Source organism: Aquibaculum arenosum, from assembly GCF_029222965.1.
In the GTDB taxonomy this organism is placed as follows: Bacteria; Pseudomonadota; Alphaproteobacteria; order Kiloniellales; family DSM-21159; genus Aquibaculum; species Aquibaculum arenosum.
On sequence record NZ_JARHUD010000009.1, the window covers coordinates 56,148 to 112,682 of the forward strand.

Sequence of the window (56,535 nt, forward strand, 5' to 3'; positions counted from 1 at the left end):
GTCGTCAGTTCCGGGAAATCCCGGGCATCATGGAAGGCACGGCCAAGCCGGAGTACGGCCGCTGTGTCGACATGCTGACCAAGGCGGCGATCAAGGAGATGGTGATTCCCTCCATGCTCCCGGTGCTCTCGCCCATCGTGCTCTTCCTGATCATGTGGGCGATTGCCGGCACGTCAGCCGCACTGTCATCGGTGGGCGCCATGCTCCTGGGCGTGATCGTCACCGGACTCTTCGTGGCGATTTCCATGACCGCCGGTGGCGGGGCCTGGGATAACGCCAAGAAGTACATCGAGGACGGTCATCACGGCGGCAAGGGCTCCGAAGCCCACAAGGCCGCGGTGACCGGCGATACGGTGGGTGATCCCTACAAGGACACCGCAGGCCCTGCGGTCAATCCGATGATCAAGATCACCAACGTGGTCGCCCTGCTGTTGCTGGCCGTGCTCGCGCACTGAGTCTGGCGACAGCTACGAATAAGCCTCCGGGGGCTGCGGTTCCCGGAGGCTTTTTCGTTCGATGGCGTGCTTCGGCGCCGGTCAGAGTTCCGGCGCGTCGATCTGCGGCAGACTGTCGGGCACCTCGAGCGGTGCTCCGGTCAGGGCGCGGAGTTCTTCCACGGAAATGCCGGGTGCGATCTCCAGCAGGCGGAAGCCAGTCTCGCTGACCTCGATCAGTCCCAGGTTGCTGTAGATGCGGCGCACCACGCCCTGGCCCGTCAGCGGATAGCTGCACTGCTCCACCAGCTTGGGCGCCCCGTCGCGGGTGGTATGCTCGCTCAGCACCCAGATGGCGCGCGCGCCGGCCACCAGGTCCATCGCCCCGCCCACTGCCGGCACGGCATCGGCAGCCCCGGTGGACCAGTTGGCTATGTCGCCGTTGGCAGCCACCTGCATGGCCCCCAGGATGCAAACGTCGATGTGCCCGCCACGGATCATGGCAAAGCTGTCGGCATGGTGGAAGAAAGAGGCACCGGGCAGCAGAGTGACCGGCTTCTTGCCGGCATTGATCAGCTCTGGGTCTTCCTGGCCGGCCGGGGGCGGGGGGCCGAAGCCCAGCAGGCCGTTTTCGCTGTGGTAGAGCAGTTCACGCCCGTCGGGCACGTAGCTGGCGACCAGTTCCGGCATGCCAATGCCCAGGTTCACCACCGCGCCGTCCTGCAGATCCTGCGCCGCGCGCCAGGCCATCTGCTTGCGGCTCAGTCCCAGGCGCTTTGCTTGCGTTTCGCTCATGGATAGCTTGCTCCCTGCGCCACCAGTTCAGACTCCACCAGAGGCTCGGGCACTTCGACCAGGCGCTTCACGAAGACGCCCGGCGTGACCACCTGCTCCGGATCGATCTCGCCCGGTTCCACCAGGCGGCGCACCTGCACGATGGCGGTTTCGGCGGCCATGCACATGATCGGCCCGAAGTTCCGCGCCACCTTGTTGTAGGCGAGGTTGCCAAAGCGATCCGCACGCTCGGCCTTCACCAGCGCGAAGTCGGCGCGCAGGCCGCGTTCGAGCACATAGCGCCGGCCGTCGAATTCGCGCTCCTCCTTGCCCTCGGCCAGCGGCGTGCCGACCGAGGTGGGGGTGTAGAAGGCCGGGATGCCGGCGCCGCCGGCGCGGATGCGCTCGGCCAGCGTGCCTTGCGGAACCAGTTCCAGCTCGATCTTCCCGGCGCGGTAGAGCTCGGTGAAGACCCGGGAGTGGGAGGAGCGCGGGTAACTGCAAATCACCTTGCGCACGCGCCCGGCGGCAATCAGTGCCGCGAGCCCCACCTGACCGTTGCCGGCATTGTTGTTGACCACAGTGAGCTCGCGCGCGCCCTGGTCAATCACGGCGTGGATGAGCTCGATCGGGCTGCCGGCCTCGCCGAAGCCGCCGATGAGCAGCGTCGCGCCGTCCTTGATGTCTTCGACCGCCTCGGGGATCGAGCGGCGGATCTTGTTGATCATGCAGAGCTTCCGTCAGAAACCGAGGGAATCGCGAGTGCGGTGGTACCAGACCGCGACAGGCAGGAACCATGGGCGGCCGTGATAGAGGGGCCGCGTGGGGAAGTCCAGTCCGTCCAGGGCCGTGGCGCCGTCGCTTTCTCTCAGCACCTGCCGGCCCAGCTTCATGCCCAGATAGCCGGAAAGTCCCACGCCGGAGCCGCAATAGCCCATGGCATAGTGCAGGCCTTCGTGCCGGCCGATGTGCGGCAGTTCGTCGAAGCTGTAGGCGACGAAGCCGGACCAGGAGTGAGTGATGCGCGTCTTGCGCAGCTCCGGAAAGAGCGCCGTCATAGACTGGTGCAGCCGCCGCCCGCTGGTGTGCGCATCAGTTTCCCCGTGGGAGACGCGCCCGCCGAAGAGGATGCGTCGGCCATCGGGGCTGCTGCGATAGTAGTAGACCACCTTGCGGCTGTCCGTGACCGTGCGCTGCCGAGGCATCAGGCGCTGCATGACTTCGGGGGCCAGCGGCTCGGTGGCGATGATGTAGCTGCCAATGGGAATGACCCGCCGGCGCAGCCAGGGCTGGGCCGGGCCGCTGTAGCCGTTGGTCGCCATCACGACCTCCTCGGCCTGCAGGCTGCCGGTGCTGGTCTGCAGCCGCCAGCCGCCGGCTTCGCGCTTCAATTCCTCCAGGCGGCAGGGCGCGACCACCGAGGCACCGGCCGCCTGTGCCTTGGCGAGCAGTCCGCGCAGATAGCGCGCCGGGTCCAGGCTGGCGTGGCGGGTGAAGACCAGGCCACCGTGATAAGCGTCGGTACCGATCTCCTCGCGCTGCTCTTCGCGCGGCACGATTCGGATCTCGCCGCGATCCAGCTCCGGCCCCTCGCCGTAGCGCCGCAGCAGGCGCTGGAAGGCGGCTCGCGAGTGGGCGCCGTGGAACTTGCCGCAGACCCGATAGGCGCAGTCGATCCCCTCCTCAGCGATGAAGCGCCCGGTCCAGGCCAGGGACTCGCGGCCCAGCTCGAGGATCGCCGCCGCCCGCTCCGCGCCGTAGCGTTGGGTCAGGCGGGCGCGATCGGGCTTGAGGCCGGAAGAGACCTGCCCGCCATTGCGGCTGCTGCAGCCCCAGCCCGGCGCCTCGGCATCGATCACCAGCACTCGCCGCCCGCCGCGCGCGATCTGCAGCGCCGCATTCAGCCCGGTATAGCCGGCCCCGACCACCACCACCTCCGCCCGATCGGGCAGCGGCCGCCCTTTATCCGGCAGCAGCTCCAGCCCCTCCCACCAATAGGGCGTCAGGCGCATGGCATCGTCTGCGAACTCGGACATGGGCGCTCCGGGAAGGAATGGAGAAGTTCGGCGGATGATGAACCAGGCGCTCGGGAGCGGCCAGGGGTGTTGTTGCGCCACTTCGCTATCCTGCGTCATGGTCTACGATTTAAAGTTGGCCATAACTGCAGCAGGAGGTGTCTGGGCGCCGAAGACCGAGCAACCAGGGGGCAACGGAGAGAACGGCAAAACAGTACAGCACGGAGGCCCTCGCTGCCGTTCACGAAACGGCGCAGGGACTTCATGAAGCGGGAGTGATGACAATGCGCACCCTCAGGGAGTTTGACGCACTCTGCCTTACACCTGTTGAGGATCTGACGCCGGAGCAGAGCTGGGAGATTCGCAGGCGACTGCACCAAGTTTGAAGCAGGTTCCGGCCTTCACTCCAACGCCCAAGCTCCCACGCATTTCCGCACGATTTCCCCAACACCCCGCATCGTCTCCATTACACCGTCCAGGCAATCCTCCTCCGGGTGCCAGTTCGCGATCGCGCAGTAGGCCAGGGTGCGCTGTCCGGTGATCAGGCCGGCGTCGGCGCGCACGCCGCTGTCGCTGCCGGTCTTGTTATAGAGGCGCAAGTGCGCGGCGCCTACCTCGTGCGCCAGGGGATCGAGGTGGAAGGCGGCGGCGAGCAGGGAGAGGTCGACATTGCAGGCGAGCCACTGCGCGACCTGACTGTCGACGGCCGGTGAGACGAGCTGGCGGCGGTGCAGCCGGGCGAAGAGGTCGGCCCAGTCTGCGGCGCGGCCCAGGCTGATCGTCGGCGGGTCGTCCGGCCTGCGGTCGTCGCGCACGCAGTCTTCCAGGCGGCTTTCCGGATACCCCAGGGCGCGCCCGCGTGCCTGCACGGCCGCGAGCGTCACCCGCTGCAGCAGGGCGTTGGTGGCCCAGTTGTCGCTGACCGTGGCCACCAGCAGCGCGGCATCGGCGAGCGGCAGTCTGTCGCTGCGCAGGTGCTGCCAGAGGCCGGAATCCGCGACTCGGGGCACACGGCGGCGATCGAGCGGCTCGTCCGCGTGCAGCGATCCCGCTTCCAGGCGGGCGGCCACCTCCAGCAGCAGGAAGACCTTGGCCAGGCTGGCGGTCTTCAAGTTCTGCTCCGGCGCCGCGGAGGCGATCACCGCGCCGCCGGTGACATCGACAACCTTGATGGACCAGTCGACCTTGGGCGTACGGGCCAGCAGTTCCGCCAGGGCTTTGCTCTCATCCTGTTCGTGCATCGCGTCTTCCCCACATCACTCCATATGGCAAAACGCTGGTACGCGGCATGCTTGTCAATGAGAGGCCGGGTCAATGCGACGCCGGGGCAACGTGCCTCTTCCGCTCCTGACCCTGGACAGTCCCGCTTGCGCTGGGTGTGCGCCGCGCCAGAGCGGCGACCTGCTCGCACGACATCTCGGCGGGGCGTAGGGCCGGCGGCACCTGGGCCTCGCGCAGCGCGGCGTCGATATGACCCAGCACCGAGTCCCGGCAGTCGATCTCTTCCGCAAAGCTGGGCACCCAGTAGCGCACGGTGTAGCGGATGCCGGAGCGTTCATAGGCCACCGCACGGGCATCGGGCTTGGGGTCTTTCAGCGCCAGTTCTGAGCGCGCCGCCGCACCCGCGAGCAGGTTTCGCGCCTCGGGAATCGGCAGTTCGTGCGACAGCAGAATCTGGAGCTGTGCCCGATAGTTGCGGCGCGGAGCGCTGTAGTTGGTCAGACGCTGGCGCGCGATCTGACTGTTGGGCAGGATCATGTAGGTGGAATCGCGCGTCTGCAGCCGCGTGGTTCGCCAGCCGATCTCGATGATGCGGCCCTTCGAAGCGCCGTCGATGTCGACCCAATCACCGATGCGGTAGGGTGCGTCGAGTCCGAGCGCGATGCCGGAGAAGGCGTCGGCCACCACGTTTCGGATGGCGAAGCCGATCACCGCCAGCACCAGGCCGGAACTGGCGAGCGCGCCGCTCATCGACTGTCCGAGGAACAGCATGATCGTGGCCACGAGCGCCGCGATGAAGAAGGCCGCGGCGACGAGTTCCTTCAGCAGCCGGGGCACGCGCCGACCCGTCGTGGTCGAACGCTCCAGCGCCAGTCCCACCAGCCGCCCTGCGAGCCAGGCCCAGGCGAAATAGGACACGCTGCCGGCGGCCCGGCGCAGAGTTTCCTGCTCCAGCCCGATCTCGCGCGCAACGGCTTCGTAGGTGAAGAACATGACGATGCTGGCCAGGGTTGCCACCGCTGGCCACGCAAGGTGCCGGAGCACGGGCCACCCGCGCCCCGAAGACTGCGATCTTTTGTTGCTGGTCATGCGGACTCCTTTCCCCGGGGTGGCAAAACGGCCGCACCGGAAGATGAAGGCTGTCGCGGCGCGTGGCACCAGGGGCAGCGATGCGCTGCGGCGGGCAGCCTCGCTTCGCAGTTCCGACAAATGAGACCCATCGCGCCGCGCCGTGCCACGCCTCCACCTCCCACAACAATAGGGCCGGCTGCTTCGAAAAGCAGCCGGCCCGGCGCTCCGCCCTGGGCAGGGTGCGCAACCAAAAGGCTGCGCTCACTGCCAGCCGGCGAGCGCCTGTTCAGACGATGTACGAAGAAACCCCGGGCAACTGCCCCGTACTCGGGATCACAATCATAGATATAGGCGTGATTTTAGAAGTTTCAAGCGGTTAAAGGCAGTTCTTCACGGCCGGCTCTTTTCTCCGGCGAATGCGAAGCCCGGTTCAGATCGGATGCGTGATCTTCCTGGGATGTCTTGAAAAACCCATCAGATGGATTGTGGTGCGTCAATGGTCGTCGTTCACCGCGCGCACGGATTCAGGTTCGTGATTTACACCGCTGACCTCACCCCGGCGCATATACATATCACCGGAGCGGGACAGGCAAAGGTGAATCTGTTCGGGCCGGACGGTCGACCAGAGTTGGTCTCTGTCGTGGGCATCAAGGCGGCGGAAATTCGGCGATTGATGTCAGAGGTTGTCGAACGCCGCGATGAGTTTATGAACGAATGGGAGCGTATCCATGGCACAGGTGACTGACGCGGAGTTCGCGGCTGCGGAAGCCCGTGGCCAAGCGATGCTGGAAACGGAGCCTCGGGCCCGGTCCGCTCAGTACGACCGGAAAACCGGGCGGGTGACGGTCGAATTGGTGAACGGCTGCAGCTACCTCTTCCCGACCGATCTCGTTCAAGACCTGAGCGATGCCAGCCCCGAAGATCTCGCGGATGTCCAGGTCGATGGCATGGGTTTCAATCTGCACTGGCCCAAGCTTGACGTCGATCTCTACGTTCCGGCGCTCGTGGCAGGCGTGTTCGGCACGCGCGACTGGATGAGAAAGGCGCTCGCACGCCATGCGGGTAGTTCGACCTCTGCGGCGAAGGCGGCGGCGGCGCGCGAGAATGGTCGCAAGGGCGGACGGCCGCGCAAGCGGGCATGACCTGATCGGATTGGATAATGCCGGGGAATGGTGGGCGCGGCTGGGATTGAACCAGCGACCCCTGCCGTGTGAAGGCAGTGCTCTCCCGCTGAGCTACGCGCCCGCATGTCTGCGGCGGGCGTTTGTCTAAGCGGCGGCGGAGGGGCTGTCAAGGCGCGCGAGGCGGCGCGCTTGCGGGCAAGTGGCTTTTCCGGCGCCGGCGCCTGCGGCAGCATGGGCGCAGCAGCCTTCTGGAGGGATGATGACAGCGATTCTGATCACCGGCGCGGCCGGCTTTCTCGGCCAGCACCTGGCGCAGCACTTCGCCGACAAGGCCGAGCGCCTGGTGCTGAGCGACATAAAGCCGCTGCCCGAAGAGCCGGCGGGGGCCGAGCGGGTGCAGGCGGACCTGGGCGACAAGCAAGCGGTGCTGGAGATGGCGCGCGAGGTCGATGCGATCCTGCACTTCGGTGGGCTGCCGGTGGAGTATCCCTTCGAGGAAATTCTGCACGCCAACCTGCGCGGCTCCTACCACGTCTTCGAGGCGGCGCGGGCCAGCGGGGCACGGGTGATCTTCGCCAGTTCGAACCACGCCATTGGCTACTACGAGCGCAGCCAGCGCCTGGACGTGGCCGATCCGCCGATGCCCGACGGCTTCTACGGCCTCTCCAAGGCCTATGTGGAACTGCTGGCGCGCACCTACTGGATGAAGCACGGCGTGGAGAGCGCCAGCCTGCGCATCGGCAGTGCCCTGCCGGAGCCGCGCGATGCGCGCAACCTCAGCACCTGGTTCGCCCTGCCGGACATGATGGCGATGATCGAGGCCTGCCTGGCCGCACAGCCGCTGGGCTGCCGCCTGCTCTGGGGCGCCAGCGCCAACAGCCGCGGCTGGTGGGGCCGAGATGACCGGGACGGTCTCGACCTGCCGCCCTTTGATGACGCGGAGCGCTTTGCCGCGGCGCTGGAGGCGAAGGTGACCGACGATCCGGTGAACGAGCGCTACCAGGGCGGCAGCTTCGCCAGCGACGGCTATGACCGCGCCGAACCCGCGCCGCCGCCACCGCTGAGAAGGTGAGCTTCGAGCGCGTTAACATTTTGATGTAGAGCGGATTCACGCATTTGATCCGAACACCGGATAGTTCGGATCAAATGCGATCCGGTCTACTCCACTTCGCAGGCCCAGTCGGCCAGACGGCGCAGGAAGGCGGTGCAGGCCTCCACCTGGGACAGCTCGATGAACTCGTCGGGCTGGTGCGCCTGATCGATCGAGCCGGGGCCGCAGACCACGGTGGAAAGCCCCGCCTGCTGGAACAGACCGCCTTCGGTGGTAAAGGCCACCATGCGGCTTTCGTTGGCGCCGGTGAGGCGGCGCACCAGGGCCTCGGCCGCGCCCTCGCGCTCTGGCCTCAGCGGCGGGACAGCGGCGATGGGCTCGGTGACGATGTCGGCCTCCGGAGCAAACTCGCGCAGGGCCGGTAGCACCTCCTCCTGCGCGAAGGCCTCCATGCGGCGGTGGATGTCCGTCGCGTCCTCGCTGGGCAGGCTGCGGTACTCCCAGACGAAGCTGCAGGCGCCGGGCAGGATGTTGAGCGCGGTGCCCCCCTCGATGGTGCCGACCTGTACGGTGGTCCAGGGCGGTTCGAAGCGGGGATCGGTCTCCTGACGCTTCTCCTGGCCCAATTGCCAGAGCTTCTCGATCATGCGCCCGGCGGCGAAGATCGCCCCGGCGCCGCGGTGCGGCTGGCTGGAGTGGGCCGGACGGCCGGTGATGCTGGTGCGGAAGGCATGGATGGCCTTGTGCCCGGTCACTAGGCGCATGTCCGTGGGCTCGCCGATGATCGCCAGGTCGGGCAAGGGCAGGTTTGCGGTCATGTCCTCGATCAGCCTGCCCACGCCCAGGCAGCCGACCTCCTCGTCGTAGGAGAAGGCGAGGTGGATCGGGCGGCGCAGCGGCCGCGCGGCGAACTCCGGCGCCAACGCCAGCGCGATGGCGAGAAAGGACTTCATGTCCGCGGTGCCACGGCCATAGAGACGGCCGTCGCGCTCGGTGAGCGTGAAGGGATCGCTCGACCAGGTCTGGCCCTCCACCGGCACCACGTCGCTGTGGCCCGAAAGCACGATGCCGCCGGGGATGTCGGGGCCGATGCTGGCGAAGAGATTGGCCTTGGTGCCTTCGGCGTTGGCGGTGCGTCGACAGCGCGCGCCCAGGCCCGTGAGCCGTTCCTCAACCCAATCGATCAGGTCGAGATTGGAGCGGCTGGACACCGTGGGGAAGGCGATCAGCCTGGCAATCATCTCTTTCGGGTCGAGCGTCGCGTCGGTCATGGATCCTCCGGTCTGGGGGGGTAGGGGGTTAGCTGCGCCAGAAGCTCGGCATGAAGAGCACCAGAACAGTGAAAATCTCCAGCCGGCCCAGCAGCATGCCGGCGGATAGCAGCCATTTGGCCGAGTCCGGCAGCGGCGAGAAGTTGCCGGCCGGGCCGACAATGGGCCCCAGGCCCGGGCCGACATTGGCCATGGCGGTTGCGGCGGAGGACACGGCGGTCACGAAGTCTAGGCCGATCGCACCCAGGATTGCCGCCAGCACGGCAAAGCAGAAGATGAAGAGAAAGAAGAAGCTCATCACCGAGGCGCTGACCTGATCGGTCACCGGCCGGCCGTTGTAGTTCACCAGGAAGACGCCGCTCGGCTGCATCAACCGCTTCAACTGCGTCATGGAGGTGGCATAGAGCACCTGGAAGCGGAAAACCTTGATGCCGCAGGAGGTGGAGCCGGCACAGCCGCCGATGAACATCAGGAGGAAGAAAACCGCCACGGCAAAGCCGCCCCAAAGATCGAAGCTCGTGGTGGCATAGCCGGTGCCGGTCATGATCGAGATGGCGTTGAAGGTGGTCAGGCGCAGGGCGTCGAGCAGCGGCAGATGGCTCATGGTGAAGAAGAGCCAGAGCGTGAGCGCGGCAATGGCCACCGCCATGATCGAAAGCATGCCGCGCACCTGCTCATCGCGCAGCAGTGTGCTCCAATCCCCCTGCAGGCTGCGCAGGTAGAGCACGAAGGGCATGGAGCCGAGCACCATGAAAAGGCTCGCCGCCCACTCCAGCGCCGGCTCGTGGAAGGCAGCGAAAGAGGCGTCGCGGGTGGAGTAGCCGGCCGTCGAGACGGTGGTCATGGCGTGGGCCACGGCGTCGAAAGCGCTCATGCCCAAGAGGAAGTAGGTCGCCACGGCGAGGACGGTGACGAAGATGTAGACCGCTACGATCTGCCCGGCGATCTGTGCGGCACGGGGCAGGACCTTGTCGGTCTCGAAGGCTTCGATCTTGAAGAGTTGCATGCCGCCGATGCGCAGCATGGGCAGGACCGAGATCGCGGTGACGATAATACCAATGCCGCCCAGCCATTGCAGCAGCGCGCGCCAGAGCAGGATCCCGTGAGCCGTACCGTCGAGGCCGACGATCACCGTCGAGCCGGTCGTGGTGATCCCCGACATGGCCTCGAAGAAGGCGTCGGTGTAGCTGAGCTGCGTGCTGCCCAGGGTGAAGGGCAGGGCGGAGAAGATCGCCAGCACCACCCAGACCGTTGCGGTGAGGATAAAGGCCTGGCGCAGTTCGAGCTGCGGGCGGTTGCCCCGGCTCGCCAAGGCCATGCCGACGCCGATGAACAGCGTCAGCCCGGAGCAGAGCAGAAACACCGGCCAGTCGTCGTCCCCGAAGCTGGCGTCCACCGCGGCGGGCGCCAGCATGATCAGCGCCAGGACCGAGAGGATGACACCATTGACGAAGACGACGGGCTTGAGATCGGGCATCGCGGGCGATCCGGCGAAACGCCCCGCGCGCGCCTAACCGGCAGACCCGCGATGGCCAACCAGGGAGAGAAACTCGCGCCGGGTCGAGGCGTTGTTGCGGAACAGCCCGAGCATGCGGCTGGTGACCATGTTGACCCCCGGCTTGTGGATGCCGCGGGTGGTCATGCACTGATGCTCGGCCTCGATCACCACGGCCACACCCAGGGGATCCAGAACGTCCTGCAGCGTGTTGGCAATCTGGGCCGTCATCTTCTCCTGAATCTGCAGCCGCTTGGCATAAGCCTCGACGACACGGGCCAGTTTCGAAATCCCGACCACCCGTCGACGGGGCATGTAGGCCACGTGGGCGACGCCGATGATCGGCGCCAGATGGTGCTCGCAGTGGCTCTCGAAGCCGATATCCTTGAGCAGCACCATCTCGTCGTAGCCGTCGGTTTCCGCGAAGGTGCGCTGCAGCAGTTCCACCGGATCGATGGCATAGCCGGCAAAGTACTCTTCATAGGCACGCGCCACCCGGGCCGGCGTGTCGCGCAGGCCCTCGCGCTCGGGATTGTCTCCGGCCCAGCGCAGCAGCAACCTGACGGCGGCCTCCGCTTCCTCCCGGCTCGGCCGGTCGGTCAGTGAATCGTCGGACGGGCCCGAGGGCGAGGTCTTCACCGAAGTCATTGTCATTGGCGGCCTCCTATGCCGCGCTGTCAGGACACGAAGTCGAGTGTTTTGAACTAGTTGATCCGGACGGCTTCATGCGGGCTATCCAGAGAGAAGGCTGGAATGGCGATCCAGAAACGTTCCCCACGGTCGCTTTGCATTTCGTAGCGACCCTGCATGATGCCACTGGCTGTCGGCAACGGGCAGCCGCTGGTGTAGACGAAGCTCTCACCAGGCGCCAGATGCGGCTGCTCGCCCACAACGCCTGGACCCTCGACTTCCTGAGTGAGGCCGTTGGCATTGGTGATGCGCCAATAGCGGTTGAGCAACTGCACAGCCTCTGCGCCGTGGTTCTCGATCCGGACCTGGTAGGCCCAGACGTAGTGGTGATTCTCCGGCTGCGACTGATCCTCCAGGAACCTGGGCTCGACCGTCACCTGAATGGAACGGGTGGTTTCACTGTAGCTCAAGGCTGTACTTTCTCTCGCTCACATGGCGTCCGGGGCGTCGACGACGGCATCGATCTCCGGGCGCATGGTTTCGGCCATCTGTAGATCCTCGTCGCTCACCTGCTCGATGGAGCGGGCAATCGCCACGGCCGGTCCCATCATCTCCAGCATGCTGGCGCGCTGCTCCTCGCTGACGCCGGGTTGATTCTCGATCTGCTCCAAGGCCGCCGTCATCTCCTGCAGCATGTTCGGGTGCTGCTCGCGGATTTGCAGCGCCATATAGGCGCGCAGGGTGCGATCACCGACTTCGGCCCAGCGGTCCTCGTCCGTGTAATCCTGGTCGGCAAGAATGGCCTGGAACTCCGGGTAGCCTTCGTGGTCGCGGAACTCTTCAAGCGAGGCGGCCATGGGGGCAAAGCCATCGTCGGGGTTGATCTCGATGTTGTCGAAATCGCTCTCGTCGTAGCGCTGACCGAGTTCCTCGAGCGCGTCCAGCGTCGCCAGGAAGCGGCGTACCTCGTCTTCTTGCAAGGGCGCGCCACTTTGCGCCTGCGCGGTGAACGGCAACAGGACGATCAGCGCGGCAAACAGGGCGGAGCGCAGGCCAAAGCGCAGTAAGGACATGCATAACCTCTATGGAACATCGTTGACCGGCAGGAGCCTAGAGCAAGTCCCCTTGAGTTGAAACCTCGCAACGCAGCTTCCATGCTGGCCCAGAGTGTGGCCCCGTGCTTGGCGGTAAGGGGTGCCTTCGGCGCGGGACATGGCGCTTGCGTGCCCCCGCAGCGCTGCGCTACCAAACAGTAGGAATTCAGAATAAAGAGTAGGCGCGATGGCCGATGAGATGACCAAACTGCTCGCCCGCGAGGAGATCCGCGATCTGATCAAGCGCTGGTGCCGCGCGATCGACCGGCTCGACCTCGGGGCCATTCGCGATGTCTTCCACCCCGATGCCTACGATGATCACGGCAGCTTCAAGGGAGGTGTCGATGCCCTCATCGCCTGGATCGCTGAGCGCCACAGCAGCATCCCCTTCAGCATGCACGCGGTGACCAACTGCCTGGTGGACTTTCTGGCCGAGGATGAGGCACTGGCCGAAACTTACTGTATCGCCATGCAAAAGTACCCTGTGGAAAGCAGAGGCGCGTTGGAAGCCCTCGTGGGCAAGCTGGACATGCCGGCCGACAAGAGCTTGGACATGACGATCGCCTGTCGCTACGTGGATATCGTGACGCGGCGCGACGGTTGTTGGAAGATTGCCCGGCGCACGGTCGTTTTCGATTCTGTCTCCGTGGTCCCCGGCGTGGCCGTGCCGCGTCCGGAGGATACCGGCTGGGTCGGCGGCAAGCGTGGGGGCGAGGGCGCGGACCGCGACCTAGTCTATCAAATTCTGGCACGAGGGACGGTATGACGACGAGGACGCGAGACCAGCAGCCGAAAGGCCTGCGCGCGGAATTGCACGCCCTGAAGCGCGCTCGCATCGTCGACGCGGCGGTGCGCCTGTTCTACGAGCGCGGCTACGACGGCACCACAGTGGATGCGCTTGCTGCGGATATTGGGGTGGCCAAACCATTTATCTACAGTCATTTCAGTAGCAAGCAGGCGATACTTGAGACAGTCTATGAACAGTCGGCCTCCCGACTGCGCGCCAACATCGAGGCAGTGGTAGCCAGCGACCAGCCGGTTCCAGACAAGCTTGCGGGCTTCCTGCGGGAGTTCACGCTGGAGAACATCGACCGCCAGGTGACCAGCGGCGTCTATCTCCAGGAAGAAAAGAATCTTTCCGAAAGCTTCCTGAACCGCATTCGCGAGATTGAGCGCTCCTTCAACGACCTCCTGGCCGGTTTGGTTGCCCAGGGCTGTGAGGAGGGGCATTTCCATGTGAGCCAGCCCAAGCTGGCGGCACTCAGCATTGCCGGTATGGTGCGTTGGGTGCACCGCTGGTACTCGCCCGACGGTCCCCTTTCGCCTGAGGAACTCGCCGACGAAATCGCGCAGCTTGGTCTGAACCTGGTGGGATATCGCGGGTGAGCGCTGTTAAGGCACAGGCGGCCGCTGAGGCCGTCGCGCCAACCGTGAACTTTGGCGGGGCCGAGGAGATCGTCGCTCTGGGGGCGGCTGTAGCCACCTTGCGGTGGGACGAGGCACTGGCCCGGCGCCTGTCGGCGGAGGTGGCCGAGCGGGGGCGCGGACGCATTTCCGACGAACTGGCCGAAGCAATCGGGGTCGCAGCGGCCGAGGAGGCCGCAGCAGGCCGCCCCACGCCGCGGCTCGGGGGCGACAGCAGGCTGGCAAGGCTGCTGGTCACCGCCTGCCTGGGCACGGAGGTCGAAGCGCAAGAACATCTCATGCTGCTCGACCAGTCCGACCTTTTGGCGGACAAGCCGCACTCGCGTCCGCGGGGCTCTCACTCGAAAGCGGCGGAGCAGAAGCGGGTCGCGGTAATCGGTGCCGGGGCCTCCGGCATTGCCATGGGGCGCGAACTGCTGGAGGCCGGCTATGCGGTCACGCTGTTCGAGCGGGATCATCACTGCGCCGGCACCTGGGCACAGAACCTCTATCCCGGCTGCGGCGTCGATTCCCCCAGCTATGTCTACTCCTACTCCTATGCTCAGAAGCCGGACTGGAGCCGTTACTTTGTGCGCCGGGCCGAGATCGCGGACTACCTGGAGGACTGCGCCACGCGCTTCGGCCTGCGGGCGCACATCCGCTTTGGGACCGAAGTGCTGGCCTGCGACTACGACGCACAGCGTTGTCGCTGGGACGTCACCACGCAGACCGGCAGGGCGGCGCCACGGACTGAAAGTTTTGATGCAGTGGTCAGTGCCGTGGGGCAGCTCAACAGCCCCGCCTGGCCCAGAATTCCTGGCTTGGAACGTTTTTCCGGTCCGCTGGTGCATACGGCCTGCTGGAATCCGGCGCTGGACCTGAAGGGCAAGCGGGTGGCGGTGATCGGTGTCGGGGCCAGTGCCATGCAGGTGGTGCCGACGATTGCGCCGGAGGTCGCCCAGCTCACCGTCTTTCAGCGGCAACCACACTGGGTCATGCCCAACCGCCACTATCTGGCCGAGGTGCCGGCGGCGGAGATCGCGCGGCAGAAGGCGCTTCCGGCCTACCTCGCCTGGAAGCGGCTGATCTTCAACTGGAACTACGGTGACTATGCCTTTCCGGCCCTGTTGCAAGACCCGGAGTGGCCGCAGGAGGTCCCCGATGCGCTGAACGCGCGCAGCGCACGGCTGCGCGACATGATGCTGCGCCACATCCACCGGCAACTGGCAGGACGGCCCGATCTTATCGAGAAGATGACCCCGGGCTACCCTCCCTATGGCAAGCGGCTGCTGCTGGACAACAACTGGTACAAGACCTTTCTGCGCGACAATGTGCGCCTGGTGACGGACGGCATCGCCCAACTCCTGCCAGAAGGCATCGAAACCCGGGATGGCGAGCGGCATGAGTTTGACGTCATCATCTTTGCCACCGGCTTTGAGGCCAGCCGCATGCTCTCCTCATTCGAGGTGATGAACGGGCAGGAGCAGAGCCTGCGCGGGCTGTGGGGGGATGACAATCCGCGGGCGCATCTCGGGGTTACGGTGCCCGGCTTTCCCAACTTTTTTATGCTCTACGGCCCCAACACCAATCTCGCCTTTGGCGGATCGGCCATCATCCATTCCGAGATCCAGAGCCGCTACATCGTGCAGTGCCTCGACATGGCAACAGAAGCTGGCGCAGAGGTACTGGAGTGCCGAGCCGAGGCCTTCGAGGCCTACAACCGCGAGGCTGACGAACGTCTGAGCCGCATGGTCTGGTCGCTGGGCGGCTCCACCAGCTGGTTCAAGAACACCTCGGGTCGCGTCACCACCAACAGCCCCTGGAGCATGGGCGAGTACTGGGCGCGCCTGCGCCAAGTGGATCCCAATGATTTTCGCTTTGTTCGGGCAGGCGAGGATCAGCGATGATATCGGCGTCACTGCGTAAAGCGGGCACCGGCCTTTCCCAGGAAGCAGCGCGCGAGGTCGAGTGGTTAGAGGCCTGCCTGGCAGACTGGCGCGCGGCCTGCTTTCCCGAGCTGATCCTGTCGGGCAAAGCCGAGCCTGAGCATCTTGCCGTGGTGCATGGCGACAGAAAATGGAGCCATGGCGCGTTGGCGCAGGCCGTGCGCGGTGCAGCCCGCACGCTCGCAGGCCGGCACGGCGTGCAGCCCGGCGACCGGGTCGTGATGATGATGGAGAACAGCGATCGCTTCATCATTGCCTACCTGGCGATCCACCTGGCCGGGGCGGTGGCCGTGCCCTTCAACACGAAGCTGAGGCGGCGCGAGATCGACTACCAGATCACGGACTGCCAACCCAGCCTGCTGATCTCAGACGCGCCGCTGGAGAGCGCGTTGGCACAGATCCGGCCGGAAGCTCTGCTGGATGTGCTGCCGGCGGAGGTCGACTTGCCGAGGGTGGAACCCGACGCACCCGCCACGATCTTCTATACCTCCGGGACCACTGGGGCGGCCAAGGGCGTGATTCACAGCCATCGCACGCTCATCGCCGGTGCCTTCCAGAACTGTCGCGGCTGGGGCTACGAGATGCCCGGCAGTGTGACGCTGGCCATGACGCCGCTCTTCCACATCGCTGCCCACTCATGGTTCTATCCCGTGCTGGCCATTGGCGGCACGCTGATCGTCGAGAGCTTCAAGACCGAGGTGGCGCTCGACCTGATCGAGCGCCACCGGGTCGACGGCTTTGGGGCTGTGCCGGCGATGCTGCTGATGATGCTGGAGCATCCGGACCGCGCCGCGTTTGACCTCTCGTCGGTGCGGAACATTCGCTTCGGGGCGTCCAGCATGCCGCCGGAGCGGATTGCCGAGTTGCGTGAGGCCTTTCCCAATGCCGGGCTCTTTCACGGCATGGGGCAGACGGAGTCCGGCGGAACCATCAGCGTGCTGCCGGATGCCTTCGCGCTGCGCAAACTCGGATCGGCGGGCGGTCCCATACCCGGCGTAGCGGTCAAGATCGTCGATGAGGCCGGTGCCTGCGTGCCGCGCGGCACCGCAGGTGAAGTGCTGGCCCAGGGGCCGCATGTCATGGTGAGCTATCTCAACAAGCCTGAATCCAGCGCCGAGACGCTTGCCGCGGGCTGGCTGCACACCGGCGACATCGGGGTCATGGACGAGGACGGGATGATCACGCTGGTCGACCGCAAGAAGGACATGATCGTGCGCGGCGGCGAGAACATCTACTCCACCGAGGTGGAGCACCAGCTCCTGCTGCACGAGGCGGTGCGCGAATGCGCCATCGTCGGCCTGCCGGACCGTTTGCTGCAGGAAGTGGTCGGCGCGGTCATAGTGACCGATGACGAGGCGGACGAGGCCCTGCGCGCCAGCCTGCTCGATTTCGCGGGCGAACGCCTGGCGCCCTTCAAGATCCCGACGCGCTGGTTCTGCACAGATGTCCTGCCGCGCACGGCAACCGGCAAGATCCAGAAGCAGGCCATCCGTGAGGCCGCAGCGCGAGGCGCACTCCCGGAGTTCTGACGCTCAGCCGGAGGTCATCTCGGCAATGTTGCGCAAGAGCACTTCGCGGGAGATTTCGCCCAGATGCGAGCGCACGAGGTCGCCCTGCGCATCGATGAAGAGTGTGACCGGCAAGCCGAGGGCATCGTAGTGGGCTGTCAGTTGTTGTTCGCGGTCGAGGAGCACCAGCCCCAGGTTCAGCTCCTCTGCGTCGAGATAGCGGTGGATCTCCGCCATCTCTTCACCCTGGTTGGCGAAGATGAAGGTGACGCCGTCTTCCTCGGCGGCGACCTCTGCCATCATCGGCATCTCACGGCGGCAGGGTGGGCACCAGGTGGCCCAGAGGTTCACCACCAGCGGCCCTTCGAAGCCGTCGCCAAGCGCGAAGGCCTCCCCGGTCATCTGCTGGAACTGGGTCTCGGGCAGGGTGGGGCGTTCGCGGCTCGTGGTCAGTTGCAGAGTGACGGCCCAGGCGAGAAGTCCGGCGGCGAGTGGGGCCGCGGCCCAGGGCAGATGCCGTCGCGGCAGCCGCCACACCGCAAATGCGGCCAAGGGTATCACTGCCCAGGGCCAGGAGAAGCCGCCTTGCCAGAAGGCCAGCGCGCGCAGCGGTTCCTGTGCGAAGGTGGAAAGGTGCTCGAGCACATGGCCCAAGCGGGCGCTGACGACAGCCAGCGCGACGCTCCAGAAGGCCCAGGATTCAAAACGCCGTCCCAGGCGCCAGGCGATCAGCACGGCCAGGAACAGGAAGGCGCCGATCCCCAGAATCGCCGCGAAGCGCTCGCTGGAGAAGACCAGGGGACCGATTCCGACTGCGTTCATGCTTTCACGACCTTGCCAAGCTGCTCATCTGTGGGAGGCGGATGCTATCGAGCCTCCCGGCGGGGCCAATGGCGCGGATTGTCGCGGTCCCGGAGGTGCTTGCCATTCCCCATTCATCATACCATTCTCGCCCGCACCTCAGGAGTATGAGCCCTATGACCACGGTTCCAGCCCCAGAACAGCGACCTGAACGCGCCCCAGAACACCCCCCAGAGCACCCCCGGGTGGGCCTTTTCGTCACCTGTCTGGTCGACCTCTTTCGGCCCAGCGTCGGTTTTGCCGCGGTGAAGCTTCTGGAGGAGGCTGGCTGTCGCGTGGTGGTGCCGGAAGGGCAGACCTGCTGTGGTCAGCCGGCCTACAACTCAGGCGACCGCCGCGACGCGCGCGACGTCGCGCGCACGGTGCTGCGTGCCTTCCGCGACGTGGATTATATCGTGGCTCCCTCAGGCTCCTGCACCGGCATGCTGCATGAGCACTACCCCGTTATCTTCGCCGGTGAGCCCGAAGCGGAGGAGGCCCGCGCCCTGGCCGGCAAGACTTGGGAGTTGATGGCCTTCCTGACCGATGTGATGGGGCTGGAGCGGGTGGCTGCCTCCTGGCCCGGCACCGCGACCTATCACGATTCCTGCTCCGGCCTGCGCGAGTTGGGCATCAAGCAACAACCCCGCCGACTGCTGCAGTCGGTGGAGGGGCTGGAACTGCGCGAGATGGCGGAGGCCGAGGTCTGCTGCGGCTTCGGTGGCACCTTCTGCGTCAAGTATCCCGAGATCTCTGATTCCATCGTCACCAAGAAGGCTGAGAACATCGAACGCAGCGGGGCGAAGTTGCTGCTCGCCGGGGACTTGGGCTGCCTGATGAACATGGCCGGCAAGCTGCAGCGCCGCGGTGCGGCCGTCGAGGTGCGTCATGTGGCCGAAGTGCTGGCCGGGCAGACGGACGAGCCGGCGATTGGCGAGCCGGCAAGGCCGCAACGGCCGGCGGCGGAGTAGGGCTGAGCGATGCAGGCAACCTCTCACGCCTTCAAGGACAATGCCCACCGTGCGCTGCAGGATACCGAGTTGCAGCGGGCCATGGGGCATGTGCGCAGCGGCTTCATCGACAAGCGCCAGCAGGCGGCCGACCGGCTGCCGGAGTTCGAGCAGCTTCGTGACGAGGCCAAGGCGATCAAGGACCATACCTTGGCGCATTTGGATCTCTATCTGGAGCGCTATGAAGCCAAGGTGACAGAAAACGGCGGCAAGGTGCACTGGTGCGCCAATGCCGAGGAAGCGCGCCAGGCGGTTCTGCGGATCTGCCGTTCGTTGAATGCCCGCACGGCCACCAAGGGCAAGTCGATGATCTCCGAGGAGATCGCGCTCAACGACTTCCTGAGCGAGCAGGGCATCGAGCCGGTGGAAACCGATCTCGGTGAGTACATCATCCAGATCCGCAACGAACCGCCGAGCCACATCATTGCGCCCGCCGTGCATGTGACCAAGGAGCAGGTGGAAAGCGACTTCCGGCGGGTGCACGGGCACCTGTCGCCCGAGCGTCCGCTGTCCGAGCCGACGCAGCTGGTCGACGAGGCGCGGCAGGTGTTGCGCCAGCGCTACCTCGATGCCGATGTCGGCATCACCGGCGCGAACTTCCTGATCGCCGAGACGGGCACCAGCGTGATCGTCACCAACGAGGGCAACGGTGACCTGACCCAGACCCTGCCGAAGGCGCACATCGTCATCGCCAGCCTGGAGAAGGTTGTGCCCACCCTGGAGGACTGCAGCACCATCCTGCGGGTGCTGGCGCGCTCGGCCACGGGGCAGGAATTCTCCTCCTACACCACCTTCTCCACCGGCCCGCGGCGTGCGGACGATCCCGATGGCCCGGGTGAGTATCACGTGATCCTGCTGGACAATGGCCGCAGCTCCATGCTCGGCACGGAGTTCCAGGACATGCTGCGCTGCATCCGCTGTGGTGCCTGCATGAACCACTGCCCGGTCTATCACGCCGTCGGTGGACACTCCTACGGCTGGGTCTATCCCGGGCCGATGGGCGCGGTGCTGACGCCCTCGCTGATCGGCGTGCATGAGGCTGGGCATCTGCCCAATGCCTCGACCTTTTGCGGGCGCTGCGAGGCGGTCTGCCCCATGCGCATCCCCCTGCCGAAGATGATGCGGCATTGGCGCGAGCGGGAGTTCGAGCAACACCAGACGCCCCCCAAGGCGCGGATCGGCATCGAAGCCTGGGCGTTTCTTGCCAAACGGCCGCGGCTGTACCGCTGGGCGACGAGTCTTGGGGTGCGTTTCCTAGGCCGCGCCGGGCGCAAGCGCGGTCGCTTCTCCAACCTGCCTCTTGCGGGGGGCTGGACCGCGCATCGTGAAATGCCGGCGCCGGCCGGCCGCAGCTTCCAGGCGCTCTGGGCCGAACGGCAACAGCGGTCGGGAGGTGCGCCATGAGTGCCCGCGAGACGGTCCTGGGTGGCCTGCGCCGCTCGCTCAAGCGTCAGCCTGGGGACGGGGCAGAGGCGGCGGTTGAAGCCCGCCTGCGCAGCCGTGTGCGCGGCACGGTCCCGCAGCGTGGCCAGCTCTCGGGGGAGGCCTTGCTGCAGCTCTTCGTGAACCAGGCCGAAGGGGTCAATGCCACCGTGACTCGTGTGGCCTCGAGCGATGACGTGCCGGGCGCCGTTGCCGATTATCTGCGCCAGAGCAATCTGCCGCTGCAGGCCCGACTGGCGCCGCATCCCGACCTGCAGGCGCTGCCCTGGGCGGAGAAGGTGCCGATGCTGGAACTCTCGGAGGGGCGGGCGGCGCCGGAGGATCGCGTATCGGTGACACCGGCCTTTGCTGCGGTAGCCGAAACCGGCACTCTGGTGCTGCATTCCGGACCGCAGACGCCAACCACTTTGAACTTCCTGCCGGAAACCCATGTGGTGGTGTTGCGCGCCGGGCAGGTTGCCGGTGCCTATGAAGAGGTCTGGGATCGCCTGCGGGAGGTCTATGACGGCACGATGCCGCGCACGGTCAACATGATCACCGGTCCCTCGCGTACCGGCGATATTGAGCAGAAACTTGAGCTTGGCGCCCACGGCCCGCGTCGGTTGCATATCGTCCTCGTTGAGGACGGAACCGAGCCGGCTTAGGGGGCTGTGGCTTGTGGCATCCACGCGAAGAAGCTCCAGACCGGGCCGGCCCAGCGAGGAGGATCTTCGGCTGTGGCGCCACATCACTCGTGATGCCAAGCCGCTGAGGCCCCGGCCCCGCGCGGTTGAGACCGAGGCGCCCGCACCGCTTTCCTCCCAGACCCCCGGTGAACGTCGGCCGGAACTGAAGAGCTCGACAGCCCAGGGTGCCCTGCTGCCGGCCAAGGCGCGGTCACCCGCTGTGCCGGAACTCAGCCACGGCGATGTTGCCGGGCTGGACAAGCGCAAGGCCCAACGCCTGCGGCGTGGCAGACTCCCCATCGAGGCTCGTCTCGACCTGCACGGCATGACTCAGGCCGACGCGCATGCGGCGCTTTCCGGTTTCGTCAGTCGCTCGGCGGCGCTTGGCCGGCGGTGCATTCTGGTCATCACCGGCAAGGGGCGCGGCGGCGAGGCTGGGGTGCTGCGCCGCCAGGTGCCGCTCTGGCTCAATCAGGCCGGCATGCGCGACAAGATACTCGCCTTCGACCATGCCCGCCCGGAGCATGGCGGCCAGGGCGCTCTCTACCTCCTGCTCCGGCGCCAGCGCGAGAAGGTGCGGGGATGACGCCCTTCGGCGCCAGGCTGCGCGAACTGCGGCGCGAACGCGGGCTGGCGTTGGGCGAGATGGCCGCGGGGCTGGGCGTGACGCCTGCCTACCTTTCCGCCCTGGAGCGGGGCCATCGCGGCCGGCCAAACCGACGTTTCGTGCATCGCGTCTGCCAATATCTCGGCATCATCTGGGACGAGGCGGAAGCGCTGCAGCGCCTGGCGGATCTGTCGCACCCGCGCGTGAGGGTCGATACGGCCAATCTCAACCACCGCGCCACACTGCTTGCCAACCGCTTGGCGGAGCGCATTGCCGAGCTCCCGCCGGAGCGCATCGAGACTCTGTTGCGGTTGATCGAGGAGGAGTAGCGGCGTCGAGGGCCAAGACCACGATGATTTTGGGGAAGAAATCTCCGGGCAGAAGCGTTATATTCGAACGGAAAGAACGCTGCCGGCTTCGGACTGGCAGCGCCACCACGGAGAGAAATGTGAGGCTCCATGCTTGATTCCGCTGGGCTTGATTCCGCTGGCACGCCGGCGGCGCCACTGATCGATCCCTTCGCACGCGCCATTACCTATCTGCGGGTATCGGTGACCGATCGCTGCGATTTTCGGTGCGCCTATTGCATGTCGGAGGACATGACCTTCCTGCCCAAGGCGGAGATCTTGAGCCTGGAAGAGCTGGATCGCCTGTGCAGCTCTTTCGTGCGCTTGGGGGTGCGCAAGTTGCGCATCACCGGCGGGGAGCCCCTGGTGCGGCGCGACATCATGTGGCTTTTCGATCGGCTGGGGCGACACCTCGACGGCGGCGGCCTGGAGGAGCTGACCTTGACCACGAACGGCAGCCAGCTCAGCCGCTATGCCGATCAGCTCTACAAGGCCGGCGTGCGCCGCATCAACGTCTCCCTGGACACGCTCGATCCGGACAAGTTCAAGACGATCACCCGCTGGGGCAAGTTTGATAAGGTTATGCAGGGGCTGGAAGCGGCCAAGCAGGCCGGGCTCCAGGTCAAGATCAACGCCGTGGCGCTCAAGGGCGTCAACGACGAGGAGATCCACGAACTGGTTGCCTGGTGCGGCCGGGAAGGCTTCGATCTCACCTTCATCGAGGTCATGCCCATGGGCGATATCGGTCCGGAATTGCGCCTCGATCAATACTGGCCGCTGACCGAGGTGCGGCGCGAACTGGCGACCCGCTGGACGCTGGATGAAAGCAGCCATCGGACCGGCGGCCCGGCGCGTTATTTCTCTTGTCGGGAAACCGGCGGCCGCATCGGCTTCATCACCCCGCTCACGCACAACTTCTGTGAAAGCTGCAACCGCGTTCGCCTGACCTGCACCGGCACGCTCTTCATGTGCCTGGGCCAGGAGGATGCGGCCGACCTGCGGGCCCCCTTGCGCGCCAGCGAAGCCGATGAGGCTGTGGAGCAGGCGATCCGCGAGGCCATCTCGCGCAAGCCCAAGGGCCATGACTTCATCATCGACCGGGAGCAGGGAACGCACGGCGTGGCGGCCCGGCACATGAGCACCACCGGCGGCTGATCGGCGCCATGGCGCGTCGGCAGCGCCAACAGCGGCAGCAGACCGCCGTCGACCGTGGCACAGCGGGCGTGATCGCGCCGCCGCCGCTGCTTTTCGCCGCGGCGCTGGCACTCTCCGCTTTGCTGCATTGGGCACTGCCCCTGGGGCTCGGCGGTGGCCTGACTGCTTGGTTGCGCTTGCCGCTCGGGTTCGGATTGATCCTGGCGGCAGCCTTTGGCGCGCTCTCGGCCCTGCGCGCCTTCCGGCGCCTCCAAACGCCGGCCGAGCCCTGGAAGCCGACGCGGCGCCTGGCCACCGGCGGGGTCTACCGCTTCACGCGCAATCCCATGTATCTCGGCCTGTTGCTGCTGCAGGCCTCCAGCGGTCTGCTGGCGGACAGCCTCTGGCCGCTGCTCATTCTGCCGTTGCTGGCTCTGGCGCTGCACCGGGGCGTGGTGCTGCGCGAGGAGCGCTACCTCACACGGCGTTTCGGCCAGGAGTATGAGGATTACCGGCGTCGGGTGCGGCGCTGGCTTTAGGACTGCCAGCTACCGGCCCTTGAACCCCGAATCAGAACGGCCCGGCTGAGAGACAGCCGGGCCGTTGCCGATTCTGTGCTTCTTGCGAAGGCGTCAGGCGGCCTTTTCGTTCAGCTTGCGCAGAACGTAGTGCAGGATGCCGCCGTGGCGGTAGTACTCCACCTCATCGGCCGTATCGATGCGGCAGAGCAGTTTGATTTCCTCGCTGGAGCCGTCCGGTCGATGGATGCGGCAGGTGATGTCCATGCGCGGGGTGATGCCGCCGGCGAAGCCTTCGATGTCGAAGACCTCGTCACCGGTGAGGCCGAGCGACTTGCGGTCCACGCCCTCCGGGAACTGCAAGGGCAGGATGCCCATGCCGACCAGGTTGGAGCGGTGGATGCGCTCGAAGGACTCGGCGATCACTGCCTTGATGCCCAGCAGGCGCGTGCCCTTGGCCGCCCAGTCGCGCGACGAACCGGTGCCGTACTCCTTGCCGGCGACGATCACCAGCGGCACGCCCTCGGCCTGATATTGCATGGCCGCGTCGTAGATCGGCATGATCTCGCCCGAGGGGCGGTGCTTGGTGAAGCCGCCCTCGACGCCCGGCACCATCTCGTTGCGAATGCGGATGTTGGCGAAGGTGCCGCGCATCATCACTTCGTGGTTGCCCCGGCGCGCGCCGTAGGAGTTGAAGTCCTGCGGACGCACCTGATAGCCCATCAGGTAGTGGCCCGCCGGGCTGTCACGCTTGATGGCACCGGCCGGCGAGATGTGGTCGGTGGTGATGGAATCGGCGAGCAGTGCCAGCGGCCGCGCGCCCTTCACCTCCTCGTAGCTGCCAGGCTCCGGCGTGATGTCCTCGAAGAAGGGCGGGAAACGCACATAGGTGCTGCCCGGATCCCACTTATAGGTCATGCCGCTCGAGGTCTTGATGGTCTGCCACTGCGGCGGACCCTGGAAGACGTTGTCATAGCGGCTGCGAAACATCTCCGGCGAAAGCGACTGCTCGAGGACGGTCGCGATCTCTCGGTTGGTCGGCCAGATGTCCTTGAGGAAGACCGCTTCGCCGTCGCTGCCGGTGCCGAGCGGCTCATTTATCAGATCGGCAGTCGCCACGCCGGCGAGGGCATAAGCCACCACCAGCGGCGGCGAGGCCAGATAGTTGAGCCGCGTTTGCGGATTCACCCGCCCTTCGAAGTTGCGATTGCCCGACAGCACCGCGGCTGCGTGCAGATCGCCGGCATCGATGGCCTCGGAAATGGGCTCCGGCAAGGGGCCGGAGTTGCCGATGCAGGTGGTGCAGCCGTAGCCGACGAGATCGAAGCCCAGGGCGTCGAGATCGTCCTGAAGATTGGCGGCTTCCAGATAGTCGGTGACCACCTGGCTGCCTGGAGCCAGGGAGGTCTTCACCCACGGCTTCACCTTCAGCCCCTTCTCCCGTGCCTTGCGCGCCAGAAGGCCGGCGGCGATCAGCACCGAGGGGTTGGAGGTGTTGGTGCAAGAGGTGATGGCCGCGATGACCACCGCGCCGTTCGGCAGGCTGTAGGACGCATCCTTGACCGGTGCCGAGGCATCGAGCGCCGAACCGGCATCGGTGATGGTCTTCTGCGCGTTCTGCGCCATGTCGGACAGTGCAACGCGGTCCTGCGGGCGCTTCGGCCCCGCCAGCGAGGGCTCGACGCTGCCGAGGTCCAGTTCCAGAGTCTCGGTGAAAACGGGATCCTGGTCCGCTTCGTCCAGACGCCACATGCCCTGGGCGCGGGCGTAGGCTTCCACCAGTTCGACGACCTCGGGGTCGCGGCCGGTGAAGGCCAGATAGCGCAGGGTCTCCTCGTCCACCGGGAAGAAGCCACAGGTGGCACCGTATTCCGGGGCCATGTTGGCGATGGTGGCGCGATCGGCCAGGGTCAGGTGCTTCAGGCCGGGGCCGAAAAACTCGACGAACTTGCCGACCACACCATGGCGGCGAAGGATCTCGGTGACTGTGAGCACCAGGTCGGTCGCCGTGGCGCCTTCGCTCAACTCGCCGGTCAGTTTCATGCCAACCACTTCCGGCAGCAGCATAGAGATCGGCTGGCCCAGCATCGCGGCCTCAGCCTCAATGCCGCCGACGCCCCAGCCGAGAACGGCCAGGCCGTTCACCATCGTGGTGTGGCTGTCGGTGCCGACCAGGGTATCGGGGTAGGCGATCTTGCGGCCGTCCACCTCGGTGTTCCAGACGACCTTGGCCAGGTACTCCAGGTTCACCTGATGGCAGATGCCGGTGCCCGGCGGCACGACGCGGAAGTTGCCAAACGTGGTCTGGCCCCAGCGCAGGAAGGCATAGCGTTCGCCATTGCGCTCGAACTCATGGTCGACGTTCTGGGCAAAGGCCTTGGCGTTGCCGAACTCGTCCACCATGACCGAGTGGTCGATGACCAGGTCGACGGGCGAGAGCGGGTTGATCTTCTGGGGATCGCCGCCGAGCTTGGTCATGGCCTCGCGCATGGCGGCAAGGTCGACCACGGCGGGCACGCCGGTGAAGTCCTGCATCAGCACGCGCGCCGGACGGTAGGCGATTTCGCGACTGGAACGGCGCTTCTCGAGCCAGCCGGCGACGGCCTTGACGTCGTCGACCGTGACGGTCTTGCCATCCTCGAAGCGCAGCAAGTTCTCAAGCAGCACCTTGAGCGAGAAGGGCAGGCGGCTGATGTCGCCGATCTGCTCGGCGGCCGCCTCCAGGCTGTAGTAATCGTACTCCTGGCCTTTGACGTCCAAGGTACGGCGGGTTTTCAGGCTGTCATGTCCTGGGGTCACCGGATCTCTCCTATGCCGTGCCGGTCGGCACGGGGAGCCGCGCCGGGACCGGCGGTTCTGGGTCGCTTCCACCGATAAAGCTCACCTGAACAGCGAAGCGATGTCGGGCTAGCGCCCCGCGACCGGTAGCGACCATGTCGGCGGGAAACCGCTGTCTTGAAGTGTGCGGATATATACGCTCTCCGGCTCGCGCAGCCAAGGCCCGCCGATCAGAGACGATCAGCACGCGCGCAATGCGCTGCGTAGCCTTTATGTGAAAACTCCCTATTGCGCTGAGAAATGAGGGCGCTAGCATGGACTTGGCTCATGGAGCCGCGTGCTCGCTGCAAGCGCTACAATAGAAACAGGCGCCGGCGCAGTGCGTTGACAGGGAGAACAAGAGGCTTTCGGGGAGTCCCCAGCGATGGTCGCTGACAATCGTGCAGCCACGCCCTTTGAGCGCTGCGTCGCGCTGCGCTTATGCCGCGCGGATCGCGCCGCTCCATCGCGGGAGAGAGTGCGATGAGCACAACGAACCTGCCGCCGGAGTCGCTCGATACCTTTCCAAAGCTGCTTGCCCATCACGTCGAGGTCCGTGGCGACCGTCCGGCGATGCGCGAGAAGGATTACGGTATCTGGCAGACCTCGACCTGGAAGGAGGTTGCCGCCGAAGTTCGGGATTTTGCCTGTGGCCTGGCGGCGCTGGGACTGCAGCGTGGCGAGCGGGTGGCCATCGTGGGTGATAACCGCCCACGTCTCTATTGGGCCATGACGGCCGCGCAAGCCCTGGGCTGCGTTCCGGTACCGCTCTATCAGGACTCAGTGGCCGAGGAGATGGCCTTTGTCCTCGACCATGCCGAAGCGCGATTCGCAGTGGTCGAGGATCAGGAGCAGGTGGACAAGCTCCTGGATCTGAAGGAGCGTTGCCGCACGCTGGAGACGATCATCTATGATGATCCCCGCGGACTGCGCAATTACGATCAGCCCTTCCTGCATGATTACGAGGCGGTACAGAAGGAAGGGCAAACCTTTCTCAAGTCGCATCCCGATTTCTACGAGCAGGCCGTGGCCGCTGGTAGGGGAAGCGACATCTCCGTCATCCTCTACACCTCCGGCACCACCGGTCGCTCAAAGGGGGTGGTGCTGACTGCCGCAGGCTGCATCAATGCGGCGCGTGACACCGTGGCCTTCGACCACTTGAACGACCGGGACCAGGTGCTGGCCTATCTGCCGCCTGCCTGGGTGGGCGACCACTATCTCAACTATGCACAAGGCCTGGTGGCCGGATTCTGCATGGCCTGTCCTGAGAGCGCCGACACGGTGGAGCAGGACTTGCGCGAGATCGGGCCGACCTTCTATTTCGCCCCGCCGCGGGTCTTCGAGAACCTGCTGACCCGGGTCATGATCCGTATGGAAGATGCTGGGCGCATGAAACGTGCCCTGTTCCACCACTTCATCGCCCTGGCCAAGCGTCACGGCGAGAAGATCCTCAACGGAGAGAAGGTGCCTTTGCCTGCCCGGCTGCACTATGCGCTGGGCGAGCTGCTGATCTATGGGCCTCTGAAGAACGTGCTCGGTTTCTCGAACATCCGGGTGGCCTATACGGCGGGCGAGGCCATCGGACCCGATCTCTTTTCCTTCTACCGCTCTATCGGGCTGAACCTGAAACAACTCTACGGTCAGACGGAAGCCTTCCTCTACGTCACAGCCCAGCCCGACGGCGCCATCTTCGCTGATACCGTGGGACCGGCGATTCCCAATGTGGATATCCGCATCGAGGAGGGCGGCGAGGTCCTCTTCAAGTCACCGGGTCAGTTCCAGGGCTATTACAAGGACGATGAGAACACCGCTGAGGCGCTGACGCCGGACGGCTATGTGCGTACCGGCGATGCCGGCTTCTTCGACGAGGCCACCGGTCATCTCAAGATCATCGACCGCGCGAAGGACGTGGGGCGGATGCAGGATGGCAGCCTCTTCGCGCCCAAGTACGTCGAGAACAAGCTGAAGTTTTTTCCCTTCATCAAGGAGGCCGTGGTCTTCGGTCACGAACGGCCCTTCGCCACGGCCTTCATCAACATCGACATGGAGGCGGTCGGCAACTGGGCGGAGCGCAACTCCATCCAGTACGGCAGCTATCAGGAACTGGCGGCCTTGCCCCAGATCTACGCGGTCATTGGGGAGAATGTGGAGCAGGTGAATCGGGATCTGGCGCAGGACAGCAAGCTCGCCGGCTCCCAGGTGCGGCGCTTCCTGGTGCTGCACAAGGAACTGGATGCCGATGACGGCGAACTGACCCGCACACGCAAGGTGCGCCGGCGCATCGTCAATGAGCGCTATGCCGAACTGATTGCGGCACTCTACGACGGCCGTACTGAAGTGCACGCCTCCGTCGAGGTGACGTTCGAGGATGGTCGCAAGGGCCGTCTCGACGGTGACCTGACGATCGCCGATGTGGAAACCTTCCCGCCCGTCCAACCCGCAATCCGACAGGCTGCGGAATGAGCGCTGTTGCGACCGCTGCGGCCCCCAACCAGAACCAACAAGAGGATGGTGGCGTGACGCAAAACACCGCGCGCGTGTTCGATGAGGTTTTGCTGGAGGTGAAGGACATCTCTCTCGCCTTCGGTGGGGTGAAGGCGCTGACAAACATCTCTTTCGACATCCGCAAGGGCGAGATCCGGGCCATCATCGGCCCGAACGGGGCCGGCAAGACCTCGATGCTCAACGTTATCAATGGCTTCTACCATCCCCAGGACGGGACCATCACCTACAAGGGGCAGGTGCGCCGCAAGATGCGCCCCCACAATGCCGCCAAGCAGGGCATCGCCCGCACCTTCCAGAACGTGGCGCTGTTCAAGGGCATGTCGACCCTGGACAACATTATGACCGGGCGGCTGCTGAAGATGCGCACCAACATGCTGTTGCAGGCCATCTATTGGGGCCCCAATCAGCGCGAGGAAATCCGCCACCGCGAGTACTGCGAGCAAATCATCGATTTTCTCGAGATCCAAGCCATCCGCAAAACTCCGGTGGGGCGCCTGCCTTATGGCTTGCAGAAGCGGGTGGAACTGGCTCGCGCTCTGGCCATGGAGCCGGAACTGCTGCTGCTCGACGAGCCGATGGCCGGCATGAACGTCGAGGAGAAGGAGGACATGTGCCGCTTCGTGCTGGACGTGAATGAGGAGTTTGGCACCACCATCGCGTTGATCGAGCATGACATGGGCGTGGTCATGGATATCTCGGACCGGGTGGTGGTGCTCGACTATGGGCGGAAACTGGCCGACGGGCCGCCGGATGAAGTGCGCCGCGACGAGGAGGTGATCCGCGCCTACCTTGGCGTTGGCCACTGAGGGAGGGACAAGCACCGTGCCTATGAGGATCCTGCCCTGGCTGATCATCCCGCCCGCGGCAATCATTGGTCTTGGGCTGCTGCTGCAGGGCATCAGCGCCATCGACTCCCAGCTTTACTTTACCTGGGGTTACTTCCTCGAGGTGCTGATTGCGGGGACGCTGCAAGGCGTCATGTACTCGCTGGTGGCACTCGGCTTTGTGCTGATCTTCAAGGCCTCGAGCATTTTCAACTTTGCCCAGGGCTCCATGGTGCTCTTTGCCGCGCTCACTATGGTGGGATTGATGGGCTGGGGGCTGCACTGGACCCTGGCCTTTCTCGCAACAGCCGGTGTCATGGTGCTGCTTGCCATGGCGATTGAGCGGGCCGTGCTGCGCCCGCTGGTCAACCAGCCGCACATCATCCTTTTCATGGCGACCATCGGGATCTTCTATTTCCTGGACGGCTTCGGCCAGACGCTCTGGGGCTCGGACGTCAAGCAGCTCGATATTGGCATTCCGCGCACGCCGATCTTCATCTTTGAGGAGACTTTCGAAGGCGGCATTCTGGTCAACCAGTTCGACGTGATCGCGGCCTTGGTTGGCGGCGCCCTCGTCGCAATCTTGGCGATCTTCTTCCAGAAAACGCGCATCGGCCGGGCCCTGCGGGCGGTTGCCGACGATCACCAGGCGGCGCTGTCCGTAGGCATTCCGCTCAAGACCATCTGGGCCATCGTCTGGTCGGTTGCAGGTATCGTGGCGCTGGTCACCGGCGTGATGTGGGGCAGCAAGATGGGTGTGCAGTTCACCTTGGCCCTGATCGCACTGAAGGCCCTACCGGTGCTGATTCTGGGTGGGTTGACCTCCATTCCCGGCGCCATCGTCGGCGGCCTGATCATCGGAGCGGGGGAGCAGATCGCCGAGGTCTTCCTGTCGACCTATATCGGCAGCGCGATCCAGGACTGGTTCGCCTACGTGCTCGCCATGCTGTTCCTGCTGATCAGGCCCCAGGGTTTGTTCGGCGAGAAGATCATCGAAAGGGTCTGAGGGAATGTTCTACCGCGAAGCCGGCCAGTACAAATCGGACTATGCCTCGGATCAGGCGATATTCCCCATCCGGCAGGACCGGATTGGCGTCCTGCTCATCTTTCTCTTCGCTCTGCTGGTGATCCCCTTCATCGCCACGAACTACCTGCTGAACTCGATCCTGGTGCCCTTCCTGGTGTTCTCAATCGCGGCGATCGGGCTCAACATCCTCACTGGCTATTGCGGGCAGGTCAGCCTGGGCACCGGTGGGTTCATGGCCTGCGGCGCCTTCTTCACCTTCAAGCTGACCACCTGGATGCCTGAGGTGAACATCCTGCTGATCTTCCTCATGGCCGGGTTCGGCACGGCGCTGGTGGGCATTGCTTTCGGCATTCCCTCGCTGCGGATCAAGGGTTTCTATCTCGCCATCGCAACCCTGGCGGCGCAGTTCTTCCTGATCTGGATGTTCACCCAGAATCCCTGGTGGACGAACTACAACCCGGCCGGCGTCATCACCGCGCCGCCGCGCGCGCTCTTCGGCAATTTCTACATCACCGGCATCGAGGCCACGCCGGTGAACAAATATCTCTTCCTCTTGTGCTTTACGGCCGCGCTGGCCCTGGTGGCGAAGAACCTGGTGCGCAGTGCCCTGGGGCGGGCCTGGATGGCCATCCGCGACATGGACATCGCGGCGGAGATCATCGGGATCCGCCCGATGGCGGCGAAGCTTTCCGCCTTTGCCGTATCCTCCTTTTTCATCGGCATTTCCGGGGCAGCTTGGGCCTTCATGTACACCGCGTCGGTCGAGGCTCTGGCCTTTGAGGTCACGCGCTCCTTCCAGGTGCTTTTCATGATCATCATCGGCGGCCTGGGCTCCATCCTGGGTTCCTTCCTGGGGGCGGCCTTCATCGTCCTCCTGCCGATTGCGCTCAGCAACCTGCCGGCCATGGTTGGGCTGCGCCTGCCAGTGGATCTGATCGCGCACCTGGAGTTCATGATTTTTGGCGCCCTGATCGTGTTCTTCCTGATCGTCGAACCCAACGGGCTCGCGAGACTCTGGCAGATCGGCAAGGAGAAGCTGCGCCGCTGGCCCTTCCCCTACTAGCCGTCGTCAGCAACCCTGCCGCAGAGGCAGGTTCAACCAGCCGGGGACAAAATCCCGGCAACCGAGGGAGGTTAGAGTAGCATGACCCTGAAACGACTTCTGATCGGGTCGGCCGCAGCTGCCCTGCTGGCAGTGCCAGTCACAGCGACGTCGGTCCAGGCCCAGGACGAGGATAATGCCCAGTATTTCCCGGGCTTGCAGTATCGCTCCGGTCCCTACGCACCCAGTGGCATTCCCTTCGCCAACGGCTATGCCGACTATCTGGAAATGCTCAACCAGCGCGACGGCGGCATTAACGGCGTGTCGATCTATTACGAGGAATGCGATACGGCCTACAACAATGACCGCGGCGTCGAGTGCTATGAGCGCCTGAAGGACGCGGGCCCCTCCGAACCGGCCGCCTGGAGCCCGCTGTCAACCGGTATCACCTATGCGCTGATCCCGCGCGCGACTCAGGATCGCGTGCCCTTGCTATCCATGGGCTACGGCCGAGCGGACGCATCCGACGGTCGGGTTTTCCCCTGGATCTTCACCGCGCCCGCCACCTATTGGGCCGGGGCAGACGCCTTGATCCAGTACATCCAGGAAGAAGAAGGCGGCGACCTGCAGGGCAAGAAGATCGCGCTCGTCTACCACGACAGCGCCTATGGTCGCGAGCCGATCGCCACGCTGGAGCGTCTGGCTGAGGAGGAGGGCTACGAGCTTTCACTTTACCCGGTTGCGCCTCCAGGCCTGGAACAGAAGGCAACCTGGCTGCAGATCGCCCGGCAGTTGCGGCCGGACTGGACTCTGATGTGGGGCTGGGGCGTGATGAACTCCACCGCGGTGCAGGAAGCAGCCGCCATTGGTTATCCCATGGATCGCTTCATCGGCATCTGGTGGTCGGGCACGGAGCCGGATGTGCGGCCGGCCGGCAACGCGGGTACCGGTTACAAGGCGCTCAATTTCCACGCGACTGGAACGGATTTCCCCGCCATCAATGACATCCTCACTCTCCTCTACGACGAGGACGAGGGCTACGGCGAACGCGAAGGCGTCGGTGAGGTGAACTACAATCGCGGTGTCTTGAACGCGGCGCTGACCACCGAAGCCGTACGCACGGCCCAAGCCGAGTTCGGCGAGCGGCCCTTGACCGGCGAGGAGGTTCGCTGGGGCTTCGAAAATCTGCACATCACCGATGAGCGCTGGGAAGAGATGGGCCTGGCCGGCTTCGCTCGCGAAATCCAGCTGTCGTGCGAGGACCATGAAGGCGGTGGTTCCGCCTATGTGCAGCAGTGGAACGGCGAGGCCTGGGAGCCGGCGTCCGACTGGATCCAACCGCGCAACGACGAGCTGCGCCCGGCCTATGAGTCTTCCGCCGCTCAGTATGCCGAGGAGCAGGGTATCGAACTGCGGGACTGCTCTGAAGAAATGTAAGGTGTGTGTACCGGGCGGCTTCGGCCGCCCGGATTTTTCCTGACGGGAGGAACCAGCCCATGAGCCAGGCCGCGCTCGCCGAGCGGCTTCGCAGCGACACTCCTGCCGCTGCGACGGACAAGCCGTTGCTGGCGGTGAACAACATCGAGGTCATCTACGACCACGTCATCCTGGTGCTCAAGGGTGTCTCGCTTTCCGTGTCCAAGGGGGGCATCGTGGCCCTGCTGGGTGCCAATGGCGCGGGCAAGACCACGACGCTGAAAGCCATTTCCAACCTGCTGCGCGCGGAGCGTGGCGAGGTCACCAAGGGCTCCATCGAGCTCGAGGGGGAAAGGGTGCAGGACTTGACGCCCAACGATCTGGTGCGCCGCGGCGTGATCCAGGTGATGGAGGGGCGGCACTGTTTTGAACATCTGACCATCGAGGAAAACCTCATGACCGGCGCCTACACCCGGGGCGACGGGCGCGCCGCCATCGAGCGCGACCTGGAGATGGTCTATTCCTATTTTCCGCGGCTGAAGGAACGACGCGGCAGCCAGGCGGGTTACACCTCCGGCGGCGAACAGCAGATGTGCGCCATTGGCCGTGCCTTGATGAGCCGGCCCAAGGTGGTGCTGCTCGACGAACCCTCCATGGGCCTGGCGCCGCAGCTGGTCGAGCAGATCTTCGAGATCGTCAAGCAGATCAACGAGGAGGAGGGCGTCTCCATCCTGCTGGCGGAGCAAAACACCAACATTGCCCTCAAGTACGCCCGCTACGGCTACATCCTGGAGAATGGTCGCGTGGTGATGGACGGCGAGGCGGCCGCCCTGCGTGAGAATGAGGATGTTAAGGAGTTCTATCTGGGGCTGTCGAGCACCGGACGCCGCTCCTACCGCGATGTCAAACACTACAAGCGACGGAAGCGTTGGCTGGGATGAGTGATTTCTACGACGCCTTGGAAACCCGTGATCCTGAAACCCGTGAGACGGACCTGCTAAAGGCACTGCGTGCCCAGGTCATCCATGCCAAGGCGAAGGCGCCCGCCTATGGGCGCCTGCTTGCCGATGTAGAGGCCGACAGCCTGCAAAGCCGTGCTGATCTGGCAGGGCTTCCGGTCACCCGCAAGGCCGACCTGACCCGTCTGCAGGCCGAAGAGCCGCCCTTCGGCGGCTATGCCGCAGTGGCGCCGGGTCAGGCCGGGCGCATCTTCGTCTCGCCCGGGCCGATCTATGAACTGGAGGATCGAGAGAGCGACTATGGCCGTATGGCCCGGGCGCTCTTTGCAGCGGGATTTCGTGCCGGTGAGATCGTCCACAACTCCTTTGCCTATCACCTGACGCCCGGCGGCTGGATTCTGGATGCCGGCGCCCGGCGGCTGGGCTGTGCCGTGGTCCCGGCTGGCGTGGGGGCGAGTGACCAGCAAGCCCAGGCCATTGCCCATCTGCGGCCGGCCGGCTGGTGCGGGACACCGGACTTCCTCAAGGTCATCCTGGACAAGGGCGCCGAGCTCGGCCTCGACCTGTCTTCCCTCACGAAGGCGCTCGTCTCCGGCGGAGCGCTCTTCCCCTCCCTGCGCCAGGAGTACGCCGAGCGCGGCGTCGCCGTGCGGCAATGCTACGCCACGGCGGAACTGGGGCTGGTGGCTTACGAAACGCCGACCGAGGAGGGTATGGTGGTTGATGAGGGCGTGATCCTGGAGATCGTGCGCCCGGGCACCGGCGATCCCGTTCCCGAGGGTGAGGTGGGGGAGGTGGTGGTGACCAGCCTCAATCCCGCCTATCCGCTGCTCCGTTTCGCCACGGGTGATCTGTCGGCGGTGCTGCATGGCCCGAGCCCCTGCGGGCGCACCAACATGCGCATCAAAGGCTGGATGGGGCGCGCCGACCAGACCGCCAAAGTGAAGGGGCAATTCGTTCATCCCGAGCAGGTGGCTGCGGTCGTGAAACGCCATCCCGAACTCTCCAAGGCCCGGCTGGAGATCGATCGCAAGGGCGAGAGCGACGTCATGGTGCTGCGCTGCGAGGCCGAGGGGGCCTCCGCGGGCTTGGCGGAACGGGTGGTCGAGAGCCTGCTGGCTGAAACCCGGATGCGTGGCGAGGTGGAGCTTTGTACGCCGGGCGGGCTGCCCAATGACGGCAAGGTGATCGACGACCGCCGCCGCTACGACTAAGCCGATGTTCCGCGCCGCGCATCTCTGCAGCCTCTTCCCACGACGCGAGCAAGGGCTGTAGTCTCCCCGCCCATGACTGCCCTCATGCGCGATTGGCTCGACAGCCTGAAGATCTACGCCGACCGGCGGATCGCCACGATCCTCTGTCTTGGCTTCGCCAGCGGCCTGCCGGCGCCGCTCGTCTTCTCTAATCTGTCGATCTGGCTGAGGGATGCCGGCGTCAGCCGCACCGACATCGGCCTCTTCGCGCTGGTGGCAACGCCCTATGCCATCAACTTTCTTTGGGCACCGCTGATCGACAAGCTGCCGCTGCCTTTCCTCACGCGGCGCTTCGGGCGCCGGCGCGGCTGGGCGCTTTTCACCCAGGTCTGGCTTATGGGCGCCCTGGTGGTCATGTCGTTTACCGACCCGGCGATCAGCCTCTTCACCATGGCCCTGGCCGCGATCTTTGTGACTGCGAGTTCTGCAACCCAGGATGTGGTGATCGACGCCTATCGCATCGATATCCTGGAGCCGGAGAAGTACGGCGCCGGCTCGGCCGCGGCCATCTGGGGTTGGCATCTGGGCGGCACACTGGTGGGCGGCGCCGGGGGCCTTTATCTCGCCGCTGCTTTCGGCTGGAACATTGCCTATCTCGTGCTGGCGCTGGCCGTCGGTATCGGCATGGCGGCGGTGCTGCTCTCGCCCGAGCCGCCTTTCCGCCCACCCGAGGAAACGGTGGAGAGCGAGCGCCGCGCCACTGGCTGGATCCACCGTCAGGTGGGACAGAAGCTGGGCGATGCCCTGAGTTGGATCTACGTCGCCACGGTGGCGCCCTTCCTCGACTTCATGAAGCGGCGCGGCTGGCTGCTGATCCTGATCTTCATCTTCGTCTTCAAGCTGGGCGACGCGCTGCTCGGACGCATGTCCGGCGTCTTCTATCGGGAGATGGGCTTCGACCTCGTCGCCATTGCGGACGTCAGCAAGGTCTACGGCCTGGGCGCCAATGCCATCGGCATCCTGATCGGCGGCTTTTTGGTGCACCGCCTCGGAACGCTGCGCGCGCTCTTTGTCGGCGGTGTTGCTGCGGCGGTGACCAACCTGACCTACTCCTGGCTCGCCGTCTCGGGCCAGAGCATGACCATCTTCATTCTCGCAGTGGTGGCGGACAACTTCACCGGCGGCTTGGCGACCGTCGCCTTCGTTGCCTACCTCTCCAGTCTTTGCAATGTGGCCTACACGGCGACGCAGTATGCGCTTCTGGCCTCACTGGGCAATCTGGCGCGCATCTGGTTCTCGGCCTCGGCCGGGGCGATGGTGGACGGGCTGGACGGTGATTGGGCGACTTTCTTTGTCATAACGGCGGGTGTGGCCCTGATCGGTTTGCCGTTGCTGCTCGTCATCATGAAGCTCTTTCCCGAAGGCAGCAGCCCCAAACGCGGCGCGGTGCCAGCCGAGAGCAGCGCGACCGGATAGTGCGGCATCCGTGGGCCACTTGACGCGCATCAAGCGGCCAAGGCGCATTGCTGCTATAAAGGTCGAACCGGCCCGCGCTGACGCACAAAGGAGGCCACGACGTGACCACACGCAATCTCGACGCACTCTTCAAACCCCGCTCCATCGCGCTGATCGGGGCCAGCCGGCGGGAGGGCTCGGTGGGCCGCGTGGTGGCGCGCAACCTCTTCCACGCCGGCTTCGAGGGACCGGTGATGCCGGTCAATCCCCATGAGCGGGCAATCGAGGGCGTGCTGGCCTATTCGGATGTCGCGGCGCTGCCGGAAACCCCCGATCTGGCGATCATCGTCACGCCGCCTAAGACCGTGCCAGGGATCGTCGCCGAACTGGGCGCACGCGGCACCCGCGGGGCGGTCGTGGTGACTGCCGGCTTCAATACACCGGCCGAGGAGGATAAGACTGGCGGGCAAAGCCGCAGCCTGCGCCAGGAGCTGCTCGACGCAGCGCGGCCCCACACCTTGCGCATTGCGGGGCCAAACTGCGTCGGCGTCATGCTGCCCCATCTGGGGGTGAACGGGAGCTTCGCGCACATTCCGGCGCTGCCCGGCGACTTGGCCTTCGTGACCCAGTCCGGGGCCATGGTGACAGCGATGCTGGATTGGGCCACGCCGCGGGGCATCGGCTTCTCTCACGTGGTCTCTCTCGGCGACATGGCCGATGTCGACTTCGGCGACATGTTGGATTACCTCGCCGTCGACCCGAGCACCCGCGCGGTGCTGCTTTATGTCGAGGCGGTCACCGATGCGCGCAAGTTCATGTCGGCCGCCCGGGCCTGCGCGCGCAGCAAACCGGTTATTGTGATCAAGGGCGGCCGTCATGCCGAAGGCGCCAAGGCCGCCACCTCCCATACCGGAGCGCTGGCCGGGGCGGATGAGGTCTATGACGCTGCCTTTCGTCGGGCCGGGGCGCTCAGGGTCTTCACCCTGGAAGAGCTTTTCGATGCCGCCCAGACGCTCTCCACCGCCACGGCCCTGCCGCGCCGGGGTGCAGACAAGTTGGCGATCCTCACCAACGGCGGCGGTCTGGGGGTGCTGGCGACCGACGCTTTGATCGACGGCGGCGGGCATCTGGCCGAACTCACACCGGAAACGATCACCCGCCTCGACGGACTGCTGCCCAGCACCTGGAGCCGGGGCAACCCGGTAGACATCATCGGGGATGCCCCTGGTTCGCGCTACGCAGGCGCCCTCGAGACGCTGTTGGAAGCGCGCGAGGTGGATGCCGTTCTGGCGATGCACTGCCCGGTGGCGGTCGCCGATCCCACCGCTGCGGCCCAGGCTGTGATCGACACCCTGGGGCCACGCGACCGGCGCAGAGCCAAGCCGCCGGTCTTTACAGCCTGGTTGGGCGAACGCGCGCCCCTGAAAGCCCGCCGATTGTTCAGCGAAGCCGGCATGCCCAGCTACGACACGCCGGAGCGCGCCGTGCGCGGCTTCATGCATCTGGTGCGCTACCGCCGCAGCCAGACCGAACTGATGGAAACCCCGCCCTCCATCCCCGACAGCGAGGAGCCCGACGGCGCGAGCGTCCGCGCCCTGCTGCAGCGCGCCCAGCGCGAGGAGCGTGTGTGGCTGAATGAACCCGAGGCCAAGCAGCTTCTCGCGGCCTACGGCATCCCGGTTGTGGCAACCGAGGTGGCGGGCGACGTGGAAGCCGCCGTGGCGGCGGCCGGGCGCATCGGCTATCCCGTGGCGATCAAGATCCTCTCCCACGACATCACCCACAAGAGCGACGTTGGCGGCGTGCAGCTTGACCTGGCCGATGCCGACGCCCTGCGCAGCGCGGCCGAAGCCATGCTGGAGCGCGTACGCCAGAACCGGCCCGAAGCAAGGATCGAAGGCTTCTCGGTCCAGGCCATGGCGCGGCGGCCCGGCGCCCAGGAGCTCATCCTCGGATTGGTGGAGGACCGGCAGTTTGGCCCCGTGGTGCTCTTCGGACAGGGCGGCACCGCCGTGGAGGTGGTGCGCGACAAGGCGGTGGCGCTGCCGCCCCTCAACCTGGCGCTGGCCCGCTCACTGATGGCGGAAACGCGGGTCTATCGCCTGCTGGAAGGCTATCGCGATCGCCCAGCCGCCGATCTCGATGCCATCGCCCTGGCGTTGGTGCGCCTGGCGCAGCTTGCCGCCGACTTCGCGGACATCGCCGAGGTGGACATCAACCCGCTGCTCGCGGACTCAAAAGGGGTGGTGGCGCTCGACGCCCGGGTGCGGGTCAAGCCCAGCGGTGCCGAAGCCGCCCGCGGCGCCCGCGCGCGCCTGGCAATCCGGCCCTATCCTAAATCGCTGGAGCAGAAGGGCGAACTGCGTGACGGCACGATCATATCCATCCGCCCGATCCGTCCCGAAGACGAGCCGGCGCTGCAGCGCACCTTTGCGCACCTGACGCCGGAAGACGTGCGCATGCGTTTCTTCTCGCACATGGCGGCGCTGAGCCACGAGTCGGCGGCGCGCCTGACCCAGATCGACTACAACCGCGAAATGGCACTGGTGGCCCTCGACCCCGAGCACCCGGGCGAGATCTGGGGTTGGGTCACGGTGGCGGCAGACCCGGAGAACCGCCGGGCGGAGTACGCGGTGGCGGTGCGCTCCTACCTCAAGGGCCGGGGCCTGGGCTACCTCTTGATGCGCCGCATCCTGGCCTACGCCGAATCCTGCGGCATCGAGGAGGTCTGGGGCGACGTCCTCGCCGACAACCGCCGCATGCTCACCATGGCAACCGACCTCGGCTTCACGACCCAAAGCTGCCCCGATGATCCAGGCGTGATGCGGGTGGTGAAACGCTTCGGGTAGGGGGCGGTGCTGGCCTGGAAGGTCGCGCAGCCAGGAATAGGGGGGTAAGCTGTTACCCCTGTTTGCCCAAAGCGCCTTCCGATGTTGAGCGTGGAGCGAAAGACAGAGCGCTAAGTATTTGAAAAATATGGTGCCGACGGCAGGATTTGAACCTGCGACCTACTGATTACGAATCAGTTGCTCTACCCCTGAGCTACGTCGGCATTCTGCGCACCCCGGGGAGGGTTTGCAGGGGGTTGCGCGAGGCGCCTCTTCCTAAGGCAGGTGGGCGGGGGCGTCAATTCCCTCTGCAGCGCTTTGCTGTCCGCAGTGAACAGCCGCCCAGGAGCACCGGCGTCCAGCCTTGCGGCCGGCGCCGGTGAACCCCGTTCTTTGCCTCAGACGGCCTTGAGCATGGTATCGGCGCCCGAGACCTCGAAGGCGCCGGCGTCTTCGATGTTCAGGACCTTCACCACGCCGTCGTCCACGAGCATGGCGTAACGCTGCGAGCGCTTGCCCAGGCCCTTGTCTGACAGGTCGAAGGTCAGGCCCATGGACTCGGTGAGCTGGCCGCTGCCGTCGGCGACCATTTGCACCTTGTCTCCCACCTGTTGGTCCTTGCCCCAGGCGCCCATGACGAAGGCGTCATTGACGGACAGGCAGACGATGGAATCGACGCCCTTGCCCTTGAACTCTTCGGCCTTCTCCACGTAGCCCGGCAGGTGCCTGGCGGAGCAGGTGGGGGTGAAAGCGCCCGGCAGGGCGAAGAGCACCACCTTCTTGCCGCCGAAGAGCTCGTCGGTCGTGACGGCCTCGGGGCCATCCTGGCCCATGACGTGCAGCGTTGCACTGGGAATCTTGTCGCCAACCTTGATGGTCATCTTTGCGCTCTCCCGTTGGTGAAGCGTGAGGGTGATCTATGCCGACAGAGATAGTCGGCCGGGCCGCCGCTGCCAACAGAAGCTTTCAGCCTGCGCTTCCGCTGGCCTGTTCCAGCGCCTGACGCAACCCCTCCACCGAGAGCAGTTCGGGCAGGAGAATGCCTTGGCGTGCGGCGGGGCCGTAGACGGCGTTGAAGGGGATGCCGTAGCGGCCGTGATCGGCGAGATAGGCGGCAATCTCGGCATTCGGCCGGGTCCAGTCCGCACGCAGGGCCAGAACCGTCTCGTCGGCGATCATGGCCTCGATCCGCTCATCGTCGAGCACCCGGGCCTTGTTGACCTGACAGGTGATGCACCAGTCAGCGGTGACGTCGACCAGCACCGTTTGGCCCTTGGCCACGGCCGCAGCGATCTCCTGGCGATCGAAGCTCTGCCAGTGCTGGTCTGCGGAGCGGGTCGTGGTGCTGCCGTCGGCGGCAGGGCCATAGGCGGCAAAGCCCAGCACTGCGAGAGCCACGAGCAGGGCGCTGGCGCGCAGCAGGGTCCGACGCGCCGGCAGCAGCCGGCCAAGGGCGAAGACGGCCAGCAAGGTGGCCAGCAGCGCGCCGAGCAGAAGGGCACCGGCCAAGCCCAACTGCACCGCCAGCACGGAGAGCAGCCACAGCGCGGTTGCGATCAGCGCCAGGCCCAGCAGGCGGCGCAGCCAGACCATCCAGGCTCCGGGGCGCGGCAGGGCCGTCGCCAGGCGCGGCCAGGCGGCGACCAGCAGATAGGGCAGGGCCAGGCCCAGCCCCAAGGCCGTGAAGATCAGCAGAATCTCCGGCGCGCCGCGCGACAGGGCGAAACCCACTGCCGTGCCCAGGAAGGGCGCGGAACAGGGGGTGGCCAGCAGCGTGGCGAAGGCCCCGGTGGCGAAGGCCCCGCCGAGACCTTGAGTCGGGGTGCGCGTCGCCTGATCGGCCACCGCGCCGGGCAGGGGGATCTCGAAGAAGCCGAAGAGGTTGGCTGCAAAGAGCGTGACCACCAGCGCCATGCCGGCCAGGAAGACCGGCTGCTGGAACTGAATGCCCCAGCCCACGGCGGCGCCACCGGCTTTGAGCGCGATGGCGCCGGCCGCCAGCACCAGGAAGGACGCGAGAATGCCCGCGGCCGTGGCCAGGAAAGACAGCCGCACGGCCCGCGGCGCGCCGCCGCCGTGTTTGACCAGCGACAGCAGCTTCAGCGAGAGCACCGGCAGCACGCAGGGCATGAGGTTGAGAATGAGGCCGCCCAGCAGCGCCAGCCCCAGGATGAGCGCCAGGCTGCGGCCTTCCGCCGGCAAGGCTCCCGACCCCGTGCCCTCGGTGGGGCGCAGCCTGGTTTCCATCTCGTGCCCGCGACTGCCGTCGACCAGTGTGAGGCGCAGGGGCGCACCCTCGGCCTCCGCGTCGCCCTGGCGGTTGACCGGCACAGTGAAATCGGCGCGCAGGCGGTCATCGGAGAGGCGCACCTCGGGCCGGCCGAAGTGCAGTCCGTCTGGCCCCTCCACCAAAAGGTCCGGGCGTTCGGTGAAGGCGAAGAGCGTCTCTGCGCGGGCGGTGAGCTGGGTCAGGCCGTCGCGTTCGCTGAATCCCACCTGGGAGAGGGAAAGGCCGCTTTCGGCTTCCGGTTGCGGGAGCTGCGAGCGATAGAGGTCGATGAGGAACGCTTCGGGACCCGGCGTCGCTGTGCCTGCGGGAAGGGTGAGGCGGACATCCTCCTCATAGGGGATGCAAATCGTCTCGCAGAGCAGGTAATCCACCCGTGCCGCCAGCCGTATCGGCTCGCCGGGCCGTTCGGGCACGAGGGTGAGCGGAAAGACCACCTCCTCGTCATAGCCGAAGGTGTCCAGGCCGAAGAGCTCGAAGCGGTGCGGCACCGGCCAGTTGAAGCTGACGTCGGCCAGGTTTTCCGACGCGCTCCAGTCCACCGAGACCGGGTAGCCGGCATCGCCCGGAGAGCGCCAGTAGGTCTTCCAGCCGGGCGCCATTTCGAACTGCAGGCCGGCACGCAACTCGGCCTCCTCGCCCGTCGCTTCGCTTTCCGTGATGAGACGCACCCGACTGTGCTCGTTCTCGGCCCAGGCGCCGGCGGCAGCCAGCGCGCTCCCGGAAGACCCGAGAAGAGCCACAAGCAGGGTGAGCAACAGCAGCGGCAGGCCGGGGCGCGTGAGCGGCCGGCCACCGGGTGCAGGGACTGGTATTCCGCGGCAGAGAGCGTACATGCTGTGCTATGATGTGGTGCCGCGCGCCGGGAAACAATGGTCGGCGCCGCGGCGGCTGGTCGCGCTGCCCACAGGGGCGCCGGCCGGTGTGGCGAAGGGGAGTTTGGTGTCATGGCAAGACACGACGACGTGCACGAAGGCTACCTCGGTGGCCAGCTGCTGGCGGCCATGCCCACCATGGGCGATCCGCGTTTCGAGCGTACGGTGATTTATATCTGCGCGCACAACGAGGAAGGTGCCATGGGGCTGGTGCTCAACCGTCTGGTGGAGTCCCTCACCTTTCCCGACCTGCTGACCCAACTCGGCATCGAACCCGCTGCGGGCCAGGACGAGATTCGCATTCACTTTGGCGGTCCGGTGGAAACGGGGCGCGGCTTCGTCCTGCACTCCGCGGAATACCTCCAAGAATCCAGCCTGCAAGTGAGCGAGCAGGTGGCCCTGACCGCCACCGTCGACATCCTGCGCGACATCGCTGAAGGGCAGGGGCCGCGGCAACGCCTGCTGGCGCTGGGCTACGCGGGCTGGGGACCGGGACAGCTCGACCAGGAAATCCAGGACAACGGGTGGCTGACCCTCTCGGCCGACGAGGCGTTGGTTTTCGGAGAGGGCGTGGAAGAGAAGTGGGAGCGCGCCCTCGCCAAAATCGGTCTGGACCTGAGCAAACTCAGCGCCGCTTCCGGGCACGCTTGACCGCCAGACGGAGCAATGGGCAAGGCGCGGGAAATGTTGACATCGTACGGGCATCGTCTACCGTGACGCCGTTCGCATAGCCGATGACCCTGCTTGGGAGAGACCCGCTGGCCTGAAGTGCCGGTGGGCGCCGAAGGAGCAACCGCCCCGGAAACTCTCAGGCAAAAGGACCGGGCAGGGTAGGCACATCTGGAAAGCGGGCGCGGCACCGGACAGGGTTCCCGGCTGTTGTGCCACACCGAAGGAGTAAGCCGCGACGCCGCGGCGAATCTCTCAGGTCCCAGGACAGAGGGGGCGCAGGGCCGCCGGTTGGCGGTGGCCACCTCTGTCGAAAGGACCTTTGGCGTGAGCGATCCGGAAGAAACCCTCCTCAGAACGCCGCTTTACGACCTTCATTGCGAGCTGGGCGGGCGCATGGTGCCCTTCGCCGGCTATGCCATGCCGGTCCAGTACCCCGCAGGCATCATGGGCGAGCACAACCACTGCCGGGCGGCCGCGTCGCTGTTCGATGTGTCGCACATGGGTCAGGTGCGGGTGACGGGGGCGCAGGCTGAAGCTGCTCTTGAAGCCCTGATGCCCGTGGATCTGGCCACCTTGGCCCCAGGACAGCAGCGCTATACCTTCTTCACCAATGACAGTGCCGGAATCCTCGACGACCTGATGGTTGCGCGCGAGGGCGAGGGCTTCTTCCTCGTGGTCAATGCGGCCTGCAAGGCAGCTGACTTCGCGCATCTGCAGCAGGGTCTGGGCAAGCACGGACAGGCGGAAATGCTGGAGGATCTGGCGCTCCTGGCGCTGCAGGGGCCGCAGGCAGCCGCGGTGCTGTCGCGCTTCGCGCCCGGCGTGGATAGGCTAAAATTCATGGGCGTGGCCGAGATCACGGTCGAGGGCCTGCGCTGCCGCGTCACCCGCTCCGGTTACACCGGCGAAGATGGCTATGAGATCTCCGTGGCCGCCGGCGAAGCCGAAGCTCTGGCGCGCCGCCTGCTGGCCGAAAGCGAGGTGATGCCGGCCGGACTGGGCGCCCGAGATTCCCTGCGGCTTGAGGCCGGTCTGTGCCTCTACGGCCACGACATCGACGAAACCACCACGCCGGTCGAAGCGGGCCTGACTTGGGCGATCCAGAAGCGCCGGCGGAGCGAGGGCGGCTTCCCGGGGGATGCAGTCATCCAAACCCAGATCGCCGAGGGAGCCGGCCGCAAGCGGGTGGGCCTGCGCACGACCGGCCGGGCGCCGGTGCGCGAGGGCGCCGAGATTCTTAACCAGGCAGGCGAGGCTGTTGGTCGTGTGACCAGCGGCGGCTTCGGCCCCTCGGTGGAGGCCCCGGTCGCCATGGGCTACTTGCCCAGCGAACTGGCAAAGCCCGGCACAGAGGTCAGCGCCAGGGTGCGCAATCGCACTGTGGACATGGAGGTGGCGAAGATGCCCTTCCAACCGCACAACTATTTTAGAGGCTGAACGTAACGTAGGGGAACGGAACAATGGCAAAGATCTATTTCAGCGACGAGCACGAGTGGGTACGCGTCGAGGACGATGGCCAGGCCGTCGTCGGTATCACCGACTATGCGCAGCAGCAGCTGGGCGATGTGGTCTTCGTGGAGTTGCCGGACGAGGGCAAAGACCTGGCCAAGGGCGACGAGGCGGCGGTGGTCGAGTCCGTCAAGGCGGCCAGCGAGGTTTATGCCGCCGTGTCGGGTACGGTCACCGAGGCCAACGAAGCCCTGACCGACACGCCCAATCTGGTGAACGAGTCGCCCCAGGGCGATGGCTGGTTCTTCAAGATGACGCTCTCCGACGAAAGCGAGCTGGAAGCCTTGATGGACGAGGCGGCTTACAACGACTTCGTCAAAGGTTTGGAATAAGGAGCGCCGGGATCATGAGTGACAGGCGTAGCTCCCTCGCGGAGCTGGAGGATCGTGGCGAGTTTACCCGCCGGCACATCGGACCGGATGCGGCGGAAGTGCAGGCTATGCTCAAGGAACTAGGCCTCGACTCCCTGGATCAACTGGTGGACAGCGCGGTGCCGAAGGCGATTCGCTCGGACGCTCCGCAGCTGCCGGAACCCCTGACCGAGGCACAGGCCCTGGCCGCCTTGGCGGGCTACGCCGAGGAGAACCAGCGCCTGACTTCGCTCATCGGACTGGGCTACTACGACACCTTCACGCCGCCGGTGATCCGCCGCAACGTCCTGGAGAATCCGGGCTGGTACACGGCCTACACCCCCTATCAGGCGGAGATCGCCCAGGGGCGGCTGGAAGCGCTGCTGAACTTCCAGCAGATGGTCAGTGACCTCACCGGCATGGAACTGGCCAATGCCTCGCTGCTGGACGAGGCCACGGCAGCAGCGGAGGCCATGACGCTCATGCATCGCATGAGCAAGGCAAAGTCCGACACCTGTTTTGTGGCCGATGACCTGCATCCGCAGACCATTGCCGTTTTGAAAACGCGCGCGGAGCCCTTGGGCATCACGCTGAAGATCGGTGCTCCGGAGCGGGAGTTCGTCGCCGAGGAATGCTTCGGCCTGATCCTGCAGTATCCCAACACCTACGGTGAGGCGAAGGACCTGCGCGCGCTGGTCGAGGCGGCGCATGAGTCCAAGGCCCTGGTCACCGTGGCCAGCGATTTGCTGGCCCTGGCGCTGCTGACCCCGCCGGGCGAGTGGGGCGCCGACGTGGTGGTCGGCTCGGCACAGCGCTTCGGCGTTCCGCTGGGCTATGGCGGGCCGCACGCCGCCTTCATGGCGACGCGCGAGGCCTATAAGCGTTCGGTGCCCGGGCGCATCATCGGCGTCTCCGTGGACAGCCACGGTAACCTGGCCTATCGCATGGCGCTGCAGACCCGCGAGCAGCACATCCGGCGGGAGAAGGCGACCAGCAACATCTGCACGGCGCAGGTGCTGCTGGCGGTCATGGCGGGCTTCTATGGCGTGTGGCACGGGCCCCAAGGGGTGCGCCGCATCGCGAGCCGGGTGCATCGCCTCACCGCGATCCTGGCCGAAGGCCTGCGCCGGCTGGACTGCAAGGTCGAGACCGAGGGCTTCTTCGACACGCTGGTGGTGGCCTGCGATGCGCCTGCGGTGCTGCAGCGCGCGCGGGAGGCCGGCATCAACCTGCGGCCGATTGACGACATGCGCGTCGGTGTGTCGCTGGATGAGACCACGACGCGCGAGACGGTGGAGGCGCTCTTCGCTGCCTTTGCCGGATCGGCCGATCACGGCCTCTTGGTCGAAAAGCTGGATGCGGGCGTGTCAGCCGGCTTGCCGAGCGCCCTTGTGCGTAAGAGCTCCTACATGACGCATCCGGTTTTCAACTCCTACCACAGCGAAACCGAGATGCTGCGCTATCTGCGCCGGCTGCGCGAGAAGGACGTGGCGCTGGATCGCTCCATGATCCCGCTGGGCTCCTGCACCATGAAGCTGAACGCAGCGGCCGAGATGCTCTCAATCACCCTGCCGGGTTTCGCGGGCATCCATCCCTTCGTTCCCGGCGATCAGGCCAAGGGCTATCGCGCCCTCATCGCCGATCTGCAGGATAAGCTGGCCCGCCTGACCGGCTTCTCGGCGATCTCTCTCCAACCCAACGCCGGGAGCCAGGGCGAATACGCCGGCCTGTTGGCGATCCGTGGCTGGCACAAGAGCCGCGGCGAGGGCCACCGAAACGTCTGCCTGATCCCCAGTTCGGCTCATGGCACCAATCCCGCCAGCGCGGTGATGGCCGGCATGAGGGTCGTGGTGGTGAACTGCGACGAGGAGGGCAACGTCGACCTGCAGGATCTGGATGCCAAGATTGGCAAGCATGCCGACAATCTGGCCGCCCTGATGATCACCTATCCCTCGACCCACGGGGTTTTCGAGGAGACCATCATCGAGATCTGCGACAAGGTGCATGTGGCGGGCGGCCAGGTCTATATGGACGGCGCCAACCTCAATGCCCTGGTCGGGCTCTGTCAGCCCGGGCGCTTCGGGCCGGACGTGGCGCACCTGAACCTGCACAAGACTTTCTGCATTCCGCATGGCGGCGGCGGGCCGGGTGTCGGGCCGATTGGCGTAGTCGAGCACCTCAAGCCCTTCCTGCCCAATCACCCGCTGGTGCCGGAAGCCGGTCCGGAGGGCGGGCCGGGCCCCGTCGCGGCGGCTCCCTGGGGCTCCGCCTCGATCCTGCCGATCTCCTGGGCCTACATCGCCATGACCGGCACCGAAGGGCAGACACGGGCGACGCAGGTGGCCATCCTCAATGCCAACTACGTCGCGCACAAGCTCGCGGGACACTACGACGTGCTCTACAAGGGCCGCAACGGTCGCGTGGCGCACGAATGCATCATCGATACGCGCCCCTTCAAGGACAGCGTGGGCGTGAGTGTCGACGACATCGCCAAGCGGCTGATGGACTACGGCTATCACGCACCGACCATGTCCTGGCCGGTGTCGGGCACGTTAATGATCGAGCCGACTGAGTCCGAATGCCGCGAGGAACTGGACCGCTTCTGCAACGCGATGATCGCCATCCGCAAGGAGATCGCGCGCGTCGAGCAGGGCGAGTGGCCCCGGGATGACAATCCGCTGTGTAACGCCCCTCACACCGCTGAGAGCGTTTTGGCAGAAGACTGGTCCCATGCCTACAGCCGGGAGCGGGCGGTCTATCCGCTGACTGCTCTGCGCGAGGCCAAGTACTGGCCGCCGGTGGGACGTATCGACAATGTGGCCGGTGACCGCAATCTGGTGTGCACCTGTCCGGACATCACGAGCTATCAGGAGGCGGCAGAGTAGCGACAGCCTCGCGGGAAGGGGCGGCCCTTGCCCGATGATCCCTGGTTCTACGTTCTGGCGGTGCCGGCGATTTTCCTGATCGGCATCTCCAAGAGCGGCTTTGGTGGCGGCATGGGGCTGCTCGGGGTGCCGCTGATGGCACTGGCCGTCGATCCGCGTATGGCGGCGGCCATCCTCCTGCCCATCCTCTGCCTGATGGATGCCTTTGCGCTCTGGGCCTATAGGGGACTTTGGCATCGCCGCCATCTGGCGATCCTGGCTGCCGGAGCGGCGGTCGGGATCCTGCTGGGTGCACTGACCTTCGAGTATGTCAGCACCGCGGCCATGCGCCTCTTGGTCGGGGTGATTGCGCTGGGCTTCGTTGCCAACTGGTTGTTCCGACCGGCGGCCGCAGGGGCGCCGGACCCCGAGCCTCGCCTGCTCTCTGGCACCTTCTGGGGCGCCATGTCCGGCTTCACCTCATTTACGGCGCATGCCGGTGGACCGCCAGTGGCGATGTATCTGCTGCCGCGCCAACTGGACAAGTCGCTGTTCCAGGGCACGACCGTGGTCTTTTTCGCGCTCGTGAACCTGACGAAGCTCGTGCCCTACGCCTGGCTCGGACAGTTCACGCCGGGGGTGCTTTGGACTGCGCTGGTCCTCGCCCCATTGGTTCCGCCCGCGATCGGGGTGGGCCTGCTGCTGCACCGGACTGTGTCACAGACGATCTTCTATCGGCTGTGCTACCTTCTGTTGACCGTCGTCGGGTCGAAGCTTGTCTGGGATGGACTTGATGGCCTGCTATTCTGACTTGTTGCGGGCAAGATGCAGCGTGCATTGATTTGCTGTCCACTCCAACTCGCGTAGTCCATTCACGCATTTTGCATGCAATTCTATCAAGTAAAGGCGCCACCTTGACACCAGCGATCTAACTTGCAATCGTTTAGGTGGTAAAACACTAAAAATGGACGGGGGGCGTCGTCGCTCTTTTGTATAGCTGCCTTTCGGTTCAATCACGGCGGTACCCCCATGTGCACCAGAGCGGGGCGGTATCGCCCGCTGCAAACTTCACCTGAAGGTTCGGCCCTTCCCGGGTCGTGCGAACGGAACCAGAGGAGAAATCCATGAAGAAACTCTATCGTCTAGCAGCCACCACTGCGCTGACATTTGCCCTGACGGCAACCGCGGCACAGGCGGACACCTGGCGCTATGCCTTCGAAGAGGCCATGGACGAGGTGCAGGGGATCTTCGCACAGAAGTTCAAGGAAGAGGTCGAGGCCAACTCCGATCACGAGATCCAGCTCTTCCCCTACGGCACTCTGGGCGAGTCTGCCGACATCATGGAGCAGACCCAGGCTGGCATTCTGCAGTTCGTCGATCAGTCGCCGGGTTTCACCGGTTCGCTGATCCCTGAGGCGCAGGTCTTCTTCGTCCCCTACCTGCTACCAGCCGAGACTGACGAGCTTGTGGACTTCTTCCGCAACTCGAAAGCCATCCACGAGATGTTCCCCGAGCTCTATGCCGAGCAGGGGCTGGAACTGCTGACCATGTTCCCCGAGGGTGAGGTCGCCATCTCCACCAAGGAGCCCTTCACCACTCCGGAAGAGTTGGACGAGGTGAAGGTGCGGGTGATGACCAACCCGTTGCTCGTGGAGAGCTACCGGGCCTTCGGCGCAACTCCGACGCCGCTGCCCTGGGGTGAAGTCTATGGTGCCCTGCAGACCAACATCATCCAGGGCCAGGAAAACCCGATGTTCTACATCGAGTCGACCAAGATGTACGAAGTCACTGATTACGTGACCATGATCGGCCACAACAACTTCACCACCGCGGTGATGGCCAACAAGGATTTCTTCGACGGCCTGTCCGAGGAAGATCAGCAGATGATCCGGGATGCGATCGACGTCGCCTTCGATCACATCATTGAGTACCAGCAGGGGCTCCACGAGGAATCCATCGAGAAGATCAAGGCAGACAAGCCGTCGGTCACCTTCACCACGCTGACGGAAGAGCAGCGGGCGCCCTTCCAGGAAGCGGCGGCGGATGTTGAGGCCGCGTTCATCGAGATGACCGGCGAGAGCGGCCAGGCCATTCTCGATCAGATGAAGGCTGACCTCGAAGCGGCGCAGTCCAACTGATTTCTGACTGAGGTGGCGGGCGCCTCTGTGTGGGGTGCCCGCCCTTCGCGGCGTTTCGAAGGATCACGGCAGTGTCAGACAAAGACCCTTCCCAGCCCCCGACTGAACCAGTCCGCCCCGGTGAAACGCCCGAACAGGCCTATGTTTCCAGCCTGCCCGGAGTGCTTGGGGTGGCGGATGTCGCCATCGCCCGCCTGGAGGCAGTGCTGCTTGCCGCCGGCGTGCTTCTGATGGCGGCGAACACAATTTCCAATGTGGTTGGACGCTACGTCTTCCAATCGAGCATCTTTTTCTCCGAAGAGCTTAACCGAATTCTCATCATCCTGATCACCTACGCCGGCATTTCCTATGCTGCGCGTCAGGGCCGGCACATCCGCATGTCGGCGATCTACGATGCCCTGCCGGGGCGCGCGCGCAAACTGCTGATGATCGTGATCACACTCGTGACCGCAGCCTTTATGTTCGGACTGTGCTGGTATTCGCTTCAGTACATTCTGACTCAGGCCGGGCGCGGCCGGGTGCTGCCCTCACTCCAGATTCCCGTCTGGGTTCCGCTGATCATCGTGCCCATCGGCTTCTTCATGACCGGTGCCCAGTATCTGCTCACTGCGATCAAGAACATCATTTCTAAAGACATATACCTCTCGACCGCGGTGCTCGAAGGGTATGAAGAGGACGAGATGGAGGTCTGACCATGGGGCTTACAATCTTCTCCATCATGATCGTCCTGCTGCTGCTGGGCTTTCCCATGATGATCCCGCTGCTTGCGGGTGCCTTGGTGGGGTTCCTCTCCATCTTCGGCGACTTCAGCCAGATCGAGACCATGGTGCAGCAGATGATGGCCGGCATTCGCCCGGCCTCGCTCATCGCGGTTCCGATGTTCATCTTTGCCGCCGACATCATGACCCGGGGACAGTCGGCGGGCAGGCTCATCGACATGGTGATGGCGTTTGTCGGCCACCTGCGCGGCGGCTTGGCCATTTCAACTGCTGCGGCCTGCACCATGTTCGGCGCCGTTTCCGGCTCCACCCAGGCGACGGTTGTGGCCGTCGGCACGCCGCTGCGCCCGCGCATGCAGAAGGCGGGCTACGGGGACAGCTTCATTCTGGCGCTGATCGTCAACTCCTCTGACATCGCCTTCCTGATCCCGCCATCGATCGGCATGATCATCTATGGCGTGGTTTCAAACACCTCGATTGCAGAACTGTTCATCGCCGGCATTGGGCCGGGGCTGCTGATTCTTGTTCTCTTCTCGATCTATGCCTGGTTCTACGCCTGGAAGAACAATGTTCCCACGGAAGAGAAGGCGAGTTGGGGCACGCGTTTCCGCGCACTGCGCGATGCGCTCTGGCCGCTGGGTTTCCCAGCCATCATCATCGGCGGTATCTACGGCGGCATCTTCAGCCCGACCGAGGCGGCGGCGGCCTGTGTGCTCTACGCCATTTTCCTCGAGATGATCGTCTTCCGTGAACTCACCTTCAACGGTCTGTTCCAGACGGCGAAGTCCACCGGACTGATCACCGCCGTCGTCTTCGTGCTGGTGGCGGCCGGGGCGGCTTTCTCCTGGATCATCTCCTTTGCGCAGATCCCACAGGCGATTCTCTCCGGCGTGGGCATCAACGAGATGGGACAGATCGGGGTGCTCTTCGTCATCTCGATTGCCTTCTTCATCGGTTGCATGTTCGTCGATCCCATCGTGGTGATCCTGGTCATGGTGCCGATCTTTGCGCCTGTGGTTCAGGCTGTTGGCCTCGACCCGGTTCTGGTGGGGACGATCATCACGCTGCAGGTGGCCATCGGTTCGGCCACGCCGCCGTTCGGATGCGATATCTTCACAGCCATCGCCGTCTTCAAACGGCCCTATATGGATGTGATCCGCGGCACTCCACCCTTCATCGTGATCCTGTTGGGTGTGTCGGTGGCGCTGATCTTCTTCCCCCAGATTGCGCTGTTCCTGCGTGATATGGCCTTTAACTGATCGGGGAGAGGGAAAGGAGACAGAAGATGTTCAAGAACATCCTCGTGCCCTTCGATGGTTCAGCCGGAGCTGAACGCGCCCTGCGCCGGGCGATCGAACTGGCCCGGCTGTGCGATGCCAAGCTGTGCATCCTCACCGTCTATCGACACCACTCTATGCTGGAAGCATCCCTGTCGATGGTGCGAAAGGATGACCCGGGCAATCTGGACGACATCATGCGGGGTTATGCGCGTGAGGTGGCGGAGCACGCCAAAAGCATCTGCGCCGGGGAAAGCTTCGAGGGCGCCCGCGCCTTCGTCAAGTCGGGCCCCGCGGCGCGCACGATCATTCGCTTCGGCAAGGAGAACAATTGCGATCTGATTGTGATCGGTAGCCGCGGCTTGGGATCGATCGAGAACTACCTGCTGGGCAGCGTCTCTCACAAGGTGACCGGCTTGGCTGAATGCCCGGTCATGGTCGTTTAGCTGCAGCTTTAGCGGCTCACGTTCACCGCTTAATAAGCCTATGGGCCGAGGGACCTGCTTTGGTCCCACGGCGGTAGGTGATTTGGCACTTTTCCAGTGTCCAGTAGCAGGGCTCAATCCGGGGCTGCACCCCACGCTCCGGAGTGAAGCCCATGCGCCCGACCATAGCCCAGAAGCGCGAGACCTTTCGCCGCCTGCATGAAGGCGGCTGCTTTGTGATGCCTAACCCCTGGGACGTAGGGTCTGCACTGGCGCTGCAGGACTTGGGGTTCGAGGCCCTGGCGTCCACCAGCGCCGGCATGGCCTGGGCCCACGGCCGACCCGATACCGGCGTGGACTTGGAGACGGACCTCTCGCACCTGCGGGCACTTGTTGAAGCCGTCGACCTGCCGGTGAACGCGGATTTCGAAGGCGGCTACGCGGTTGCGCCCGAGGGTGTAGCTGCCAATGTGAGGCGCGCGGTGGATACCGGCGTGGCGGGGCTGTCGATCGAGGATTCGACCGGCGACCCGCAGGCCCCGCTCTACGACTTTGATCTTGCGGTGCAGCGTGTCGCGGCGGCGCGCGCAGCCATCGATTCAGCCGGCGGCGAGGTGCTGCTGACCGCGCGCAGCGAAGGCTTCATCGCCGGCCGCCCGGACTTGGACGAAACACTGCGTCGTCTGACGACCTTCGCGCGGGCCGGCGCCGACTGCCTTTTCGCCCCCGGCCTGCGAGAGGCGGGCGACATCGAGGCGGTGGTTCGCGCGGTGGCACCCAAGCCGGTGAATGTCCTGACCCTGGGACAGCCTGTGGCGGAACTGGCCGAACTGGGCGTGCGCCGCATCAGCGTCGGTGGCTCGCTGGCGCGCACCGCCTGGGGCGCTTTCCTGAAGGCGGCGCGAGAGGTTGCGGGGCAGGGTACTTTCCAAGCCTTTGAAGACGCTGCTCCCTCGGCCGAGCTCAACGCTCTGTTCGATGGCAGAAACGGCGAGTCGCTGTGACCGCCCCCCCAGCAGCTCTCGGTGATCACTCTGGGCGTGACGGACCTCGCCCGCTCCCGCCGCTTCTACAGCGAAGGCTTCGGTTGGGAGACGGTGTTCGAGAACGAAGAGATCGCTTTCTATCAGATGAATGGGTTCATTCTCGGAACCTGGTTGCAATCTGCGCTGGAAGCCGACCAGGTGCGCGCTGGATCGGCTCGACCCGGGGCCTCCTCGCTGGCGCACAATGTGCCCGAGCGGGAGGATGTGGTGCCCGTGATGGAGCGCCTTCTGTCTGCGGGCGGCCGTCTCTTGCGCCCGGCCGACGCCCCGCCACATGGCGGCTTCCGGGGCTACGTCGCGGACCCGGACGAGCATGCCTGGGAGATTGCCTGGAACCCCGCGTGGCTGATCGATGCGGAGGGGCGCGTCACCTTCGCCCCGTAACTTGGCGCTGAACGGAGAAGGGGGCTCCCTGCGCTCTGCAGGAAGCCCCCTTCATTCCTGTGTGACGTCTTCCGGCTTACGGCCGGGTGCGGGTCACTGGGCGGCGCTGCGCGCCTCCTCGAGCCAGCCGTCGAAGGTTTCCTGGTTGTCGGCAATCCAGTCGCGGGCGTGGCGCTGCAGATCTTCCTCGGAATCCTCGCCCTCGTTCATCAGCGCGTTCTGCACGAAGATGTCATCCACCGGGATTTCCATCACTTCCAGCAGCTTGCGGGCGGCCGGATTGGCCTCCAGGAAGTCGTTGTTCGCCACGGCACGGATGTCGTTGGCCGGCCAGCCCATGTTGCAGGGATCGGCGACGCAGCCCGTCACGCCGGGGAGCGTCGTGGCGTCCTCGAGGTCCTTCTGCTCCTCGGGCAGGTCGGCGTGATCGACCTCGAGCCAGACCACATCCTTACCCGGCTCCAGAACACCAACGGTCCAGTTCGGGGTCCAGGTGAAGAAGAAGACCGGCTCACCCTGCTGGTAACGCGCCAGGACGTCGGCCATGGAAGCCGAGTAACCCGCGGTGATCAGGTTGACGTGATCGCGCAGCTCGTAGGCGTCCATGTGGTGGTCGATCGTGACCTCGCAGCCCCAGCCTGGCGGGCAGGCCACCATGTCGGCCTTGCCGTCACCGTTGGAATCGAACAGTTCCTTGATTTCGTCCTTCTTGAAGTCCTCCATCGAGGTGATGTCGTATTCCTCGGCGGTCTTCTTGTCGACGAGATAACCCTGGAGCGCGCCGCCCTCGGCAACGTAGCCGACGACTTCTGCCTGGCCCTCGTAGAAGCGCTCATAAGTGTTGTGGAGCGGGAACCAACCGTTGACCCAGAAATCCACATCACCGGTCGAAACCGCCTGGTAGAAGGGCGGGTTGTCGAGGGTCACAGGACCGTCGATTTCGTAGCCGAGCTGGCGCATGGCCTCGGCATAGATCTCGGTGTGGAACCAGCCGGTGTCCCAGGTGGCCCGCGCCATGGTTACCGTTTCGCCCTCGCCGGGCATGTCTTGGGAAGCGGCGGTGGCAGCCATGCCAACGGTTGCCAGCAGCCCTGCACAGGCCCCCAGCATCATTCGTTTACGCATCTGTCGCATCGCATCCTCTCCTTGTTATCCATTACTGTCGCCCGCGCTTGAAGAACCCGATGACGGCGGCGGGCCTGTAATGCCGGCATCGGGATGAGCAGCACAAAGAAAGGGCCCGCGGCGCGGGCCCTTTCTCACGTCAGACCTTCAGTCTCACTGGGCGGCGCTGCGCGCCTCCTCGAGCCAGCCGTCGAAGGTTTCCTGATTGTTGGCAACCCATTCGCGGGCATGCCGCTGCAGGTCTTCCTCGGAATCCTCGCCGTCGTTCATCAGCGCGTTCTGCGCGAAGATGTCATCCAGCGGGATCTCCATGACTTCCAGCAGCTTGCGGGCGGCCGGATTGGCATCCAGGAACTCGCTGTTGGCCACGGCGCGGATGTCGTTGGCCGGCCAGCCCATGTTGCAGGGATCGGCCACGCAGCCGGTCACGCCGGAGAGAGTGGTTGCATCCTCGAGATCCTTCTGGTCCTCCGGCAGGTCAGCGTGATCCACCTCGAGCCAGACCACATCTTCGCCCGGCTCCAGGACACCAACGGTCCAGTTCGGGGTCCAGGTGTAGAAGAAGATTGGCTCACCCTGCTGGTAGCGTGCCAGCGCATCAGCCATGGAAGCCGCGTAGCCCGCGGTGATTAGATTGACGTGATCGCGCAGGTCGTAGGCATCCATGTGGTGGTCGATCGTAACTTCGCAGCCCCAGCCTGGCGGGCAAGCCACCATGTCGGCCTTGCCGTCACCGTTGGAGTCGAAGATCTCCTTGATCTCGTCCTTCTTGAAGTCCTCGATCGAGGTGATGTCGTGCTCCTCGGCGGTCTTCTTGTCGACGAGGTAGCCCTGGAGCGCGCCGCCTTCGGCAACATAGCCGACGAGCTCGGCCTGCCCTTCATAGAAGCGCTCATAGGTGTTGTGGAGCGGGAACCAGCCGTTGACCCAAAGATCCACGTCACCGGTGGAAACCGCCTGGTAGAAGGGCGGGTTGTCGAGGGTCACGGGACCGTCGATCTCGAAGCCGAGCTGGCGCAGGGCCTCGGCATAGATCTCGGTATGGAACCAACCAGTGTCCCAGGTGGCACGCGCCATGGTTACCGTTTCGCCCTCGCCGGGCATGTCCTGGGAAGCGGCGGTGGCTGTCATGCCGACGGTCGCCAGCAGCCCTGCACAGGCCCCCAGCATCAAACGCTTACGCATCTGTCGCATCG

General features: G+C 65.3%; 51 protein-coding genes, 2 tRNA genes and 2 riboswitches (1 of these 55 cut by a window edge). Of the genes, 35 read left to right on the forward strand and 18 right to left on the reverse strand.

The genetic code is table 11. The features are described from left to right. On the forward strand, positions 1–455 hold the end of the coding sequence (locus P2G67_RS13925; protein WP_275823849.1) for a sodium-translocating pyrophosphatase. The gene continues 1,639 nt to the left of window position 1, outside the view; the window shows 455 of its 2,094 coding nt (coding positions 1,640–2,094); its start codon lies beyond the left edge, outside the window; its stop codon occupies positions 453–455. Positions 456–536: 81 nt separating this feature from the next. Here P2G67_RS13925 and P2G67_RS13930 read toward each other — a convergent pair whose 3' ends face one another. The 5 genes from P2G67_RS13930 to P2G67_RS13950 all read right to left on the reverse strand — a co-directional run bounded on the left by P2G67_RS13930 (position 537) and on the right by P2G67_RS13950 (position 5,533). Continuing rightward, positions 537–1,229: a 3-oxoacid CoA-transferase subunit B gene (locus tag P2G67_RS13930; RefSeq protein ID WP_275823850.1), complete on the reverse strand. Its 693-nt coding sequence runs from the start codon at positions 1,227–1,229 to the stop codon at positions 537–539. Then, the gene (locus P2G67_RS13935; protein ID WP_275823851.1) at positions 1,226–1,936 is read right to left on the reverse strand and encodes a 3-oxoacid CoA-transferase subunit A; all 711 of its coding nucleotides are present in this window, start codon (positions 1,934–1,936) and stop codon (positions 1,226–1,228) included. The genes P2G67_RS13930 and P2G67_RS13935 overlap by 4 nt, the downstream gene beginning before the upstream one ends. Positions 1,937–1,948: 12 nt before the next feature. Continuing rightward, entirely contained in the window at positions 1,949–3,244 is a 1,296-nt protein-coding gene (locus tag P2G67_RS13940; RefSeq protein ID WP_275823852.1) for an NAD(P)/FAD-dependent oxidoreductase, read from the reverse strand. A 380-nt stretch (positions 3,245–3,624) separates the two neighbouring features. Continuing rightward, the gene (locus P2G67_RS13945; protein WP_275823853.1) at positions 3,625–4,464 is read right to left on the reverse strand and encodes a serine hydrolase; all 840 of its coding nucleotides are present in this window, start codon (positions 4,462–4,464) and stop codon (positions 3,625–3,627) included. 70 nt (positions 4,465–4,534) lie between these two features. Then, entirely contained in the window at positions 4,535–5,533 is a 999-nt protein-coding gene (locus P2G67_RS13950) for a mechanosensitive ion channel family protein (protein ID WP_275823854.1), read from the reverse strand. A 514-nt stretch (positions 5,534–6,047) separates the two neighbouring features. Here P2G67_RS13950 and P2G67_RS13955 point away from each other — a divergent pair. Together P2G67_RS13955 and P2G67_RS13960 are read left to right on the forward strand one after the other, a co-directional pair. Beyond that, positions 6,048–6,260: a DUF4160 domain-containing protein gene (locus tag P2G67_RS13955; protein WP_275823855.1), complete on the forward strand. Its 213-nt coding sequence runs from the start codon at positions 6,048–6,050 to the stop codon at positions 6,258–6,260. Next, positions 6,244–6,657 (forward strand): DUF2442 domain-containing protein, encoded by a 414-nt coding sequence (locus P2G67_RS13960; protein WP_275823856.1) that lies wholly within the window; start codon positions 6,244–6,246, stop codon positions 6,655–6,657. The genes P2G67_RS13955 and P2G67_RS13960 overlap by 17 nt, the downstream gene beginning before the upstream one ends. A 28-nt stretch (positions 6,658–6,685) precedes the next feature. Here the strand turns inward: P2G67_RS13960 and P2G67_RS13965 are convergent. Beyond that, positions 6,686–6,760: transfer RNA gene (locus tag P2G67_RS13965), tRNA-Val, on the reverse strand. 138 nt (positions 6,761–6,898) lie between these two features. On the opposite strand from P2G67_RS13965, the gene P2G67_RS13970 reads away from it, so the two are divergent. Continuing rightward, on the forward strand, positions 6,899–7,711 hold the full coding sequence (locus tag P2G67_RS13970; protein WP_275823857.1) for an NAD-dependent epimerase/dehydratase family protein: 813 nt from the start codon (positions 6,899–6,901) through the stop codon (positions 7,709–7,711). An 86-nt stretch (positions 7,712–7,797) separates the two neighbouring features. On the opposite strand, the gene argE is transcribed toward P2G67_RS13970, so the two are convergent. The 5 genes from argE to P2G67_RS13995 are packed head-to-tail and all read right to left on the reverse strand — an operon-like array spanning position 7,798 to position 12,159. After that, complete coding sequence (gene argE / locus P2G67_RS13975) at positions 7,798–8,961, reverse strand: acetylornithine deacetylase (RefSeq protein ID WP_275823858.1); 1,164 nt, start codon at positions 8,959–8,961, stop codon at positions 7,798–7,800. Positions 8,962–8,989: 28 nt separating this feature from the next. After that, on the reverse strand, positions 8,990–10,438 hold the full coding sequence (locus P2G67_RS13980) for a TrkH family potassium uptake protein (RefSeq protein ID WP_275823859.1): 1,449 nt from the start codon (positions 10,436–10,438) through the stop codon (positions 8,990–8,992). 33 nt (positions 10,439–10,471) lie between these two features. Further along, on the reverse strand, positions 10,472–11,110 hold the full coding sequence (folE, locus tag P2G67_RS13985) for a GTP cyclohydrolase I FolE (protein ID WP_322099716.1): 639 nt from the start codon (positions 11,108–11,110) through the stop codon (positions 10,472–10,474). Positions 11,111–11,160: 50 nt separating this feature from the next. Then, a complete protein-coding gene (gene apaG, locus P2G67_RS13990) occupies positions 11,161–11,556 on the reverse strand; it encodes a Co2+/Mg2+ efflux facilitator ApaG/CorD (RefSeq protein ID WP_275823860.1) in 396 nt (131 codons plus the stop codon). Between the two features lie 18 nt (positions 11,557–11,574). After that, a complete protein-coding gene (locus P2G67_RS13995; RefSeq protein WP_275823861.1) occupies positions 11,575–12,159 on the reverse strand; it encodes a hypothetical protein in 585 nt (194 codons plus the stop codon). 208 nt (positions 12,160–12,367) lie between these two features. Here P2G67_RS13995 and P2G67_RS14000 point away from each other — a divergent pair, with 208 nt between their 5' ends. From P2G67_RS14000 to P2G67_RS14015, 4 genes are read left to right on the forward strand one after another with little or no spacing between them, the layout of a single operon-like run. Continuing rightward, complete coding sequence (locus P2G67_RS14000; RefSeq protein ID WP_275823862.1) at positions 12,368–12,946, forward strand: nuclear transport factor 2 family protein; 579 nt, start codon at positions 12,368–12,370, stop codon at positions 12,944–12,946. Continuing rightward, entirely contained in the window at positions 12,943–13,566 is a 624-nt protein-coding gene (locus P2G67_RS14005) for a TetR/AcrR family transcriptional regulator (RefSeq protein ID WP_275823863.1), read from the forward strand. Before P2G67_RS14000 ends, P2G67_RS14005 begins: the two co-directional genes overlap by 4 nt. After that, complete coding sequence (locus P2G67_RS14010) at positions 13,563–15,491, forward strand: flavin-containing monooxygenase (protein ID WP_275823865.1); 1,929 nt, start codon at positions 13,563–13,565, stop codon at positions 15,489–15,491. Before P2G67_RS14005 ends, P2G67_RS14010 begins: the two co-directional genes overlap by 4 nt. After that, positions 15,488–17,059, forward strand: coding sequence for a class I adenylate-forming enzyme family protein (locus P2G67_RS14015; protein ID WP_275823866.1), 1,572 nt, complete (start codon positions 15,488–15,490; stop codon positions 17,057–17,059). Before P2G67_RS14010 ends, P2G67_RS14015 begins: the two co-directional genes overlap by 4 nt. A 3-nt stretch (positions 17,060–17,062) precedes the next feature. Here P2G67_RS14015 and P2G67_RS14020 read toward each other — a convergent pair whose 3' ends face one another. After that, positions 17,063–17,860 (reverse strand): TlpA disulfide reductase family protein, encoded by a 798-nt coding sequence (locus P2G67_RS14020; protein ID WP_275823867.1) that lies wholly within the window; start codon positions 17,858–17,860, stop codon positions 17,063–17,065. A 155-nt stretch (positions 17,861–18,015) separates the two neighbouring features. Here P2G67_RS14020 and P2G67_RS14025 point away from each other — a divergent pair, with 155 nt between their 5' ends. The 7 genes from P2G67_RS14025 to P2G67_RS14055 all read left to right on the forward strand — a co-directional run bounded on the left by P2G67_RS14025 (position 18,016) and on the right by P2G67_RS14055 (position 23,623). Further along, positions 18,016–18,849, forward strand: a complete 834-nt coding sequence (locus P2G67_RS14025) for a (Fe-S)-binding protein (RefSeq protein WP_275823869.1) — start codon at positions 18,016–18,018, stop codon at positions 18,847–18,849. A gap of 9 nt (positions 18,850–18,858) precedes the next feature. Then, positions 18,859–20,292 carry a LutB/LldF family L-lactate oxidation iron-sulfur protein gene (locus P2G67_RS14030; protein ID WP_275823870.1) on the forward strand — a complete coding sequence of 478 codons (1,434 nt, stop codon included), beginning with the start codon at positions 18,859–18,861 and terminating at the stop codon, positions 20,290–20,292. Further along, positions 20,289–20,975, forward strand: coding sequence for a LutC/YkgG family protein (locus tag P2G67_RS14035; RefSeq protein ID WP_275823871.1), 687 nt, complete (start codon positions 20,289–20,291; stop codon positions 20,973–20,975). Before P2G67_RS14030 ends, P2G67_RS14035 begins: the two co-directional genes overlap by 4 nt. Before the next feature lie 13 nt (positions 20,976–20,988). Beyond that, on the forward strand, positions 20,989–21,582 hold the full coding sequence (locus P2G67_RS14040) for a Smr/MutS family protein (RefSeq protein ID WP_275823872.1): 594 nt from the start codon (positions 20,989–20,991) through the stop codon (positions 21,580–21,582). Continuing rightward, positions 21,579–21,932 carry a helix-turn-helix domain-containing protein gene (locus P2G67_RS14045; RefSeq protein ID WP_275823873.1) on the forward strand — a complete coding sequence of 118 codons (354 nt, stop codon included), beginning with the start codon at positions 21,579–21,581 and terminating at the stop codon, positions 21,930–21,932. Before P2G67_RS14040 ends, P2G67_RS14045 begins: the two co-directional genes overlap by 4 nt. A gap of 129 nt (positions 21,933–22,061) precedes the next feature. Continuing rightward, positions 22,062–23,105, forward strand: coding sequence for a GTP 3',8-cyclase MoaA (moaA, locus tag P2G67_RS14050; RefSeq protein ID WP_275823874.1), 1,044 nt, complete (start codon positions 22,062–22,064; stop codon positions 23,103–23,105). Between the two features lie 8 nt (positions 23,106–23,113). After that, entirely contained in the window at positions 23,114–23,623 is a 510-nt protein-coding gene (locus P2G67_RS14055; protein WP_275823875.1) for a methyltransferase family protein, read from the forward strand. A 93-nt stretch (positions 23,624–23,716) separates the two neighbouring features. Here the strand turns inward: P2G67_RS14055 and acnA are convergent, their stop codons facing one another. Then, positions 23,717–26,401: an aconitate hydratase AcnA gene (gene acnA / locus P2G67_RS14060; RefSeq protein ID WP_275823876.1), complete on the reverse strand. Its 2,685-nt coding sequence runs from the start codon at positions 26,399–26,401 to the stop codon at positions 23,717–23,719. Between the two features lie 501 nt (positions 26,402–26,902). On the opposite strand from acnA, the gene P2G67_RS14065 reads away from it, so the two are divergent. From P2G67_RS14065 to P2G67_RS14105, 9 genes are all read left to right on the forward strand, one after another. Beyond that, the gene (locus tag P2G67_RS14065) at positions 26,903–28,882 is read left to right on the forward strand and encodes an AMP-binding protein (protein ID WP_275823877.1); all 1,980 of its coding nucleotides are present in this window, start codon (positions 26,903–26,905) and stop codon (positions 28,880–28,882) included. Between the two features lie 53 nt (positions 28,883–28,935). Further along, the gene (locus P2G67_RS14070; RefSeq protein ID WP_275823878.1) at positions 28,936–29,730 is read left to right on the forward strand and encodes an ABC transporter ATP-binding protein; all 795 of its coding nucleotides are present in this window, start codon (positions 28,936–28,938) and stop codon (positions 29,728–29,730) included. Between the two features lie 22 nt (positions 29,731–29,752). Continuing rightward, entirely contained in the window at positions 29,753–30,754 is a 1,002-nt protein-coding gene (locus P2G67_RS14075; protein WP_322099717.1) for a branched-chain amino acid ABC transporter permease, read from the forward strand. A gap of 4 nt (positions 30,755–30,758) precedes the next feature. Further along, a complete protein-coding gene (locus P2G67_RS14080; protein ID WP_275823880.1) occupies positions 30,759–31,838 on the forward strand; it encodes a branched-chain amino acid ABC transporter permease in 1,080 nt (359 codons plus the stop codon). A gap of 81 nt (positions 31,839–31,919) precedes the next feature. Next, positions 31,920–33,254, forward strand: a complete 1,335-nt coding sequence (locus tag P2G67_RS14085; RefSeq protein WP_275823882.1) for an ABC transporter substrate-binding protein — start codon at positions 31,920–31,922, stop codon at positions 33,252–33,254. A 59-nt stretch (positions 33,255–33,313) separates the two neighbouring features. Further along, positions 33,314–34,174, forward strand: coding sequence for an ABC transporter ATP-binding protein (locus tag P2G67_RS14090; protein WP_275823883.1), 861 nt, complete (start codon positions 33,314–33,316; stop codon positions 34,172–34,174). Further along, complete coding sequence (locus P2G67_RS14095; protein ID WP_275823884.1) at positions 34,171–35,406, forward strand: phenylacetate--CoA ligase family protein; 1,236 nt, start codon at positions 34,171–34,173, stop codon at positions 35,404–35,406. The genes P2G67_RS14090 and P2G67_RS14095 overlap by 4 nt, the downstream gene beginning before the upstream one ends. Positions 35,407–35,478: 72 nt before the next feature. Further along, positions 35,479–36,861, forward strand: a complete 1,383-nt coding sequence (locus tag P2G67_RS14100) for an AmpG family muropeptide MFS transporter (protein ID WP_275823885.1) — start codon at positions 35,479–35,481, stop codon at positions 36,859–36,861. Between the two features lie 101 nt (positions 36,862–36,962). Further along, complete coding sequence (locus P2G67_RS14105; RefSeq protein ID WP_275823886.1) at positions 36,963–39,689, forward strand: bifunctional acetate--CoA ligase family protein/GNAT family N-acetyltransferase; 2,727 nt, start codon at positions 36,963–36,965, stop codon at positions 39,687–39,689. Between the two features lie 128 nt (positions 39,690–39,817). Here the strand turns inward: P2G67_RS14105 and P2G67_RS14110 are convergent. From P2G67_RS14110 to P2G67_RS14120, 3 genes are all read right to left on the reverse strand, one after another. Beyond that, a tRNA-Thr gene (locus P2G67_RS14110) sits at positions 39,818–39,892 on the reverse strand. Positions 39,893–40,066: 174 nt separating this feature from the next. Beyond that, positions 40,067–40,549: a peroxiredoxin gene (locus P2G67_RS14115; RefSeq protein WP_275823887.1), complete on the reverse strand. Its 483-nt coding sequence runs from the start codon at positions 40,547–40,549 to the stop codon at positions 40,067–40,069. An 85-nt stretch (positions 40,550–40,634) separates the two neighbouring features. Continuing rightward, complete coding sequence (locus tag P2G67_RS14120) at positions 40,635–42,791, reverse strand: protein-disulfide reductase DsbD family protein (protein ID WP_275823888.1); 2,157 nt, start codon at positions 42,789–42,791, stop codon at positions 40,635–40,637. A 111-nt stretch (positions 42,792–42,902) separates the two neighbouring features. Here P2G67_RS14120 and P2G67_RS14125 point away from each other — a divergent pair, with 111 nt between their 5' ends. The 11 genes from P2G67_RS14125 (at position 42,903) to P2G67_RS14175 (ending at position 54,214) form a co-directional block, all read left to right on the forward strand. Then, the gene (locus P2G67_RS14125) at positions 42,903–43,481 is read left to right on the forward strand and encodes a YqgE/AlgH family protein (RefSeq protein ID WP_275823889.1); all 579 of its coding nucleotides are present in this window, start codon (positions 42,903–42,905) and stop codon (positions 43,479–43,481) included. Positions 43,482–43,565: 84 nt separating this feature from the next. Next, positions 43,566–43,664, forward strand: a riboswitch (glycine riboswitch). Next, a riboswitch (glycine riboswitch) is annotated at positions 43,665–43,780 on the forward strand. A 46-nt stretch (positions 43,781–43,826) separates the two neighbouring features. Beyond that, the gene (gene gcvT / locus P2G67_RS14130) at positions 43,827–44,939 is read left to right on the forward strand and encodes a glycine cleavage system aminomethyltransferase GcvT (RefSeq protein ID WP_275823890.1); all 1,113 of its coding nucleotides are present in this window, start codon (positions 43,827–43,829) and stop codon (positions 44,937–44,939) included. Positions 44,940–44,962: 23 nt separating this feature from the next. Continuing rightward, positions 44,963–45,343: a glycine cleavage system protein GcvH gene (gene gcvH / locus P2G67_RS14135; RefSeq protein ID WP_275823891.1), complete on the forward strand. Its 381-nt coding sequence runs from the start codon at positions 44,963–44,965 to the stop codon at positions 45,341–45,343. Positions 45,344–45,357: 14 nt separating this feature from the next. Continuing rightward, the gene (gene gcvP / locus P2G67_RS14140; RefSeq protein WP_275823892.1) at positions 45,358–48,246 is read left to right on the forward strand and encodes an aminomethyl-transferring glycine dehydrogenase; all 2,889 of its coding nucleotides are present in this window, start codon (positions 45,358–45,360) and stop codon (positions 48,244–48,246) included. 27 nt (positions 48,247–48,273) lie between these two features. After that, positions 48,274–49,035, forward strand: a complete 762-nt coding sequence (locus tag P2G67_RS14145) for a sulfite exporter TauE/SafE family protein (RefSeq protein ID WP_275823893.1) — start codon at positions 48,274–48,276, stop codon at positions 49,033–49,035. 314 nt (positions 49,036–49,349) lie between these two features. Beyond that, positions 49,350–50,363, forward strand: a complete 1,014-nt coding sequence (locus P2G67_RS14150; protein ID WP_275823894.1) for a TRAP transporter substrate-binding protein — start codon at positions 49,350–49,352, stop codon at positions 50,361–50,363. Positions 50,364–50,434: 71 nt separating this feature from the next. Continuing rightward, on the forward strand, positions 50,435–51,055 hold the full coding sequence (locus tag P2G67_RS14155) for a TRAP transporter small permease (RefSeq protein ID WP_275823895.1): 621 nt from the start codon (positions 50,435–50,437) through the stop codon (positions 51,053–51,055). Positions 51,056–51,057: 2 nt separating this feature from the next. Continuing rightward, positions 51,058–52,341: a TRAP transporter large permease gene (locus P2G67_RS14160; protein ID WP_275823896.1), complete on the forward strand. Its 1,284-nt coding sequence runs from the start codon at positions 51,058–51,060 to the stop codon at positions 52,339–52,341. A 26-nt stretch (positions 52,342–52,367) separates the two neighbouring features. After that, positions 52,368–52,805, forward strand: a complete 438-nt coding sequence (locus tag P2G67_RS14165; RefSeq protein WP_275823897.1) for a universal stress protein — start codon at positions 52,368–52,370, stop codon at positions 52,803–52,805. A gap of 152 nt (positions 52,806–52,957) precedes the next feature. Continuing rightward, positions 52,958–53,788: an isocitrate lyase/PEP mutase family protein gene (locus P2G67_RS14170; RefSeq protein ID WP_275823899.1), complete on the forward strand. Its 831-nt coding sequence runs from the start codon at positions 52,958–52,960 to the stop codon at positions 53,786–53,788. 21 nt (positions 53,789–53,809) lie between these two features. Next, a complete protein-coding gene (locus P2G67_RS14175; RefSeq protein ID WP_275823900.1) occupies positions 53,810–54,214 on the forward strand; it encodes a VOC family protein in 405 nt (134 codons plus the stop codon). A gap of 93 nt (positions 54,215–54,307) precedes the next feature. On the opposite strand, the gene proX (P2G67_RS14180) is transcribed toward P2G67_RS14175, so the two are convergent. Then, positions 54,308–55,348 (reverse strand): glycine betaine/L-proline ABC transporter substrate-binding protein ProX, encoded by a 1,041-nt coding sequence (gene proX, locus P2G67_RS14180; protein WP_275823901.1) that lies wholly within the window; start codon positions 55,346–55,348, stop codon positions 54,308–54,310. A gap of 144 nt (positions 55,349–55,492) precedes the next feature. Then, positions 55,493–56,533: a glycine betaine/L-proline ABC transporter substrate-binding protein ProX gene (proX, locus tag P2G67_RS14185; protein WP_275823902.1), complete on the reverse strand. Its 1,041-nt coding sequence runs from the start codon at positions 56,531–56,533 to the stop codon at positions 55,493–55,495. Positions 56,534–56,535 lie beyond the last annotated feature (2 nt).

Coding starts and splice junctions, on each gene's coding strand:
- P2G67_RS13930 (WP_275823850.1), bottom strand. CDS start 1,229: ATGAGCGAAACGCAAGCAAAGCGCCTGGGACTGAGCCGCAAGCAGATG.
- folE (WP_322099716.1), bottom strand. CDS start 11,110: ATGACAATGACTTCGGTGAAGACCTCGCCCTCGGGCCCGTCCGACGAT.
- P2G67_RS14100 (WP_275823885.1), top strand. CDS start 35,479: ATGACTGCCCTCATGCGCGATTGGCTCGACAGCCTGAAGATCTACGCC.
- proX (WP_275823901.1), bottom strand. CDS start 55,348: ATGCGACAGATGCGTAAACGAATGATGCTGGGGGCCTGTGCAGGGCTG.
- P2G67_RS13945 (WP_275823853.1), bottom strand. CDS start 4,464: ATGCACGAACAGGATGAGAGCAAAGCCCTGGCGGAACTGCTGGCCCGT.
- P2G67_RS14115 (WP_275823887.1), bottom strand. CDS start 40,549: ATGACCATCAAGGTTGGCGACAAGATTCCCAGTGCAACGCTGCACGTC.
- moaA (WP_275823874.1), top strand. CDS start 22,062: ATGCTTGATTCCGCTGGGCTTGATTCCGCTGGCACGCCGGCGGCGCCA.
- P2G67_RS13940 (WP_275823852.1), bottom strand. CDS start 3,244: ATGTCCGAGTTCGCAGACGATGCCATGCGCCTGACGCCCTATTGGTGG.
- proX (WP_275823902.1), bottom strand. CDS start 56,533: ATGCGACAGATGCGTAAGCGTTTGATGCTGGGGGCCTGTGCAGGGCTG.
- P2G67_RS14170 (WP_275823899.1), top strand. CDS start 52,958: ATGCGCCCGACCATAGCCCAGAAGCGCGAGACCTTTCGCCGCCTGCAT.
- P2G67_RS14055 (WP_275823875.1), top strand. CDS start 23,114: ATGGCGCGTCGGCAGCGCCAACAGCGGCAGCAGACCGCCGTCGACCGT.
- P2G67_RS14030 (WP_275823870.1), top strand. CDS start 18,859: ATGCAGGCAACCTCTCACGCCTTCAAGGACAATGCCCACCGTGCGCTG.
- P2G67_RS14085 (WP_275823882.1), top strand. CDS start 31,920: ATGACCCTGAAACGACTTCTGATCGGGTCGGCCGCAGCTGCCCTGCTG.
- P2G67_RS14165 (WP_275823897.1), top strand. CDS start 52,368: ATGTTCAAGAACATCCTCGTGCCCTTCGATGGTTCAGCCGGAGCTGAA.
- P2G67_RS14005 (WP_275823863.1), top strand. CDS start 12,943: ATGACGACGAGGACGCGAGACCAGCAGCCGAAAGGCCTGCGCGCGGAA.
- P2G67_RS14150 (WP_275823894.1), top strand. CDS start 49,350: ATGAAGAAACTCTATCGTCTAGCAGCCACCACTGCGCTGACATTTGCC.
- P2G67_RS14125 (WP_275823889.1), top strand. CDS start 42,903: ATGGCAAGACACGACGACGTGCACGAAGGCTACCTCGGTGGCCAGCTG.
- P2G67_RS14020 (WP_275823867.1), bottom strand. CDS start 17,860: ATGAACGCAGTCGGAATCGGTCCCCTGGTCTTCTCCAGCGAGCGCTTC.
- P2G67_RS13950 (WP_275823854.1), bottom strand. CDS start 5,533: ATGACCAGCAACAAAAGATCGCAGTCTTCGGGGCGCGGGTGGCCCGTG.
- P2G67_RS14160 (WP_275823896.1), top strand. CDS start 51,058: ATGGGGCTTACAATCTTCTCCATCATGATCGTCCTGCTGCTGCTGGGC.
- P2G67_RS14000 (WP_275823862.1), top strand. CDS start 12,368: ATGGCCGATGAGATGACCAAACTGCTCGCCCGCGAGGAGATCCGCGAT.
- P2G67_RS13995 (WP_275823861.1), bottom strand. CDS start 12,159: ATGTCCTTACTGCGCTTTGGCCTGCGCTCCGCCCTGTTTGCCGCGCTG.
- P2G67_RS14035 (WP_275823871.1), top strand. CDS start 20,289: ATGAGTGCCCGCGAGACGGTCCTGGGTGGCCTGCGCCGCTCGCTCAAG.
- P2G67_RS13980 (WP_275823859.1), bottom strand. CDS start 10,438: ATGCCCGATCTCAAGCCCGTCGTCTTCGTCAATGGTGTCATCCTCTCG.
- P2G67_RS14045 (WP_275823873.1), top strand. CDS start 21,579: ATGACGCCCTTCGGCGCCAGGCTGCGCGAACTGCGGCGCGAACGCGGG.
- gcvH (WP_275823891.1), top strand. CDS start 44,963: ATGGCAAAGATCTATTTCAGCGACGAGCACGAGTGGGTACGCGTCGAG.
- argE (WP_275823858.1), bottom strand. CDS start 8,961: ATGACCGACGCGACGCTCGACCCGAAAGAGATGATTGCCAGGCTGATC.
- P2G67_RS14025 (WP_275823869.1), top strand. CDS start 18,016: ATGACCACGGTTCCAGCCCCAGAACAGCGACCTGAACGCGCCCCAGAA.
- P2G67_RS13960 (WP_275823856.1), top strand. CDS start 6,244: ATGGCACAGGTGACTGACGCGGAGTTCGCGGCTGCGGAAGCCCGTGGC.
- gcvP (WP_275823892.1), top strand. CDS start 45,358: ATGAGTGACAGGCGTAGCTCCCTCGCGGAGCTGGAGGATCGTGGCGAG.
- P2G67_RS14095 (WP_275823884.1), top strand. CDS start 34,171: ATGAGTGATTTCTACGACGCCTTGGAAACCCGTGATCCTGAAACCCGT.
- P2G67_RS13970 (WP_275823857.1), top strand. CDS start 6,899: ATGACAGCGATTCTGATCACCGGCGCGGCCGGCTTTCTCGGCCAGCAC.
- P2G67_RS13935 (WP_275823851.1), bottom strand. CDS start 1,936: ATGATCAACAAGATCCGCCGCTCGATCCCCGAGGCGGTCGAAGACATC.
- P2G67_RS14120 (WP_275823888.1), bottom strand. CDS start 42,791: ATGTACGCTCTCTGCCGCGGAATACCAGTCCCTGCACCCGGTGGCCGG.
- P2G67_RS14065 (WP_275823877.1), top strand. CDS start 26,903: ATGAGCACAACGAACCTGCCGCCGGAGTCGCTCGATACCTTTCCAAAG.
- P2G67_RS14090 (WP_275823883.1), top strand. CDS start 33,314: ATGAGCCAGGCCGCGCTCGCCGAGCGGCTTCGCAGCGACACTCCTGCC.
- P2G67_RS14015 (WP_275823866.1), top strand. CDS start 15,488: ATGATATCGGCGTCACTGCGTAAAGCGGGCACCGGCCTTTCCCAGGAA.
- P2G67_RS14075 (WP_322099717.1), top strand. CDS start 29,753: ATGAGGATCCTGCCCTGGCTGATCATCCCGCCCGCGGCAATCATTGGT.
- P2G67_RS14080 (WP_275823880.1), top strand. CDS start 30,759: ATGTTCTACCGCGAAGCCGGCCAGTACAAATCGGACTATGCCTCGGAT.